The sequence below is a fragment of the Parasedimentitalea huanghaiensis genome, from assembly GCF_009753675.1.
GTDB classification, from domain to species: Bacteria; Pseudomonadota; Alphaproteobacteria; order Rhodobacterales; family Rhodobacteraceae; genus Parasedimentitalea; species Parasedimentitalea huanghaiensis.
This window is the reverse complement of the sequence record NZ_WQLV01000012.1, coordinates 54953-111877: the sequence shown is the minus strand read 5'-3', so window position 1 is coordinate 111877 and position 56925 is coordinate 54953. Positions and strand designations below refer to the sequence as shown.

The following is a 56925-nucleotide window of genomic DNA, read 5'->3' as shown; positions in this document are numbered from 1 at the left end:
CGCCCAGGATCGGGCCGGTTACATAGCCATTGCGCATCACAGACCCTCCTCACGGCTGATGAAACGGAAGAAGACAAAGCTGAACAGAAGCAGGCACAGCAAGATTACCACTGCGACCGCAGCCCCGGCGCCGATGTTTGAAATGGCAAAGGCCTGTTCATAGACATTCACGGTCAGTGTGCGTGTTCCGGCATTGCCCCCTGTCAGTAGGAAAATGTCGTCGAATTTGTTGAAGGTCCAAATGAAGCGCAGCAAGAAGAGAACCGACAGGATGCCCAGCAACTGTGGGATGCTGAGTAGCCAGAATTTCTGAAACGGAGAGGCCCCGTCCATGTCAGCGGCTTCATACATGCTGGTATCAATGGATTGCATCCGAGCCAAAATGAATAGGAACGACAATGGAAAATAGCGCCAGATTTCAAACACCGTCACCATGATCAGGGCCAGTGGCCGTTCACCAAAGAAATTAATCGGCGATTGTGACAGGCCCATTTGAAGCAGCAATGCATTGGCCGATCCTGAGAACGGGTCAAATAAGGTGACCCATGTAAAGGCTACGGCAATGACCGGCGCAACATAGGGGAACAGATACAGCCCGCGAATAAACCCCTGACCGCGAAAGCTCTTGTTCAACAACAACGCAGCAAAAAGTCCCATGACCAATGCACCAAGTGTTCCAAAAATCGTGTAGAATAGGGTGATCCAAAGGACCGACCAAAATTCATTACTGTCAAACAGACGTGAGAAGTTTTCCGAGCTAAATTCGAAGCTTGTCAGCACACTTGGACCCGCCCCAGTCATGACCGGTTTGGAGCCTTCGGCCAACTCCTCCAACGCGGACTCATCGCTTGTTGCCAGGACCGGCAGCCGCAATTTTTCGCGATCGCCGCCGTTCATGTCGCCAAAATCACAAATCAGATTGCGATTAGTCAGGTAACAGTGGTCTGGCAGGTTTTCTTTCAGCGTCAGCCCCAAGGGCAGCGTATCGCTGAGGGTAACACCGGTGATAGCAAGCTCTTGGCTGGAATTTCGGACCCGATATTCAAGGCGTAAATTGTCGCCTTCGCCGCGTAGGCTTTCCCGCACGATTGGCGCAGGTGGCCGCAGATCGGTCAGTGTGAAGGGTTTGAAACTGATCCAGATGATCGCCAGCAATGGCAAGACAACAACCAGGGAAATACTGATCATTGTTGGTGCCAGCAGTGCCCAGGCCAGACGCGCTTCGCGTTTGGCTAAGGCTCCCGAGCCGGATGGTGGGTGTGCCGTAGACATAGAAAACCTCGGAAGGGGTATGACAGCGGCGGATTTGCCGCTGTCATGTCAGGTAGGGCTTAGTTGATTTTAGACAGTTCGTCGTTCATCGCTGCAACCGCCGCAGGGGCATCAATTTCGTCATCGATGTATTGGCGTACGACCCGGTTGATCGCTTGGCTGTTGATGATTTTCGACGCCAGTGACAACTGTCCCTCGGCAACGCCCCAACGTTTGGCCACGTCCAAGCCGCCGACGATTTCGTCGATCATGGATTGCTCATACAGCTCGCCCAGTGGAGCTTTACGGTCGACGCCAACGGGCAGTTTTGACCAGGCTTCGGTAAAGGCTGTTGGGTTGTCCGCAGTGCCGCGTCGAACCGGGAACTTGCCCTCGGGTGCAATCGACAATGTCTGGGTGTATCCGTCATCCATTGCAAATTTCACAAAGTCCATTGCGGCATCGGTGTCTGCATCAGATGTGATACCGAAATAACGAACATCTCCCCATGCTGCGCCATCCGGGTTTGACGGCCCCGAGAAGTTGGTCACGATACCCGTTTTCCCGGCGAGGGCTGCGGAAGTGGGATCATCGTTGATCGTTGGCGGAGCACTGTCACGAAGGCCAGCTAGTTCGTCTAGAATAAACGGAGACCAAATGATCATCGCGGCCTGACCCGAGAAATACAATTCGCGTGACTGCTTCCAGTAGAGTTCACCTGGAGGCGAGGCTTTGGCGATGGCCTTGTAAAAGTCGAGAACCTCGGTGGTGCTGGCTTCATCAAGTGCGTTCAAGCCGTTTTCATCAACCGGACTGACACCGTTGGCCAGGAACACATGTTCCAAAACCTGGCTCATGAAGTTTTCGTCCACCTTGGTTGCGGCAACAAAACCGTAGAGTTCTGGTGGGTTGTGCAACTTGGCCAGTGCGGCCTGCACATTGGCAAAGGAATCCGGAGCGGCCAGGCCGTGCTGTTCAAACAGATCTTTGCGGTAGACAACCATTTGGGTCCAGCCATCGACCGGAACAGACGCTGTTTCACCTTTGAACGCAGCCATGGCAATGGCCCCCGGTGCAAATGTGTCGGTGCCCAGATCAGCAATCACTTCGCTGGCGGCTTCGGTGTCCAGAATGCCAGCTTCGGCCCAGGGGAGAGCATACTGCAGAGTGTGGTAGATCACATCGGGCAGATCGCCAGCAGCGTAGGCGGCTGTGGCGCGGGTTCCCAGGTCGCTTTCGGTTACTGGGATGACTTCGACCGACGTGCCGGTTTCTGTTTTGAAGAGGTCAGCCATTTCTTGCTGTTTGGCCAGCCGCTCGGGCTGCTCTTCTGTTGTCCAGAACCGGATGCTATCCGCCTGTACTGACATGGCCGACAAGGCCAGTGCCAAGGATGTGCCAAGCATTAGCTTGGCTGTGTAGTGACGTATCATGTTTAGTCCTCCCCTAAAATGGATCACTGTTTTTGTATTTTCTCGGCTAGTTCGGTCGAGCTGAGCGCTGGCGGGCCATCGGAGTCCCGTTCGACCAGCTGAGCCTCTTGCAATTCGCGCAACTGGTCAGCCGGTTCCCCTCGGATCTGACGGACCAGCAAACTTGCCAGACGTTCCCCGGCCATTCGGGTGTCAACGTCATATGTCGTCAACGCTGGACGCACATACTGGCTTTCAGGCACCCCGTCGTAACCGATCACGGAAACGTCTTTGCCGACGGTCAGGCCCAATTCAGTTATGGCCTTGTAAGCACCCAATGCTGCCATATCGGTTGCATAGACAATTGCGGTTGGCGGTTGGTCCAATTGCAACAACACACGGGTTTCGGTAGTCCCTTCGTCGCGCGTTCTGGCGCCCTCTCTTAACAGATCTGGATCTGGTTGAAGTTTGGTGGCGTGCAAACCTTGGGTAAAACCTTCGCGGCGCAAGTGGCTGTAGTTGAATTCAGGATCGCTGCCGACGTAGCCGATGCGTTGATGCCCTAAGCTAACCAGTCGTACAACGGCGTTCTGCATAGCTGTTTCGCCGGAGATATCGAACCAAGAGGCGTCTTTTTCGATCTTTTTCTGTCCATGATCCGTGCGCCCAAACATGATGTAGGGCACACCAAGCCGGCGCAGTAACCGGACACGGGGATCCGTGACCTTGGTCCGTGGCAGAATGAAACCATCGGCTTTGCGTTCTTCGATAAGCCGGGTCAGCACAGTGTCCATATCTTGATCAGATTTGGTTGTTGAAATGGTCACCGTCCAGCCAAAGTCACTGGCCGCTTCGCAGGCTCCGGCAAGGAACTCTTGCAGGAAGGGATTGTGCTTGTCCGGTTCGTCATTTTGAAGAACCAGCGCTATGGCCCGAACCCGACCTGTACGAATGGCTTGGGCGTGACTGAGTGGCCGATACCCCAATTTCTGCGCAGTTCGCTCAACACGCTTGCGGGTTGATTCAGAAATATCTGAATAGCCGTTCAGGGCACGCGACACTGTGCTTTTCGACATACACAGGTGGCTTGCCAGGTCATTGATTGTGACCCTCCCCCCAATCTTTGGAGAAGAAGAAACCTGGCCTTTGACCAAAGTGATGCGATTCGTGTTCATGAGGTGATGATTTGTTCCGAAACCGGTTTCGGCAACGGCTAATTATCTTTTTTCAGGGCATCAGTTCGCACACTACCTGCGCGCTGTGCTTGAACCACGGTGGCGTGGTTCTTCTGACCCACTGGATTTCCTGATCAACAGACAATGGTCTGTCACGATCGTTAGGCGTTAAATGGAGCTGGCACCCTCGGGAGGAGGAGAAGGTGCCAGCCCCAAGCGATGACGGCTTCTGGGAGGAAGAGCCGTCAAGGTAGATGTCAGGTAAACTCTGGGAGGAGAGAGGCCTGGCACCTCTCGATCCCGCTCTTATAGACGGGCGTCGATTTCGGAGAGAATCAGCTCCGTATTGTGTCTGATCCTGGTTTCATAGTCCGTCGTACTCATACGTAATCAGGTATGCTGCACGTTGCCCGATGTCACTTCTCTTTAGGTCTATTTGTTTTAGTTGTTCATCTGTGAGGCGGCTCAACGCGGCCTGCATTCTAGCAATTTTTAGCCTGAGCATGCACTGCGCCACAGTTTTACGCACATTGGATGCCCCCTTTCCGAGAGATGTCCATAGTTCGGAAAATACATCCTGTATTAACAGATAGGGTGCCGAACTAACGTAGCTGCTTTCTCTATACTTCATTTGCCCGACCTTTTTGTGATGCCTCAAGCGCAAGTCGGCGAATGTGCGATCGGGAAATCCCAAGGTCGGCCAAGTCTCGGTTGGTGAGGTTGTTGAGTTCCCAAACGGTAGCTCGGTAAATGCGTCGTCGTTCGTTTGCCTGCTGAGCTACAAGCAGAAAGCGCTTAAAGCCTGAGCGGAGATCATCCAGAACGGCTTGCAAACGTGCATTGTTACTAGAAATTGCCATTGGCATCATGCGTTTTCCTTTTTGCTGCATTGCAGTATTTATGCTGCAGTGCAGAGGTAGCGCAAACATACCCCGTCTCCAATCCAGTGAATTTGCATAGGGGGGGTGCCAAGCAGGAAAGGGTACGACGCATGATGGATGCATCCGCACAGATGCTGGTTTTTGTGAAAGTCGTTGAAATGGGAAGCATTTCGGCGGCGTCCAGAGCGAGCGGACAAACGCCATCTGCTGTGAGCAAACAGATCGGACATTTAGAGGACCGTGTCGGACGTCGGCTTTTACATCGCACAAAAGCTGGTGTGTCCGTGACAGAGGATGGCCGAGAGTATTATGAAAAGTGCCGAGCAATGGCCGATAGGTTTCTGGAGGCTGAGGATCATTTCTCCGCGTTCAATAGTCGGCCAATGGGTACGATCCGTGTTGCTTCAAGCGTGGTTTTTGGCAAGTCCCAACTAATCAGTGTTTTGCCGGATTTTCTGGATCTTTACCGCGAAATAACGGTGTCGTTGGAGCTGACCGACCGGCAGGTTGACCTTGAAGAAGAGGGCTTTGATGTTGCTATAAACTTTGCGGAGCAACTGACCAACCCAAATGTCATTGCGAAGAAAATCATGAAGAACGAACGTATTCTATGTGCATCACCGGGTTTCATCGAACGTCATGGCAGCCCAAAATCCTTTAGCGACTTGTCGAAATTCAATTGTCTACGCATGTCTAATGTTATTGGCAGGAATGCTTGGCATGCCAAGTTGGGCGGTGTCAGCCATACGGTTGATGCGACTGGTAACTTTGTGGGTAACAGCGCCGACGCTGTATACAAAGCTGCGCTGGCTGGCTTGGGAATCGCGCGATTGTCCAACTATTTGGTGGCTGAAAGAATTGCCGCAGGTGATCTCGTCAGGCTCATACCTGAATACACCCAAACAAACGCGGATATTGCTGTAATTTTCGCCAACAAACGCAACCTTGCCCCTAAAATACGGGTGTTCGTGGATTTTTTGGCAGATCGGTTTCATAGTCATTAATGCCCTCAACAAAGCTACTCCTTATCCCTGGATCGCCGGAATTTGGAATTTTTCGCGCCTGCATGATGAATGGCTGGTCGCGCCATTTGAGCAATGCATGCAGGTCGAGGCTGTGGAATCGATAATATCGTAGTGCCTGCATCAATCCTTCTGCTTTTGCCTCGGCAATCAATATCGCCAGCAACAAGTGATGTCGTTGAGTTTTCTATATAATTTTTGACACATGAACTGTATCCAAGCAGTTTTCCTGCGCCTACCTGCAATTTTGAAGATGAGAGGAACGAACGTCCATAATGTAGGCAAGGCCTGTAGAAAGAGAGGTGAGAATCCAGTGTTGCGAGAAATGTGTTTTTCGGAAAAATCTGTAAGTGATTGAATTGGTGTTGGTAATTGACGAATTTTGGATTTTGTGCTCAACTGAATATGCGCGCTTACATAACTTTCCCGTCTGGTCGTAAGACTGGAGTGTTGCAGAGATGCAGGCCAGAAAAGATGATTTTCCGCCTATTCGGCAGCCCGGCATATTCCGCGGAAAATCCCGCCTTACCTAACGCTGGTATTGAGGGTTTTGAGAGACATCGATCGCAACGAGAACCATGAGACCCTGACCCAAAGCGTGGTGAACCCCGCCGTATATCCACCGCGCTGATCTGTTGACGCGTACCTAGTCTGGTTGTTTCAATCAGGAGCCGACAAGGGCGTCCCCTGCATGGTCGGCGGTTGGTGTTTAGCGACTAACCGACCCAGCTCCGCTGATCGACCGCCAAAGCCGCTCCTATGAGCACCATCCATTATCCCGCGTCATCATTCGATGGCCGCGAACGAGAAAGTACTGTCATGATCAAAGTCCGTAACGGAACCGAAGATGCCCTCGCCATCTCCAATCCTACGTCCCACTTGCCTCATCAGTCCGAGGTGTTGCAGGTTAGCTCCGAGGCGCTAGTCGACTTCAATGAAATGAACTCGTTGGCGGCGCGCCTTGTCCGCCTTGAGGACTATTTCGAGCGGACAGAAACCTATCATCGCTTCCGGACGCGGGTGTTCAGTGTTCTGGCGCAGCGAGAAGCACGCCGTCGGGAAGGGCGGAGCGAGTTGAAGGGGGCGGTGCTCATTGGCCCCGCAGGAGCCGGTAAGTCGCGTATCGCTGCTGAGATCATCAAAGAGCACAACGCCCTAACGGCACAAGCGGGAGATTGGGAGTTCGGCACGCGGATCTTGAGTGTCGTTGTTCCTGGACGGTCGACGGTCAAGGAGGCCCTGAAAGCGATCCTTCAAGCGCTCGGGTACCCAGCGAAGAGTCGGCGTGACGAGGATTATCTCGGGAAACTGGTGATAGAATACCTGAAGGAGTGCCGCATTGCCGCCATTCACCTAGACGAAGTGCAGGACAGTGGGCGCTACAAGACCAAGGACAGTGTTGAAGTCTTCCTCAAAGTCTTTCGTAACATGATGCAGCACAAGGAATGGCCGGTCTGTCTCATCATGACTGCGACGCCGGAAGCCAGACATCTGGTCAATTTGGATGAACCATTGCGGCGTAGGTTACGGCCGATGGAAATGCGGCCTCTGACATTCGAGGACGATGGGCAAACGCTTCGTGAAACTTTGATGCGGTTGTTTGATGATGCGGGCATCACAGATCCCGGCATCCTAGCCCTTGGTGAGTTCATTCGGATCTTGATCCACGCTTCGGTAGGGCGTTTCGGTATTGCGGTAGAAATGGCTATTGAGGCGATCGGAGAATGCTTGGGGCAGGGGGATAGCGCGGTCGATATGGGACATTTCGCAGATGCCTACGAAATGAGAATGGATTGCGATGAGGAGCTAAACCCCTTCGTAGCCGAGCACTGGTCGAGCATCGACACGCTGAAAGCAATGCAGCGATATGAAGAAGAGCGGCAGGTGGAGCGCCGTCGGCCGAAGTAAACCGGAGGACTCGAGATTCCTTCGTCTTGTAAGCCGCCCCCAGGGGCGGTTTTTGCCGTTCAGGGCACCTTGTAAGGGGCATAATCCTCTGAAATTGCGCGGATTCTCTGTGTCGCAGGTCGGTTTTTAGACGTCGGAAGTCGGAGCGGGTAATGCCGCCACTCTATCTAAGTCATTGAATTATATGTAATAAAATTTGGACCAATACGTAATCCCCATGTCGGACGATACTGGCCCCTAAAAATTCTGGCGGCGGACACAAACCAACAAACCGTAGAAAACTTCGCTATTGAATAGTTCGTCGCAGTACCGCGCATTATGACTTTCTCCGATCCATCCTCTTCTGATCGGAGAAAGCGGCTTTCGCAGCAGCAGTTACAACCCATCTTATGACAGTTTCGGCCGCAACATCTGAGCCGTTGTTGGCCCTATTCGGGCAAAGTCAAGGAGCCCTGTCAACTCTCTGATATCGGCGCGTCACTTGGTTTCATTTTTGTGGACGAATGTGTTTTCATCCGGTTGGCTTGGGTGGTCATCTCACTTTCAGTTATTTCACCGTCTCCGTCAGCATCCAGGTGCTGAAAGCGATCCACCATCTGGTTACGCATCACCATGTTATGAAGCGTCTCGAATTCTTCGAGCGACACAGTGCCGTTACCGTCCTTATCTGCAATGGTTCGCATTGATTGCATGTGGTTTTGTGACTCTTCAGAAGAAATTTCTCCGTCACCGTTGGCGTCCGGCTTGATGTTTTTGCCCATAGGAGTGTGCATGAAGCCTAACATTTCTCGATCCATTATGCCCATCCCGCCCACGGAACCTTTCATAGCCATGCCGGCATGCATCTGTAGCATCATGTTTTGCATCATTTCATGATGTTTGCCGCCCATTTCCGAGCTACCCGGCATCATCATCTGTTTAGAAGTGTTTCCAGCACTTTGCTCCTCTGTTGTATGGTGTTCTGGTATCGCGTTTTCGTGATGATTTTCATCAGCATAAACGAAGTTGGCGCCACCCAACGCGAAAATGAGGGCAAGTGCAGCTTTAGTTTTTTCCGACATGTTTCTCTCCATTTCATGCAGTTTTAAGTGGGGATAAAAAACCAAATGAAAGCAGATGCATCTGCCGAATTGTAACGGGATGTCGCAATGAAGCCTTCGTGATACAAACGGCGACAAAAATGCAGCTGGCTGTGCTGCGAGAGTCTACTATTAAGGTTTCATGATAAACACGCCACATATCCTTGTTGTTGATGACCACCAGCAGATCCGGGACAGCGTAACCCGTTTTCTTGAGAAGAATGGGGTGAGGGCAACGGCGGCAAAAGATGCCGTGGAAATGGATGCCAAATTGTCAAAAGGGCATTTCGACCTGATGGTTCTGGATGTGATGATGCCCGGAGAGAGCGGTCTGTCGGTCTGCCAGCGCATCTCGGCAAGCAAAAATTTACCCATTATCATGCTGACTGCTTTGGCTGAAGAAACAGACAGAATTGTGGGGCTTGAGATCGGTGCAGACGATTATCTAGTAAAGCCGTTTAACCCGCGCGAATTGCTTGCTCGTATCAAGGCTGTCCTTAGACGCGTGTCGCAAATCGAGACCGTAGCAGGGGATTTTTCGGGAAAAAAACTATCATTTGCGCATTTGGTTTTGGATGTAGATCGGCAAGTCTTAGTGACGGAAACTGGTTCCGAGATATCCCTAACTTATGCCGATTTCAAATTGCTGTTGGTGCTGTTGGAGCGCCCGCGTGTGGTGCTAAGCCGAGACGAGCTTTTGGATCTCACGCAGGGTCGTTCAGCTGGACCGCTGGATCGCACTATTGATAACCAGATTAGTCGGTTACGACGCAAGGTGGAGGCAGACATCCTGCGCCCAAAAATTATCAAGACTATTCGTAATGGAGGTTATTGCCTGTCGGTGGAAGTGGAAGTGCAACGTTAATGCCTGGTTTTTTGCTTAGTTTGAGAGGGCAATTGGTTCTACTTGTTGTTGCCGCACTGGCGGCTGCACAATTGATCAGCCTCTGGCTTTTTGCTGACGAACGCAGTCTTGCTGTCAGGGCGGCCTTAGGCTTCGAAGCGGCGGGGAGAGCTGCCAATGTTGCCCGTCTCATTGAAGAAGCTCCACCAGATTTGCACCCTTCGATCCTGCGCGCGGCGAATTCTCCGCTTGTCCGGTTTGATTTATCTGATGAGCCGGGCGTTCAGCACAGTGACCATTCGGATGGTGGATTGGTCGAAGCCCGGATTCGTACTTTGCTTGACGACAATTTCAGTCGCGATATTCGAGTCGAGCTGCACCAGATTCAGGGTCAAATCCTACCGTTGCCACATCTGTCACCTGGGATGGCAGAAATGCACAAAGCTATGATGCGTGGTGAACTGTCTGCGATAGAAATGAACCTGACCATCGCTGTGGACGGAAGCCGTTGGCTGAATGTCGGAACACGATTTGAACGACCTCCGATTCAATGGCCGTTCTATTCAATGCTCACATTCACACTGTCCGCAGGTGCAATCCTGACCTCTGTTTTCTGGTTTGTCATGACGCGTCTGCTTGGGCCACTGCGGCGACTTGTGGGTGCCACTGATCGCCTGGGGCGCGGTGAAGATGTCACGGAATTGCCGGTGGTAGGGCCAACCGAAGTTCGCAACCTGACCAAGACGTTCAACCACATGCAGGGTCGTCTAACGCGTTTTGTTGCTGATCGGACCAGGCTTCTTGCGGCTCTTGGCCACGATTTGCGATCTCCTCTGACTGCAATGCGAGTACGGGCCGAAATGGTGGATGACGATGAAACTCGCGAAAGTCTTGTCGCATCGGTCGAGGAAATGCAGTCTATGGTTGAGGCAACGCTGACCTTTGCGCGTGGGTTAGCAGGATCCGAAGAACCCGAGGTCGTCAACGTCAGTGAATTCCTTGATGCTCTTCGGAGTGACATGGTTGCACCCTTCGGACTGGATGGAAGCCGTTCCTATGAAGCGCGGATACGCCCCAATGCGATGCGTCGAGCGCTTCGAAACATCATCGAGAATGCAGTGCGATATGGCGACAGTGCTCATGTTTGCCACGGTATCGAGGACGGTGAAGTTGTCATAACCATTGACGACGACGGGCCCGGTGTTCCTGCGGCCGATCTTGAGCGGGTATTTGATCCGTTTTTCCGGCTAGAACAATCGCGTTCTCTCGAAACCGGGGGACATGGCTTGGGTCTTTCAATCGCACGAACCATAGTCCGAGCGCACGGGGGAGAGATTTCGTTGAGTAACCGAGATGCCGGAGGGCTTCGTGCGACGATAGCAATCCCACTTGCAGAAACGAACTTTCCTAAGGGAGAATAATATCACGTTGCGAGGCGTCGGCCCATCGCAGTGAGTGAACAACAACACCTTTATGACCGCCCCCTATTTGGTTTGGCCGGGGCTTGCGTATCTGCCACCCTGTTCGCCGAGGATTCCTGTCGCCATCTCAGCAAACATTGCTTCGACATCGCAAACCGGTAGCCTCGCATCCCGGTCGAACCACCAAAGCGTCAACGATAGCAACAGGTCCGCAAGTAGTGTCGCTCTGAGCTCGCGGGGAACGCCCGTGCCGCTTTCGGCGGTAATCAGGTTGGAAGCTTTTTCAACTAGAATGCGCCGGATCGCAGCGGAAACAATTGGGGCCGCTTGGCTGCGCATGAGTGCGCGATAAAGCACCCGGTGCTGGATCGCATGTTCCAGAAAGGCATTGCTGAAACTGGCATCTTGTCCGGCCTCGCCCCTGCCAAGGTCGTCTTCGAGTTTTGCAAATCCGGCGCGCAGCAGGTCGTCCTTACCTTTGAAATGCTGATAAAATGCCGAACGCCCAACATCAGCGGCGTCACAGATATCCGCCACGGTGATTGTTTCATAGGCCCGCTTTACCACCAATTCTAACAAGGCAGTCTGTAGCGCCGAACGGGTGCGGCGCACACGCCGGTCTTCACCTCTCGTCATGTCGCCAACCTTTCGTTTCCGGACATCAGCCCAGCATATGTCTGCAAACGCACATTTTGAAAAACGTTGTCGATTGTTTGCGTTCTCTTTTCCTGTAATTCGCGGACCATCATCCGAAAATGGACGAATGTCCATAATCAACTCTGAAGGGGGTCGTCATGACACAAGAACATCTGATCTTCATTCCCACGATTTTTTTCATGGGCGTGATTGCCGGGTTGCTTGTGACCTCACGCAAATCAGGCGGCCTGCCGGTGTTGTTGGCGCTTGGGTTGGTACTTGGCATGTTTGGCATCACTCATCTGACCAAGCTACCAATTGGGGCGGGAGCGGTTCAGGCCGCAATCGGAGGTGCGCCTTTGTTCGACCAAAGCCCCTCTTTCTCCACCGCTGAAGTTCTGGAGCGGATCGAAGGGTTTGGAGCTCAAGGTCGCGAAACCTACCGATTGATGACTTACACAGGCGATGTCCTTTTCCCGCTTTCATTGCTTGCCTTCTTCCTAGCATTTGCCAGATTCACAGGTGGGCGGATGCGTTCAGAAACGTGGCGACGGCTGGTGTATGCGCTGCCCATTGCTTGGTTTGTAACCGACATGCTCGAAAATGCGCTCATTCATACCCTCATTTCCAGCTACCCAACACCATCAATGATGTTCGCGACTATGCTTGGTCCCATAACGTTGACCAAATTTGTGCTGCTGGTGTCTTCTTTGCTGGGATTACTTCTGGCTCTGGGTTTGGGGCATTTGCGCGGTAGATCCACCGCTGTTTCGAAGACTTGCCCCTGATCTCGACTTCCACTGCCAGCTAAACAAGCGCAGACAGCGTTCGGACAGTAAGAAGTTTGTCGTCAAAAGGCATTTGGATCCTTGTGCGAGGCTCGGCAGAGTGTCGTGCCGGAGTCAGGCGGGCTAGGTTTATTTTTCAAGTGGTTATTCGGTGTCTTCTCACGAAGAACGCAAAAACAATCTCAGGTTCGCTTGATCAATGGAACGTCCGATGAGGTGACTTGGCTGCGAGGCATGTCTTGCTCCGCTACGTTATCCTTGTCTTTGCCGTGGCAGCTTTTGCCCATCATCTTGTGCATTATTAAATGGGCACCAACACAAAGTAGAAGTGGGGCGAGGGTGGTCAGATTAAGACCACTTCCATTTTGCCCATTACCAGCCATCACATGGCTGAAAACTGGTATCAGCATAAACATACAGCACATAATCATCGCAATGTGCATTCTCTTGATACCAGTGCGCGATTGCGTTGAAGGAGTTGGGTTCTCTTGTTTTGCCACAGGGTGCCTCGGTCAGATGACTTTGCTCTATATGCCTGCCTTTCAACGGCTAAGGTCAAGGATACATTTCGATACAAACTAAAAGGCCCGCAAGTGTTTGAAGCCTTTGTGGTGTTTGCTAGAGCGTAAGACATAGCGCCTATTGGTAGAAACAGCGGGAAAGGAAAGTCGAATGGATTTTTGCAGCAGCAAGAAGCCAAGTAGACGTGCGATGATTGCTGGTACAGTAGGGGCCATTGCGATGCCCGCCGTTCTGCAGGCTGAGGACCAGATTTCGGTGGAACGAAGTATTTCCGCCTTTGTGACGCATGATTGGCAGGACCACTTTGATCGTATAGGCCGGGGTATCATCATTTCCGACACAAATTCACGGGTTCTCCAACATTGGACCAAAGACGGAGAAATGCGGATTTACCCCACTTCGGTTCCACTTACTGATGATTTGACGAAACGGGGATACACCAGTGTCGTCGAGAAGCGGAAAAATCCTGGATGGGCACCAACCCCTTCGATGCGGGAGCGTAATCCGGAATGGCCGGCTTATGTACAGGGTGGTGATCCAAGCAATCCTCTGGGTACTCGGGCGCTCTACCTATCTTGGCAGTATTACCGAATTCACGGAACTCATGACACCCGCAAAATAGGTCGGCGTTCTTCGAATGGCTGTATTGGACTGTACAATGAACACATTGAGGAAGTTTTCGGACGAACCTTGGTGGGAACGCAAGTAAAACTGATCTGAAAGCAAGGCTTCGACAGAAGACAAGGAGTGTAGGTTTGAATATTTTGGGTGTAGCAATTGGGGGCGTGCTTATCGGAGGCCTAGTTGTAGTGGGTTGGCAAAGCTTTCAGGCAACGGGTACGCAGCAGGGTCATTCGATGACACCACCTGATACCAGTCAGTTGTCTGAAGGTGATCCCATCGCTCAGATCAAAGTACCATCAGAGTTTTCGACCCTGGCACAGGTTGGGAAACGGGCTTTTGATGTTAAATGCTCGGACTGTCACGGTGATAATGCGACGGGTAGGGAGGGATTTGCTCCGCCATTGGTACACAAGATTTATGAGCCTTCTCACCACGGCGATATGGCTTTTCAACTTGCTGTGCAGAACGGCGTACGCGCGCATCACTGGCGGTACGGAGACATGCCACCAGTAGAAGGTCTGACCAAAGGGGATGTGCGTGGGATCGTTGCCTATGTTCGCGAGCTGCAGCGCACGAACGGAATTAACTGAATTGATCGTAATAGATAGGTGACAACTTGATGGTACAGAACTGTGTAAAGGGCCAAGCCACAACAGGCCTGTTCCGAGTTGGGTTACGAATTGAACGCCCTTTTGTGGCCCAAGGATTGACTGACAAGGGGCTGCAAGGCAGTGTTTCTCTGGGAAAAATACTTTTGGCCGGATTTGGAGCTATCTAATCCATGACATGGAAGCGGCAATTATCTTGGACTTCAGTGTTTTACAGTGTGCTTTTTTTGATGATGCTAAGCTTTCTTCCTGGCGATGCTTCAGCCCATAGCGGTCATGAGCCTATAAATGTCGTTGCACAGAGTTTTGAGGACACTGTGCATGAGGAAGAAGGGCATCCTGGCCATTGTCATGGTGGAGCCTTTTGCGCTGGTGTTGCGGTGATCGTTGTGTCACCTTTGCCGCCCGAATTGACTGAATTTGCTTCTAAAGTCACGGTTCCTTCATATTCGACACTTGCCCTGTCGCCTTTCGGACTTGAGCCACCTCCACCCAGATTCGCGTCCTGAACGACAAAGCGAGGCGCCGGACTGGCGCGTGGACAAAAGTCATACAGGACAAGATTATGAAAGCTTCTAGGATTCTAGCCGGTGCCGCAGCGGCATCAATGATTGCGGCTGCTGCATTTGCACATGGTGGCGCAACTGGTGTCGTTAAACAGCGCATGGACGCAATGGCGGCAATTAAGGATGCCATGAAGGTGCTCACACCCATTATGCAGGGCAAGACGCCCTACGACGCAGCTGTGATCGGCCAACAAGCGAATGTAATCGGCAATCATGCAGGGGCAGCACTTACGGAACTTTTCCCAGAGGGTAGTCTGGATAAACCGTCTGAGGCTCGACCTGAGATCTGGGAGAACTGGTCTGACTTCCAAGATCTAGCAGAGCAGTTGAACAGCTATTCGGAAGGTTTAGCGCTGGCGTCAGAAAACGGACTAATGATGGCGGCAGACACACAAAGCGGCTCGATGATGCAGGGCGGTATGATGGGCACCCAAAGTGGCTCAATGATGCAAGGCGGTATGATGATGCAGGGCGGCATGTCCGGTATGCGCGACCTTGATAGCCTGTCCAAGATGCCCGCAGATAGTGTTTTTTTGATGCTGAGTCAGGCTTGCTCAACCTGTCATACCCGTTATCGGGTCGAGAATTGATAGGTGTGCCATGACAAGCTTTTTTCGTGTTGGCTTGGTTGCGGCGATTGCAGCCGCAACAGGCTTAGGCGCGGTCATCGCCTGGCCGATCGGGGTTTTGCCACCTCCCTTGATTGAGTTGGAGGGAGACGTAAACCGTGGTGCATACCTGGCACGGGCCAGCGGCTGTATCGCTTGCCACTCCGACTTCAGAAGTGGTGGAGCACCTCTTGCAGGGGGCGTTCAGCTGGAAACACCGTTTGGTGCGATCTATTCTCCCAACCTAACTACCGATTCCCAAGAGGGGATCGGAGACTGGGATGTGCAGAAGTTTGCCGTAGCGGTTCGGCAAGGGATTTCCCCTGATGGTTCACCCTATTATCCGGCTTTTCCCTATCCGTTTTATATGAACTTCACGGATCAGGAGATCGTGGACCTTTGGGCCGCATTTCAGACAGTTCCTGCCAGTGACACTCCCTCGCGTGAACCTGAATTGATGTTTCCCTTTAATCAGCGATGGGGGATGAAGCTCTGGCGGGCTGCTTTCCTGGAACCTCCGCATACCGATCCTGTCCCTGGCAACGATGGCATATGGAACCGAGGTAGGGAATTGGTAGAAGGCGCAGCGCATTGCGCGGCGTGCCATACAGGGCGCAATTTTGCCGGTGCCCGAATGTCCGATACAGAGCATTTTCAGGGCAACGCCGATCTGCCTGGCGGAGACAAGTCGCCAGCAATTGATGCCGAAACGTTGCGTGAACGCGGCTGGACGGTGGAGTCTCTAGCCTACGGATTGCGCTCGGGGATCATGCCGGATGGCGATGTTTTCGGAGGAGGAATGGGAGAGGTGGTGAACTATGGCACCAGCTTCCTGACCGATGCCGACCGTACTGCCATCGCGACTTATCTTATGGATGTCCATGAAGGCGGCTAAGACCAAAACTCGGAGGCAGGCGTGTTCGCCTGCCTCCGACTGAAAGGAATTGGAATGAACAAAACAAGACGGGATGTCCTGTGCTTGGGGGCTGCGTTAGGAGTTGGCGGCTTGAGCCCGACGCTTTTGACCGCCGCAGCAGAACCGACACATCTGACGGCGAAGCTCGCAAACGTTCAGCTCGCGCCTTCTAAATACCCTCAGACGAGTATCTGGGGGTATGACGGAAAAATTCCTGGTACACTAATTCGGGCGCAGCAAGGTGATCGGATTACCCGGCGTTTCGTTAATGAGTTGCCGCAACCCAGTTCGGTTCACTGGCACGGTCTGCGTATCGACAATGCAATGGATGGGGTTGCCGGTCTGACCCAGGACGCTGTGGAGCCAGGGGACACGTTTGATTATGATTTTGTTGCTCGTGACGCGGGAACCTACTGGTATCACGCCCACAACAAGTCGGTCGAACAGGTTGCGCGAGGTTTGTATGGTGCGCTGATTGTAGATGAAGCAGAACCGGTGGATGTTGATCGGGACGAAGTCCTGATCCTTGATGACTGGTTGCTTGATACAGAAACGGCTCAGTTGGACTCCGACTATGCATCCGGCCACGACAGGAGCCATGCGGGACGCCGAGGTAATTATATTGCAACCAACGGAGCCGCTTTCACCGAAATTCCGGTCGGACAAAACCAACGCTTGCGCTTGCGTCTGATTAACGCGGCTAACGCCCGTATCTTCCAGCTTAGCCTCGCTGGGTTCGATGGATGGGTCATGGCCTATGACGGTATGCCCTTAGAGGTTCCGGAAAAAGTTGATGGGCCTTTCTTGCTTGCTCCGGGACAAAGGGTGGACCTGTTTGTAGACGTCATCGCAGATGCTGGAGAAACAGCTCATCTGGTGCGCGTAGATGACGGAGAAGGGTACTCTCAGGTGACCTTTCCTGTTGGCTCTGACCCCACATCCCGTCTTCGGCGTGATGTTCCTAAAGCGCTTCCGCCGAACCCCGATATGGATGTCCCTGGTATAGAGACAGCACGCCGATTTGAATTGCACATGGAAGGCGGTGCCATGGGGGGACTGGAGAGAGCTAAGTTCAATGGCAAGGATATGGGTTTTCGGGCGCTGATAAACGCCAATCAGTTCTGGTCTTTCAATGGTGTGGTTGGCATGACGGAAACGCCTTTGGCGGATCTCTCCGTCGGAGAAACAGCTCGAATAAATATCCGCAACGACACCGCTTTTCCGCATGCGATGCACCTGCACGGGATGCATGTACGAGAGGTTTTGGACAATGGCGATATGGGACCGCTCAGGGATACGCTGCTGGTGTTCCCGGATGAAGCTCGTGAAATTGCCTTTGTCGCTGGTGGCTCGGGCAAGTGGATTTTTCACTGCCATATGTTGGGCCACTCGGCTTCGGGCATGGCGACTTGGGTCAACGTTGAATGAAACACATTAGGAATAGGGATATCATGAGGAACTAAAAGCAGAGATCGACGAACATTTCAGGACCTCCATGGAGCTTGCTTGGGTGATGGGCTTTAACGGCACCCCATTGTTTGTAATTGGTGACGAACTTGCGCACGGGTTCGCCCAGCCACCACAATTGATGGTGGAAAGTGGTGAATTTTCACTTCTAATCCTGATACCACATAATCAACGTTGCTAGCCCCGTTAGGATAAGTGCGAAGGTGCTGCATGCTATTAAGGCAAGGAGCCAACGCGCAAGGCTTATTGGAATGCGCCCAATGAAGGAACGTCTATGGAAAGTTTTTTCGAAAATCGCCGCATAGATGGGCAGGGACGCGAGTAACACCGCATAAAGGTAAACCCCTGAGATGTTTTCGAAGAGTGCCGAACGCGCCAACGTTGGGGCTACAACCCCTAAAGCTGTAGATTTGCTGCCGCCAAATGACCCGAACCAGTCAGCCGACAATACGTAGATTATGGCATGGATGAATACAAAAACTGTTATGCGCAGTGGCAGATCAATGGCGAACATAAGTTGACGTAGGTGTGGCCGGTTGGGTCTCTCGACAATGATCGCGAAAACGAAGAAACCGATATAGTTGACGGCAAACACCACCGGGAGCCCATTGGTAATAATTTGGCGCATGAAGCGGGATAAAGCAGGTCCGCCAGTTGCGAGATGTGCCGCAAAACCCGGTGTCAAAAATACATAAAGAACCAGCAGCGGAGCCATGCCCAGCAAACTAACAATCAGCGTGTTTCGGGCAAACTCAAATCCAGGCGAAGATGAAGAAAAGTAACGTTCCATGGTTTTGATGTTACCAGAATTCGAACGCTGTATCGTTAGGAACCGCGGCAGAGACCGCAGCTGTTGCAAACGGTCTTGCTGAGTTGACTAAATTGTGGAAATGCCTCGGTTCAATTTTGTCATCAAACTAGGCAGTCACGTTGTTCGGATAGCCTTCTTTTTCAATCAATGCGGACAGGTCTTAAACGGACAGCGCGCTGGAAACGTCTATTTTGCGTGCTTCCATGTCAAATACAATCGTTGCGGTTGCATCCGCAGAGGCAATTGCTTTTTGGATGGCAGATTTGCAGTGGCCGCAGCTACTGTCTGGGACGGCAAAGGTGGACATTGTAGTTCTCCTATCTCGTTTGATCCCGTCGCTACCCCCTTCCTATGCTGGAAGGTCAAGTTGAAAAACAGCTTATTGTGCGGTTTGACAGGACATAAATTTTTCCAGTCAAAAGATGCTCGACACACCTTGACCTTCCAGTTGCTGGAGGCCCTATGTAGTGATCATCTAAATTTTTGATGGTGTCGACATGACAGATTTACATACAACCCAGTTCCAGATCGAAGGGATGAGTTGCGCTTCGTGTGTGGGCCGCGTCCAGCGTGCTCTGAGTGTGGTTCCAGGTGTGACAGAAGCTACCGTAAACTTGGCGAATGAAAGTGCTCTGATCACTCATGATAGCAGAGTTTCCACGGTGGATCTGGTTGGAGTGCTGCAAGATGCGGGGTACCCAGCAGTCGTCGATGAGGTGACACTCGATGTGCAGGAAATGTCTTGCGCGTCCTGTGTGGGGCGTGTTGAGCGTGCCCTCGCGCAGGCCGAAGGAGTGATGACTGCATCGGTGAACTTAGCAGCGGAAACCGCGACCGTACGATTTGCGGACGGCGCAATATCACCAGCGGAAATAGCTGCCTTGGCCAGTGCGGCAGGATACCCGGCCCAGGTCAAAACGGCCGAGACGTCCGACAAGGCAGACCGCAAGGCAGATGAAATCAGGTCACTGGCGCGCCGGACTTTGTTTGCCGCAGTGCTGGCACTGCCGGTCTTCATCATTGAAATGGGCAGCCATGTACTTCCAGGGATGCATCATCTCATCGTCTCGACGATCGGGCTGCAAACCAGCTATTTCCTGCAGTTTCTGTTGACGACCATTGTGCTGTTTGGTCCAGGGCTGCAATTTTACACCAAGGGGTATCCGGCCCTTTTCAAAGGCGCGCCGGACATGAACTCCCTTGTGGCGCTTGGGACATCAGCTGCTTTCGGGTTTTCACTGGTGTCCACATTTGCGCCGACCATGCTCCCCGAAGGGACTGCCAATGTCTATTATGAGGCGGCAGCAGTAATTGTGGTCCTCATCCTGCTTGGGCGGTTGCTTGAGGCCAGGGCAAAGGGGCGCACTGGTGAAGCAATTCGCAAGCTTGTCGGGTTGCAGGCCAAGACCGCGCGGGTTGAGCGTGACGGCACTGTCGTGGAACGCCCGATCGAGGAAATCGTCGCGGGCGATGTCGTACATGTTAGACCAGGCGAAAAAATTTCTGTTGATGGTGTGGTCCTGACCGGCTCATCCTTTGTTGACGAAAGCATGATCACAGGGGAGCCGCTGCCAGTCGAAAAGTCCGAAGGTGCCAACGTGGTTGGGGCAACGGTTAATGGAACTGGTGCCTTGACCTTCCGGGCAGAGAAAGTTGGCAGTGACACGATGCTGTCGCAGATTATTCGGATGGTCGAGCAGGCCCAGGGTGCCAAACTGCCGATACAGGGAATGGTGGACAGGATCACGCAGTGGTTTGTTCCAGCGGTGATGGTGGTCGCTCTTCTGACCGTGGCGATCTGGTTCCTCTTTGGGCCGGATCCGGCGCTGAGCCTGGCCTTGGTCGCGGGTGTCGCGGTTCTGATTATTGCTTGCCCCTGTGCCATGGGCCTTGCGACGCCGACGTCGATCATGGTCGGCACTGGGCGGGCGGCTGAGATGGGCGTTCTATTTCGTAAGGGAGACGCGTTACAGATGCTTCAGGAAAGTGGCGTCGTTGCGCTTGACAAGACTGGTACGCTGACCGCCGGACGCCCAGCACTCACCGATCTGATCCTCGCGGAGGGAATGGACGAAACGGACGTGTTGCGAATGGTGGCGGCCGTGGAGCGAAATTCCGAGCACCCAATCGCCGAGGCTATTGTTGCTGCTGCAGAAGAACGCGGAGTTTCACTGCCAGAGGTCAACTCGTTCACGTCGATCACCGGGTTTGGTGTAAAAGCTCAGATCGAAGGGCGGGACGTGCTGATTGGCGCGGATCGGTTGATGACGAGGGAAGGGCTGGATCTCGGCGATTTGGCGGCGCACAGCTCTACTTTGGCCTCCAAGGGCAAAACTCCGCTATACGCCGCAATCGACGGTCAGGTTGCAGCGGTCATTGCGGTGGCGGATCCGATCAAACCGACCACACCGCAGGCTATCAAGGCGTTGCACAGCCTGGGTTTGAAAGTGGCGATGATTACTGGTGATAACCAGGTGACGGCTGAAGCCATCGCAGAAGAACTTGGTATCGATCACGTTGTCGCTGAAGTGCTGCCGCAGGGCAAGGTTGCTGCGCTGGAGAGCCTGAGTGCGGACGGAGGTAAGCTCGCCTTTGTTGGGGATGGCATCAACGATGCGCCTGCACTGGCGGCTGCTGATGTCGGGGTGGCAATTGGAACTGGAACAGACGTTGCCATCGAAGCGGCGGATGTCGTTCTTATGTCGGGCGACCTGTTAGGCGTGGTGAATGCTATTGATGTTTCCCAACAGACGATGCGCAATATCCGTCAAAACTTGTTCTGGGCCTTTGGCTACAACACTTTGCTGATCCCAGTTGCAGCTGGGGTTCTGTACCCGTTTGGTGGCCCACTTTTGTCACCTGTTCTGGCCGCTGCTGCGATGGCCTTGTCGAGCGTATTCGTCCTGACAAATGCCTTGCGTTTGAAGTGGATCCGCCCCGCAGTAGACCGGGCGGATGACACAGTGAAAAATTCCGATCTCAACCTGAAGTCCGCACCTGCAAGTTAAAGAGGAGATGGGCAATGAATATCAGTGACGTGGCCGACAAATCCGGCCTGCCAGCGAAGACCATCCGATATTATGAAGATATCGGCTTTATCAAACCCAAACGTCTGCCCAACGGCTATCGCGACTTCGAGAACGTGGAACTGCATAAGTTGGCATTCATCGGTCGTGCGCGTTCGCTAGGTTTTTCGATTGAAGACTGCCGGACCCTGCTAGAACTGTACAATGACACATCGCGAGCAAGTGCTGATGTTAAACAAGTCGCTCAGCACAATCTAAAAGAAATAGAAGACAAAATCGCAGATCTGAAAGCCATGCATGCAACTCTTTCCCATTTGATTGACGAGTGTGCGGGGGATCACCGACCCGATTGTCCGATCCTGGATAGCCTGGGCAATACGGTCCTTACGAAATCTCTGTCGTAGAACATCGTGGGTTGCAGATACCGCAAGACAATTGCCTAAGCGCAATTTGCGCTGTGTCAACGCCTGTGTCGTGCAAACCACTTAGGAACCCCTCATACATTAGGGCGATTGAACGAGATATTCGTCGAGGACGCCATTAGGAGCGAACAATGAACACGAGCGCGTTCACCAGAAGAAACCTGTTACAGGGAATGCTAGCTGTCGCAGCCGTTTCCGCAGCCCCCGCAATTGCACAAGGCACTCCTAAGATGCAGGTGCTAAAAGACCCAAGCTGTGGTTGTTGCGGATCTTGGGTCAAGATTATGAAGCGATCCGGGTTCGACGTTTCAGTTCAGGAGACAACGAACGAAAAACTGTTCCGGCACAAGCTCAAGTCTGGGATCACCGAAGAGCTAGCTTCCTGCCACACTGCGTCTATCGAAGGGTATTTGATTGAGGGGCATGTGCCCCCGTCCGATGTAAAGCGGCTTTTGGCGGAACGTCCGGATGCTCTTGGCCTCTCGGTCCCGGGAATGCCATGGGGTTCTCCCGGCATGGGGCCGGAAAGCGAGCGGGACGCTTATGATGTCATCCTATTCTACAAGGATGGAACTACTGAGGTATTTGCCCGTTACGAAGCCGCCTGATTTTTTTGTCCTTCAGGGTCTTACGTCACCAATTATCCGAGTATGCCGGGCCAGTTCTTGAGCCCGGCAGCAATGTTACCGGGAATTTCTTTGCGCCAAAGTTTTTGGGCTCGCAGACTTGCGTTGAGATAGAGCTTTTCGTCGAAAATCGTCCAGGCTTCGGGGATTGTTGGTGCAAGATAACCGCGTGACGCCGCGTAGGCGCAGTAACCTCCGAAAACCGGTACATAAGAATCTGGGGCAGACGCGAACTTGGAAGCGTTGCGCTTGCTCGAAAAACGCCATTCAGCACCGCCCCAATTCACTTTGTGATCCGCAGAACCAACAACAGGTTTTCCCTGTTCGAAATACCCAACAGGGTCGATGGAATTGATAGCGACGGGATTTTGAAAAACCTCGGGCTCACGGGCCAACGCCATTCTCGGAAACAGGGCGAGTGCAGTTGGCGTGGTGGCAAATAGTCCAAGTACAGTGCGTCTTGTAATCATCGTGGTCCTCCATCTTTATGATAATAGACATACCTAAGTAGGAGGGAATGCCGACTAACTTGACTGTGATACGGACGTGAAGAGCCCGACTTTGACGAAGAGGAGCATCCTTTTGCGCGCGCAGTCCTTGGTCACTGGTTTCTGGGCTACATCCATCAGCACCCGGACGGGAATGGGAGACTCGCTCGCCTTGCTATGAACGCTGATTTCGCAAGCTCAGGCTGTCGTTGAGCTGTGATCAGGCTTGATCAGCGGAAGCGCTATATGAAGGCCCTCGATACCGCGAGTTTTGAAAGAGACGTAGCTCCCTTCGCGAAGCTGATTGTCGAGCACTTGGATTGTAACTAAATCGAGATATGTCCACTTGCAAACTGGGGCTAGGGCAAGAGCCGGTTCGCGCCTGTTTTTCCAATAGCCCCTGATTGCCCCGCTATACACCCACATCCAATTCCAAGGCGAACTGTATGGCAATTACCCTGTTGAACCAGCGTTCCTGCAGCGGCGAACTTTATGTGGGAGAATGAGACCGTACTTGAGCCTCACAATTGGGCCTTTTCCCTAACAATAGTGAGGGTATGGCGAGCGATAACCAGCTCCTCGTCCGTTGGAATAACGTACAAAGCAATGCGGCTTGCATGGGTCGAAATGCAGGTTGCCCCAGCCTCGTTTGCCACATGGTCGATTTCAACCCCAAGCCAGCCCAGCTTATCAGCAATCCGCGCCCGGATCTCGGGTGAATTCTCACCGACCCCTGCGGTGAAGACAAAAGCGTCCAGACCGCCAAGAGCCGCAGCGAGCATTCCCGCCATCATCCCGGACCGGTAGACGAAATGATCGACAGCAAGCGCTGCGCGCGGGTTTTTGCTGGCTAGCAGGTCGCGCATGTCGCTTGACTGGCCTGATAGTCCCTTGAGGCCGGACTCATGATACAGCAAGTCCGACACAGCGTCCGCACTCATGCCTTTTGCGGTTATCAAGTGTAGCACGACGCCCGGATCAAGCTGCCCTGGCCGGGTGCCCATTGGCAGCCCGTCGAGCGCCGTGAACCCCATGGTGCTTTCAATACTGCGCCCGTCGGACACTGCGCACATTGATGCACCGCTACCTAGATGAGCGATAATCACCTTGCCCTTAACCGCGTCGGGCATAATCTCGCTGAGGCGCCCGGTAATGTACTCATAGGACAGTCCGTGAAACCCATAGCGCCGTACACCTTCTTCATAGAACGCGCTTGGCAAGGCATAGCTGCTGGCAATCTCGTCGTGACCACGATGAAATGCGGTGTCAAAGCATGCGACCTGCGGCACCTCAGGGGCAATCTCCATTGCTAGCTGGATCGGCGCGAGGTTATTGGGCTGATGCAACGGGGCAAGATCTTGGTAAGAAGCAAGCTGCTTCAGGACATTGGCGTCAATCAGCACAGGTCCATCATAACGCGGTCCGCCATGCACGACACGATGGCCGATAGCGCGGAACCGAAATCTCTCCAGCCCATTTAGCCATGTACGTGTCTCGGTGATTGCGGCGGGAAGGTCCGGCACATCCTTGGGAGTGAAGGCTTGGTCGATCAGTACCTCACCATCCGCTCCGGTGGCGCGCAGCCTAGGGCGCACGCCAATACCATCGATCTGGCCGCGAACATGATGCGACAGGTCGTCGCCCGCGACCGCGAAAATCTGGAACTTCAGACTGGAAGAGCCGGCATTGATAACAAGAATTGCATCCATCATAGGGTTACAGCCTTGGTCCAAAACTTCTGACGCCGGACTACAGCATCAAGGCCGGTGACCGAACTTGAAGCAACGTGTTCCGCAGTGAAATTACACGCGACGCCAGTACAAGTTGAACCTCGCCTGCTCATGTCCGGTTTCATGGATATGTCCTAGTCAATAGATTTGCCTGCCATAGGCGTACAGGTTTCGCGCGCCGTCGACACGATCTTAGCAGAACTTCCCCAAGAGGAATGCCGATTAATGCATGTTGTTGCTCGAGCTCCTCATCAAACAATATAAGCAAATATCACCGTGATAGAACATCTGTCGCTAGAATGGAGAACAGATAGTGATTTCTGGGTTGGGATTGATTTTAGTTAGCTAAGTTCAACACGACTTGCAGCGGTGCAGGATACCATCGGAATTCCCTGAGCGGACCCTAAAACGAGCCTAGGTGTCTTATGAGGCAAATGGCAGCATCAAGCCCAAATTTCTTGATGCGACACAGTGTTCCAAAATTCCCTTGTCAGTTATCTCCACATCCGTTGTGCTTGCGCCACATGTCAACATCATGACCATAGGGAACGGGCTGGCACGGATCAGATATGTACCCACGCAATTCAGAGTACTTCGAACTTTGCTCCGCTGAGAGCACGTCAACACTCATCAAGTGCCGCGACAAATGAATGTAGCGTAAGTTGGCACGCGCAGCCTCGGCGGCGGCAATCAATGTACGTAATTTTGCTGGTGAAAGATCACCAGATTTGAAACCTTGATCAAGATCGTGTTCGGCTTGGATCAGTGCGTTTCCTTGGGTTACTGCCTCTATTTGCATGGCATCAAAAATCGCTTGCATTTGGCTGGCTTGCGAAGGCGTCAGATCAAGGTCGGTTTGCAACTCCAGCACATGTGCTGGGCCTGGATAACCGTTCAACTCGGCTGGCAAGGCCAAACCCCAGCCTGCGCCGCTTTGCAATTCTTCGATATCTTTGACGGAAAGACTGGCAATGCTTCTAATCTCAAAACCTTTGTAGGGTTGATGGATGGTTTCAGCCAGCGCAGGCGCTCCGACGGCGATCATCAAGAGGGCAATCAAAAGTGGCGATTTCATATTTTGGCTCCTTTTCGCCAGTATTTCTGTCAAATTTGCGCTGCATCAGATATGATAATGATCATGTCCCTTGGATTTTCTTCACTGTTTAATGGCGCGCAAGAACGTCGCTTTGACGCGGGTGCGACCGTGTTCCTTTCTGGTGCGTGCGTTACCCATGTTTATTTCGTGCGCGATGGCTGTGCCGTTTTGCTAAGACATCTTGCCAACGGTGACGCGGTCTACCTTCAAAGGGCCAAAGCAGGAGATGTGGTTGCCGAGGCTTCAGTCTATGCGGACTGCTACCATTGCGACTGCACCGTTGTGGAGCCTACACTTCTGCTCGCCTTGCCACGACAGGAGTTCCGGCGCGCCTTGCGGGCAGATGCGGAAGTGTCCGAAACTTGGGCTGCGCATTTGGCAAGGACGGTACAAAGTACGCGCATGCGTGCTGAAATTCGCAGCCTCAAAACCGTTTCTGATAGACTAAATGCCTGGCTGGCAGAATATGGCCCCCTGCCAGAGAAAGGGCAGTGGCAGGGAATTGCAAACGAGCTTTCGGTGAGCCGAGAGGCCCTTTATCGCGAGCTCGCAATTCGTCGATCAGGCTAGCACTTAGTGGGGGAATGGCCATTTGAGCATTCGCTGCGAATTCACGCTTCGCCCCGCGCAGTTGACCTTGATGCAAAGCTCAGCGAATGGCCGCTGTGCGCCTTTTGCGCCGGATGGTGATGTCTGTTTTGACGACCGCAAGGTTGGGAGGCACACATGCCAATGTGGACAGGAGCGGCCAGTAGAAACATGGCTCGAGTACCAACCGAGAAGCGAAATTCCGAGGATGGCAAAAGTTATCGTTCCATCGAACAGGGAAGCCGCCTTTGGCAGTTTGCAGAAGCCATATCTCGAGCGACTGTGGTCTTTGGTGATCAAGAGGCGGCAGAAAAATGTATGATTGTCTGTGCGCTTGGCTTACGCAATTACCGACCGATAGATCTGTTTGCAACTTCGCCATGAGTGAAGGCTCTCTAACGTCATCCGATACAATTCGACTATGGAGTTTATGGTTGGGGTCACGCGTTGAGACTGAGGTTCATCGGCCTAGAAGCCGTGGTTATCTGATCGGTTAATTCAGTAGCGGTGGGACGGACCTGCAAGCTGATACGATGTTGGACTTGGGGGGTGATTCCCTTCTTGACCTTGGGTTGTTTCATCGCATCTAGGAACAAACGGTCCTTGCCAGCAAGATTGGTCAGGCTATTGATGGTCGCGGCGTTTCCAAATTGAAGCAGAGAATTGAGAGAGTTTTTCTCCAGTGGGCGAAGTACCACCGGGATTTGAGCACCAAACCGGAGCAGCAGAACGATCGCGAACGGAGCTCGAGATTATCCTTGATCTGCTGTTCAGCTGTTACTTGAAAGAGAGGCTTCGGCTGCAAACGGGCTTCAGGCTCAATGCAAGGCTGATCGGACCGGAAGAGGTGATCAGTTTGGTGGAATCGCCGCGTCTAGATCTTTCAGATGAGGTGTGTTTTTCGATCCCGGAAGCTTAGCGCCACCAATAATTCCATCAAAATTGAGACCATGCCGCCTTCGGGCGGCATTTTGTTCGAATTCTAAGAAATTATTCGATGAAATCAATGGGTTTGTGTTCATCAATGGCTATGCAATTGTGGGCCCTATGAAATGTTAAACTAAGCCTAAGTTGCCCAAATGGGAGAGTTAGGCCGGTTTCGCAGGTATAACACACCCAAAAATTGGCGATCCCTTATCTTGCTGGGGTTCGCGAACATCGTCAAACAGTGGTTTGTGAACGTGGATAACCCTTAGCTTAGTTCTGCTGCAGGTGACTGAATTTTGGTTCCGACCAATCTTTCTGCATGAAATTGTATAAGCTCATATCAATTATAAACTCCGCTTCTAATCGCTGGAATATGCAATGAAACGGTACCAACCATAATGGCTCTTTGCTTCATTTAAGTAGTCACCGCTTCAATGTTAATCCCTGGTCAAAAGTGAACAGATCATTGGGGTTGCCATCTTGAAGGGACTACAAAGCCTCCCTGCATTGAAGGACACGCGGGGCTGTGACCCACGAGACGTGTCGCTTTGTTTGTCAGAACACAATCCGCGCCCGAACTCCGGCAATGGTTATACTGCTTTGGCCCGGGTTGTTCAGCGGGTTATGGATGTACTGTAACGAAGGAGTGATCTGCAGGCCTGGGGAAATCGAAAAACGATAGAATAGCTCAGCGGTTGTTTGACTGCCCGGTATGCCTTTTGCCTCGGCCCAGTTCAGGCCTAACCCGCCCAGATCGGTATTTCGTCCGTAGTACCCAACGCCAGCGGACACAGACCGCTCGTAAAGCGCTTCCGTGCCCTTAGAGGCCCCAGCGCGCAGGAAGGGCATCCACTTGTTGTCAATGAACCAGGCTGCTGAAAAGGATGCGCCGTAGTCCTCGGCTCGACTACCATCGGTTGCGGCATCTCCGTGCCACAGTGTCAGGTGGATATTGTCGAAATAGATCCGGTCAAAGCCGCTTGTGTAACCAATCTCGATACTCTTGTAGAGGTCGCCGTCTGAAAAGACGTCTAAGTCAGGGTCTGTCGGATCGGCGTTGGCGTCCGCCACCGCGCCGATGACATAAAAATTGCTACCCAGTTTGGCGCCACCTGCAATCCCTAACCCCTGATTGGGGGCATTGATGGTCGGGTTGGTGTTGAAGGACAGGTTCTGAAATGACGTGTAGGGGCTGACCAGCCCGTAGATATCGGTGAAGTCTGTCACGTCGATTTGACCAACTTGCAGGGTCCACGACCCATCTGCAGCGCGCTGGGTCCAGAACAGGTTGGTCAACATTGTGCCATTGCCGTTAAAAGCTGTTCCGGTGATCGACAGCGCCCCGCCGTTCAGGCCCAAAAACTGCGGAGCGACGACCCCATAGGTGTGGCGGTCTTCGATTTTGAAGGTCAGCGATCCCAGTTCGGTTGCTTGCCAGCTACCATAGAGCCGGGCAATGCCGCCGCTGGCATGACCCTCGCCCATGTTTGAGGTAGAGGACTGGCCAATTGACAGGTAATCGATGTTGAACTTGAACCGCTGTTCGCCCAGTTGATCTTTCCACGCAAACCAACTGGGCGCGATGTTCTTGGGGAAATCCGAACGGTATTGCGGATCAGTCAGCCCGTCGCCGGGGGTCAGGTCGGCCTGGACGGATGACGGGCCACCAAGACCCTGAGCGAAGGTCGATGTGCCAAATGAAAGCGCAGCCAGAAAGAATAGGGCGAGAAAGCTGAAACGCATGAGGGCAAATCCTATCGGAGTTACAGAAAGTTGGCGGCCCCGATCATTAGGCCGCCAACACAGCATCAGTTCAACGTGTTCTTGTAGATGACACCGTCTTTCATGATGAGGGGCATTGTCTCAACGCTGTATGGGCGTATCGGTCCATCGAACCACTTGTCAGATGTTCCCATGACCGAAAAATCCTCCAGTGGGTTACCATCCACCAACAAGATATCCGCATAGGCACCTTCTTTGATCACACCCAACTTGCCGTCAGGGTAGGGGTTCATGAAATCACCAGACAAGGCCACCAACTCGCCACCGGTTGATGTCATCGTCACAAGCGCCGTGTGCGGATCAAAGAAATCAGCATTGAGGAATTTTTCATAAGCGATCTGCTTACTGCAGTCCCCGACGCCGCCGACGCAATCAGTTTGAAAGGCCCGTTTTGCAGGGCATTGCTTCATATTCGGAATGTAATCAACAAAGGCAGCCGACGCGGACTTTGCCTTGCGCAGACTGGCAGGCACAGAATTTACTGCGGGTATATCCAGCAAACCGGGATCGAACGCGGTTAGGTTCGTAGTAATATAGGCACCTTTCTCCTCCATGAGTGCTGAAATTTCGCAGTCAAACATGAAACCATGTTCAATCGACCGCACCCCAGCGTTCAGCGCCGTCATGATGGCTTCTTTTCGATAAGAATGGGCCATCACATAGCTGCCGTATTCATTTGCAACCTGAACAGCAGCTTCGATTTCTTCTTGAGAACCGGCAAGCAATTGCCAGGGGTCAAAGGCCGATACAACACCGCCCGACTGCATAAACTTCAATTGGCTGGCGCCCATGCGAAAGTTGTTTCGTCCGAATTTTTGAACTTCGGCAACGCTGTCAACTTCTTGAGCCATATTTAAACGTCCCATATTGGTCGACTCGCCAACAGGGGAGGTGAAATTTGCGAAATCCGCATGACCGCCGCGGGTACCGATGAAAGCAGCAGACGGATAAATGCGTGGCCCGACGATCGTTCCCGCGTTGACTGCGCGCTGTAATCCGGCGTTCGCACCGCCAGCATCACGCACTGTCGTGAAACCCTGCATCAGGTACATTTCAGACATTTTGACGCCATGGATCGCAAAGTCTTCCCATGTTGTGTTCGCTTCCATGACCGGAAGAGATGGCCCCATCAGCATTAAATGCGCGTGGGCTTCGACCAGCCCCGGCATCAGTGTGCGGCCACCACCGTCAATGATCGTGGCATCCGCCGCACTAATTTCACTGGTTGAGATTGTTTTGATCAAGTTGCCCTCGATCAGAACACTGGCGTTTTTCATCAAGGTTTTACTAGTGCCGTCAAATATGTTGACGTTGGTGAACAGCGTTTGTGCTGGCTCTTCCTGAGCCAGTGTGGCTGTGGCGATCCCCGCAGAGGTGAGAACTGCACCAATAAGCTGTAGGTATTTCATTTTGCTCTCCTGATTGCTGAGCCTTGGAACTCAACTTACGGCAAAGCTGACGGTCGCGTGTTTTTACATGATGTTGCCAGCTTTGCCTTGACCGCGAGTTTTAGTTGTTGCTGGGATAGGCGTTGCGATTAGTTTGCGCTGGCTTGAAAACTGGCGCATTCTCTTCAGGCAACCAGTTCTTGTGGACGATACCATCCTTCATGACAAAGTCGACATTGTCGCGCAGAACGGCGTCGAGGCTCTCTAACGGATTGCCATCGACGAGAATGATGTCCGCGTAGGCTCCTTCTGCGATCACGCCGAGAGAACCATCCTTGTATTTGCTCATCTCGCCGCTCCAACCAAGGACTTCGGCTGCGTTGGAAGTGGCTGTCTGCAGTGTAAACAGGTTGTTGTTCGCGATCTTGTTGAACCAGATCAGGTTTTCGGCCTGACGTCCCACATCAGGGCCAAACATGTCGCCACCGGTTACGATCAACACGTTGTGCTTTATTGCCCACTCAAACATCTGGGTGGCTCCGGCGTTCACCGACACGGCCTTGGCCTTTTGATCGGCCGAGAAGAACGTGATCTGTTCGACCATCTTTGGATCGAAAACCTCTAGCGACATGGTTGCCTGCGCCGAAAGCGCAACACCCTCTTCCGCCATCCGGATGATCGTGTCCTCGGAGACGAGGAAGTTGTGCTCGATAACCCGGACACCTGCGTCGATTGCGCGGTTGACCGAGCGGTCGTGATAGGCATGCACCGTGACATAGGTGCCGTAGTCGCGCGCCACCTCAACGATGGCTTCCATTTCTTCAACGGACATTTGTGTCATATGGATCGGGTCGAATTCGCTGGCGACGCCACCACCGGCCATCACCTTGATTTGCGTTGCACCGCCACGGAGGTTGTGCCGCGCTGCGCGCCGTGCCTCGGTCACACCATCAGTGATGTAGGACCATCCATGCTTCTCCAGATCATCAACGGTTCCTGGCATGTCATTGAAGTTACCGATGTCGCCATGGCCGCCAGTCTGGCTGATGACGCCGCCGCTAGGGAAAATGCGGGGGCCGGGAATGATGCCGTTGTTTACACCCTTGGCGATGCCCAAGACGTTACATCCCGTGTCCCGTGTCGTGGTGAAGCCCTGGTCAAGATAATCAATCAAGACCTGAGAAGTGTATGCGCCTGCCAGCATCTGATCGTAGGCGTCGCGAGCCCACGGAATGCCGTCGCGTAGACATAGGTGCGAGTGCATGTCGATCAGTCCAGGCATCAGTGTGCGGCCTTCGCCATCAACAACAAATGCGCCTTCGGCACTGATTGCGTCACTTGAGACGGTTTTGATCAGATTGCCTTCGACCAGAACCGAAGCGTTTTCAATCAGCCCATCATCGACACCGTTGAAGACATTTACGTTGGTGAACAGAACTTGACGTGGTTCTTCTTGTGCTTGGGCAGACATGGCTAGTAGTGCTGTTGCTGCCGCCAATAGCGTTGTTTTGATTGGTTTAGAACTGACAAAATTCATAACAGTTTCCTCAACTTAAAAACCTACTGTAGCAGCCGTGGATTACATGTCTTGACCATGAATCAACATAATTAGAAAACGTTCTGTGTAAAACTGGACAACATTCAACAACCATCCATGGTATCAGTATGGGACACACAACTTGGAATCCTATCCATGCCCACGTCGCAAGAAGGCTTTATTCGCCTGATCCTCGTAAAGCCTTTTCTCGACTACCTCGAAGAAAAGCGTGTCAATCCGCTCCCTGCAATTCAGGCATTGGGGATCAATCCTGCCCATATCGACGGTCCTCAAATGTCAGTGCACGGCGAGATTATCTATGGCTTGCTCAACACAATGGCCGAACTTTCAAAGGATCCTTATCTGGGCTGTCACGCTGGCGAGCGTATGCAATTCGCGGACTGGCCACCCTATCGCACGGCCGCGCAGAAATCTGGAACCTTGGGCGAATTCTTGACGCGGTTCATTCTGGAAGTTCCACAGCAGTCGAGCTCAGTTAGCCATACCCTGCAGGTCACCAACTCTGAGGCCAGCTATAAGATAAAGCGATTTTTCGAGCCCAATAATTCCCCAGGTCAGGCTGAGGGTTTTGCCGCCAGTCATTACATACGCTTGTTTCAATTGGTGACCGGAGATTTGTGGGTCTCGGAACAGGTGCGTATTGAGACGAGGTTCCCTGAATGCTTGCCTCCTGCCTACTCCGGTGTGCGTGTTGTTCCGCAATCCAACGATGGATTAGTCGTGCGCTTCCCGGCTGAATGGCTTGTCTCAAAATTGAATCTGCGAAGCTTTGAAAACTCTTCCCCAACTGCTCAGCCAGAAGCGTCTACCATTTCTGTTATTGCAGCCTTGCGAAGTGTCGCGCGCTCTTTGATGGCAAGCAGCGATCTGGATACAGACACATTGGCCCAAGCATTGGGGCTGGATTCAGGCAGGTTAACGAATGTCCTGCGCACGCGGAAAACAACTGTAGCCAGCGAGATCCGTAAGCTGCGCGTGGATATGGCAATTGAGGCGTTGGAGGATAGTACTCAGACAATTGGAGATATAGGGGTTTCGTTGGGCTATCCAAACCAGTCGCACTTTACGCGGTTTTTCCGATCTCAGACGGGACAGACACCATCAGAATATCGAAATGCCTATCGGAAATCAGGATCGCAAACTGCGCCAGAAACGTAGAGAAATGTTACACAAGTTTTCGCATCCGGTAAGTCCAATCCGAAGCGATTTCTTTCGCGATGCTGTTGTCAGTTGTTACCAGTGATTATCGCCGTAGAATGGGTGTCTTGCTCTCGTTCAGGCTCGGTAAGCGTGCTTTCTGCCTTTGTGGTTCGACGGCAGCAGGCCATCAACCTTACGGAATTCCCTGTGCAGTTTGCCGGTGTAAATAAGGGTATAGATGATGGCTACAGGTTCTCCGCAACATAGCTCCTGATCCAATTGTCGACGGGGACAGGTTTGGGACCTAAGACTGTGCGATGTTGACAAGCCGAATGCCCCGTAGATAACTGCTTTCAAGCCGTTTTTAGGATCATGTACGGACTGTTTTTTATGACAACCATTGCTCTGAAGTCTCTTCATTATTGCTGGCCTGGTGCATCCACGCCGATACTTGATATCGCCAGTTTCGACCTGCAAAGCCGAGAAAAAGTGATGCTGCGCGGGCCAAGTGGCAGCGGCAAGTCTACGCTACTTTCGGCAATTGCTGGGGTCATTGAGGTCCCTCAATCTTCGGTTCATGTGGCTGGCACCGATATCGGCGGATTGTCAGGCCGCGACAGGGATAGGTTTCGTGTCGATCACTTGGGGCTGATCTTTCAGGTGTTCAATCTGCTGCCCTGGCTGAGCGCAGTGGAAAACGTCACTTTGCCCTGCCGTTTTTCTGCCCGGCGCCGTGACAAAGTGGGGGGTGATCCGACCAAAGCTGCAGAACGATTGTTGGGTGAGCTGGGCTTGACAGACGTCAATCTGCTCAATGGCCCAGCCAGTGCGCTGAGCATTGGCCAGCAGCAAAGGGTTGCCGCCGCGCGAGCCCTGATCGGGTCGCCAGAGGTTGTTTTGGCGGACGAGCCCACATCGGCGCTTGATGAAGAGGCCAAGGGGGCATTTGTTGAGCTATTGCTAAAGGAATGCAACGCGGCGAGTTCGAGTCTGCTATTCGTCAGCCATGATCGAACTCTAGAAAAGCATTTCGACCGGACGGTGGAACTGAACATGCTTAACGGGGGGACGATCTGATGTTGAACCTCTGCCTGAAAAGTTTGCTCAATCGCCGTTTTGTTGCCGGACTGACGGTTCTCAGTATCGCGCTGAGTGTCGCGTTGATCTTGGGTGTGGAACGCCTGCGAACCGAAGCGCGCGCTGGATTTGCCAATTCAGCCTCAGGTGTCGATCTCATCGTCGCGGCGCGCGGCAATGATGTGCAGATCCTGATGGCCACCGTTTTTGGTGTCGGCTCCACTGGTGCAGGCATCAGTTGGGACAGCTATGAGATGGTTGAGGATATGCCCGGTGTTGACTGGACTGTTCCCGTTATGATGGGGGACAGCCATCGTGGATATCCAGTCATGGGCACTACCAAGACGTATTTCGAACGGTTTCGCCATAGCGGCGGCAAACCTCTGACCTTTGCGGCTGGGGCCGCCTTCGATGATCCGATGGGCGCAGTGATTGGCGCGGATGTTGCGCAGGCCTATGATTACGCATTAGGCATGGAGATCGTTAATGCCCATGGGGCCGGTGCGGTTTCATTTGATGTGCATGATGACGATCCGTTTACGATTGACGGTGTCCTGGCGCCAACAGGAACGGCAGTTGACCGTATGGTGTTTGTGTCAATGGAGGGCTTTGACACTATGCACGAAGACGCCATCCCCCAAAATGCGGATCCTTTTGCGAAAGCCTCGAGTTCTGCCGACGACATCGAGCATGAGCCCCATGATGCGCACAGTTCACACGACGCGCACGAAGGACATTCATCTCATGATGGACATGAAGAGCATACCGATGAAGGCGGGCACGAAGAAGGCGGGCACGATGAAGACGGGCACGAGGAGCATCACGCGGAGGAAGAAGGCCACGAAGAGCATGGTGACCACACAGAGGAGAACAGTCACGAAGGGCACACCTCTGAAAGTCACGACGATCATGGCCATGACAGCCACGGCCATGAACCGGGAACAATCAACGCTATTTTTGTCGGGCTAAAAGACAAGTCAGCCGTGCTCTCGGTTCAACGTCACCTGGCAGAATACCGCGGCGATGCACTGACGGCGGTCTTACCAAATGTTGCGTTGCTTCAACTCTGGTCGATAACAGGGACGGCAGAAACTGCTCTGCGACTGATGGCAGGTGCGGTGGCGCTGGCGGGCGTCATAGGCATGGTCGTGATGCTGTCGGCTGCACTGGATGCTCGTCGGCGCGAATTCGCCATTCTTCGGTCCGTGGGCGCAACCCCCGGCAACATTTTTTCATTGATCCTATTCGAGGCCGCACTGGTGCTGCTGGCAGGGATTTTTCTTGGCTATCTTGTGCTGAGCGCGGTCACCTTTGTGGCAAATCCTGTTTTGGCCGCAAATTTTGGCCTTCGTATTAGCTTGGGCCTACCAACTTTTCGTGAGGCCCTTCTCTTAGCGGTCATTTTCTGTTCAGGTCTGATAGCAGGCGCCGTGCCTGCACTTCGGGTGTACCGGATGACGTTGGCCGACGGGCTTTCAATGCGTTTGTAAGCAAGGGATCTAGATCATGAACACCATCAGGATGGCTCTTGCCGCTGCGTTTACAGTTGCCTTTGTTGTTCCAGCTACGGCTCGTGATCTACAAGATATCACCTGGGTGGATCTTCTTCCTGAAGAGCGCCCTTATCACGATCCATTTGCCAAGATGGACTATGATCAGATTAGCGACCTGTCCGAGTTGTATCACTTTGAAGTCATGAGCCAAGGGGACTTGGACGATGCCGCTCGCGCCGAAGTCAAAGCCCTGCGAGCGAGTCTCGAAGAACAAGGGCTGGACCCCGACCAGTTGTTCAAGCAGCGTGAAATTGTCATGAACCAACGCAGGTTGGCCGCGATCGAACCTAACCCTGATGTTGTTGGGAAAAATGTGCGATTGCCAGGGTATCTGCTGCCTTTGGAAATGGTGGATCAAAAAGCGGTCGAATTCCTGCTAGTCCCAACCGTCGGTGCCTGTATTCACACGCCGCCACCTCCGGCTAACCAGATGGTTTTTGTTCGATATGAAGAGGGCTTTGAAGTAGATGGGCTTTATAATCCAGTTTGGATTAGCGGCGAAATGCGCGCCCAAAGCCACTCAAGTGCGCTCTACCTTGTGGACGGCCAAACAGATATTGAAACAACCTATGTTGTAGATGCCGTTTCGGTAGATGCCTATCAATAAGAAAAGGCCGTTGCCCCAGTTGTCTCGATCAAAGGTGGATCTCCAGTGCCAGGCAACGAAAATTTATGACATCCTGTGAAATTTTGATTTCAAAGAGTGCGCGGTTTCGAGCATTGTTGACTTATGCGCAGAACAGTTCTTGTACCTTTTCTTGTTGGTGGTCTGCTGGTGCCTTCGTTAGGCAGCCCATGTGGATTTCACAACTACACCCCGCAACCAACGTTGGTTGACAGGCTTCTTGGCAGTGACGAAATCGTTCTTGCCCGTTCTTCACCGAACAATCCATTTCAGTTCAAAGCATACCAAGCCTTGGCAGGTGATCTTGGATCTTCAGAGATCCCATTTCTTGTCGACAGCAATACCCGCCGACGATTTGCCTTGGACGCCAATACGGCAGTTCTTTTTGCACGGGACGGAGCTTATGGTCCCTGGCAACGTCTTGCCTTTGTCGACGCGGAACTGGCTCCAGTCCTAAGCTCTGTCATGGAGAAGTTGCCTGCGTGGGAGCTTGGAAATGACAACGACCGGTTCAGGTATTTCGCATCCCTTATTGGCCACCCTGATGATCGTATCCACAAATTAGCGCTCCGTGAGCTGGATCAGGCCGATTATAGTGTTTTACAAGGCCTCAACCTTACCATTGAACCACAGCGCTTACTGGTAAGGTTCAACGCGCCGATCGAAACTGAATACAAGGCGATTAGGGTACTGCTTCTTGGCCTTAGTGGCGATGCTCAACTACTTGAATTGCTGGAAAGGGGGGTCGAAAACAGCACCCGGTCCGAAGGGCGCTATCTAGGAGCCTATGCCACTGCCTTGATCGAACTTGCCGGTCCGGATACCGTTACAGATCTTGCCAAGAGCTATCTGACCAACCCTGAAATCTCGTTACTGTCAAAAGAACTGCTGTTTGAAGCAATCGCATTGCATGGCGGATCTGACGATTTAGCCATGGAGACATCGATTTCGAAGGCGGTTAACAGCGTGCTTTGGTTGGACTCAAGGTTGGCAGGCGCCGTCGCACGCCAGTTTGGCTCTAGAAGCAATTGGTCACATCAATCCGTGTTGCAGTTATTGCTCAACGAAGAGACCATACTTGATATGAGAGACAGACAGGAAGTTGCTCAATACCTGGTATTCGCCCAAGAAGCGACAACACGGCCGTAGCAGAATTCCCAACTCTTTCCCCTTCTGGTAGATGTAGCGATGGTTCTCGGCGCCAAAATTTAGGAAATTGACGCAGCCGGGCGTTCACAAATCAGTTTGAACTTTGCAACAGACTTAGCTGGAAGACAACAATCCGTGTAGACCTGACACTACCCAAAATCAGCCCCTGGGTGACGATTAGTCAGCTAGAGTGAGCCCCTATGATTGGGCAGAGTGTGACAACAACGCGAGTCCAACACCACATGACACAGAGCTTCTCAATCACCATCTTTGGTCCACTGAAAGGCTAGTCATGAGGGCAGTTTTTAGGGAGAAGCACAGACCTACACTGGTTCCTCTCCCTTTGATGGCGATGATCGTCCGCCTATAGCTGTTTTGCACAGCGAAGCTTCCTCCGGTGTGAAAGGGCTGCGAGAGTTCGCGGGTTTCCGGAAATGTCAGGTCCGTGATTTCTCAAATTCTGACCAAGCGGTTTCAAAGGACTGGAAATCAAAGCCGTCTTTCACGGCAGCATCTAGTACGATGCGCTCGGTCTGAAGGAGTTTGCGTATAGCGGCCTCGAGTTCGTCGACCACTTCAATGGGAATGACCAGGGCGCCGTGACGGTCGGCGTGAACCAGATCACCCGGGTCTACGGTCAGATGGAACACGGTCACGGGTGTATTGATCTCTTTGACGTGGACAAATCCGTGGCTGGGGCCAATGGATCCGGCAACAACCGGGAACCCGTCGGGCAGATCGCCCAGGTCACGCATGACACCGTTTGTCAGTGCACCAGACATGCCAAAACCTTTGTGCACCGTGGTGTTGATTTCCCCCCAATATGCGCCAATGCAATTGGGGTCGTCGGTGTCCTCAATCACAGCGACCGAAGGGGTAGGGCCTTGCGCCATGTACTTGTAGTAGGACATCCTTCGTTCACGGATCACATCGGGTGCTTCGGTTGGCGGCGACACCGCCGCGATTTTGGCCGTGCGTGCATAGCCGACAATGGCGGGTTCATCCGGGGCGGAGCAGAGCATGGAGCCGCGGGTAAAGGCATTAAATCCTCGTTTGCCTTGGGCGACTTCGATGGCGTTGCAGACAGTCGGCGTGTCGACGCTGCGCAAGAGTTCTAGCAGAGAAGGTGTCATGTGTCCTCGAGCCAGCGGATCAGGGCCGCCGTTGTGATTTCGGGTTGTTCCAGAGTGGGCAGGTGCCCTGCGCCGTCAATGATCTGCAAGCGGCTGTTGGGTAACAGCTTATGCATCATCTCGTGGCGCTCAACTGGACAGAGCTTGTCTTCACGTCCGCAAAGCACCAATGCGGGTCTTTCAAATTGGCGCAGGGTGTCGCACTGGTCGGGGCGGTCGCGTAAGGCGCAGGATTGATTGATAAAAACGTCGGGCCCCAGATCCGTGGCCATTGCCATGCAAAGGTCCAGGATCGCGCCCATGTTGGGGCCATCGGCCAGATAGTTTGGCTTCATCTCGTCACGCATGATCCGGCGCAATTCACCATTTTTGGCAGCTTTGATTTGGGGCGCGCGTCGTGCCTGAACTTCAGGGATTTCGGCCAGCGGGTTGGTGTCCAGCAGGCCAATCCGGTCAACCCGGTCGGGGGCTTGGCGGAGCACCTCCATAGCGAGGATACCGCCCATTGACAGACCTGCCATGGCAAAGTGGGGCGGGGCATAGTTTAGAATTTCTTCCGCCAACGCCTGCATCGTGTCGTGATTGCCGATTGGGGCTGTGATTAGGGGGATGCGCCCCGACAAGGCATCGATTTGCGGCTGAAACAACCGTGCGTCGCACATCATTCCGGGGAGCAGAAGCAAGGGTGTCATTTGGCCAACGCTGCTCCCTCAGAGAGGGCGGAAAGCTTGGCAAAGGCGATGGCGGGATCAATAGCGCCAAACCCGGCAAAGGTGCCAAAGCCACAGTCGCTGCCAGCGATCACGCGGTCGGAACTGACGATTTGTGTAAATTTTTCAATGCGTTGTGCGACCAGCTCGGGGTGTTCAACAAAGTTGGTAGTGGTGTCGACTACGCCGGGGACCAGAATCTTGTCGTCGGGGATTTCAGTTTTGCGATCTCGGAAGACCGTCCATTCGTGGGCGTGGCGCGGGTTTGAGGTTTCAAACAGTACATAGCGGGATTTGGTGGACATCAGGGTTGTGAAAACCTTGTCCATCGGAATATCGCAGCAGTGCGGGCCTTCGTAGTTACCCCAGCAGATGTGAACACGCACGCGGTCTTGGGGAACGTTCTGCAAGGCGTGGTTCAGGGCTTCGACATGCATGTTGGCGACGTTCAGGAATTCGTCGTCGGACAGGTCGTTAAACAACATGTGACGCGACAAGGCCAGGTCGGGGCAGTCCAGTTGCAGATCCAAACCGGCACCGACGATGGTTTCATATTCTTCCTTCATCGCGTCGGCCAAAGCCGCCAGATAGGCCTCGCGGTTGGGGTAGAAATCGTTTTGCAAAAACAGCGAGATAACACCGGGTGAGGCGGCATTCATGAAGCCATGCTCGGCCTCATGTTCGGCCATTGCAGATTTCAGGTTAGTGATGTCTTTTTGCAGCTCGTCCTGTCCCTTGGATCGCACCTCGCCGGTGCACATGGGGCGGGCATACTGGGGCGTGCCGCCGTCGTCGGCTAGGCGTTTCAGAAAGCTGGGAAACATTTTCAGATCGGCAGGCGCGTTGCGGGGGCTGTCGCCGGAAAACCCAGTGTAGCGATCCTTGACGTATGTCGCATAAGAGATCTTGGAAGTTTCGCCATCGCTGACAATTTCAATGCCCGCCGCGACCTGTTTGCGTACGGTTTCGGATACGGCCGAAGTCATGCAGGCATCAAACTCGGCTTGGTCAAATGGCGTTTCATTTTCGCGGGCAAAAATGAAGTCGACGACGTCTTGCGTGCGGGGAAGTGAGCCGACGTGAGTTGTTTTAACCAATTTTGATCTCCTCGTAATCAGGGGGTGATATGCGTGCACAATGTGTACACTCCCCGTGCACCGCCGCAGCGCAGCACGGGGAATAGTTGGTTCGTTAACCCAGCCAGGTTGCGCCAGCAGGATCATCCGTCGCGGTGATCCGGTACAGGCTGGATTCACCTGTCATCGACGGCGTTAGAGCGTAGGATTCACCGGGATTTATCAGGCTGGTGTCGCCGGGATTAATGACGCTTTCACCACCGTCCCAACGCAGTTTCCAATGGCCACGCATCGGCATCAGCACAGTGTGTTGATCCGCGGTGATCATCTCATCCGCGATGGAACCACGGGTCAGGAAATCGATCTCGAAACCGGGGCGGTCTTTGAGCAGGGCGTCGGGGCCGATTACCTTGGCGGGTTTCTTGCCCGCCAGCGCCATCAGATCCCAATAGCGGGCAACATAGCCCGGAATGACATCTTCAGCAGGGACCTCGGGGATGTCTTTCAGTTGCTCTTTGGTCAACAGGGGCATCGGGTTGACGTTGTGGGGCAGGGCGTCGCCCTTTTTGCTGTCATAGAGCACGCCGTTTTCGCCGAGGATCAGCCCATGGGCCTGCGCGTCTTCGATGACCTGAGGCGCCCAAGTCACGCCGCCGCCAGCATCATCGCCGCCCAGAACGGCCATGATCATACCGTAGTCGGTGCCGATGTTTTCAAACCCGCGGAAGATGCCGGTTGGGATGTTGAAGATATCACCTTCTTCGGCAACGAACTCACCCGCGGTGCCATAACGGCCCCAGAAAAACCGCCAACGGCCCTTGAGCACAAAGAACACTTCGGCGGTGGTGTGCGTGTGCAGGCTGTTGCGACATTTAGGGGGCTGGCCAGCAGCGCCGATGTTGAACCCGATCTTGTCGGACAGGTGAACATGCTGGTCTGGGCTCTCAGAAACGCCGCCGCCAATAATGGTGAAGTTTTCTTTTTGGTCGCTGCCCGGAGTATGGGCGTCGATAAAGGCGGTTTTGCAGGGCTGAAGGTCGCCGTAACGAACGATGCGGTCGGTGATGGGTGAAGTGGTCATTTTGAATTCCCTTGGAAAGTAATCTGAACGGGCACAGGTGCCCACGGGCGTTCAGACGGCCCTTCCAGGCGGTCGCAGGTTCAGCCGCTGCGCGCGCAGACTTTGACGGTGCAGGTGATACCGCCGCAAAGCAGTGCTTTGGTGCAGACCAGTGGCCAAAACCTGATATGACCGGGCAGGGTTCACTTATAGATTTCCAGATTGCAGCAGCAGTTGCTTCCAGACCGAGGTTTCATCGAAGATGGTGAATTCACGGCGCAGACCCCATGGGCCGAACTCGGCGTGGGAGATGCCCAACACATAGACGTCGGCTCCGGTTGGTGTGCCAAAGACGCCCCAGCCATCGTGTTTGCCATGCAGCGACCAACGGATCGCAGCGCGTGGTGGCATCATCGGATCGTCACGGCCGATCTGGTGCTCGATCTTGAACTTGGCATTTGGGAAAGAGGCGCGCAGGCCCATCCAAAAGCCATCAACCGAGGCAAAGGAATGACCAGTGACACCGCCGGGGTATTCGGTTTGAACGGCGCGGTCGTATTCCTGCTCAATAATGCCAAAATCGGCGTTCATGATGCGGGTTAGAATATCGGCGTATTTCTGGCCCCATTCATTATTGTTGCCGTTGCCCTTGTAGGGACCTTCAATGTCATTGGCAGGGGTCAGGGGCTGCACGCAGTTTTCCGGACCACCTTCGCTGGTTATCAGGTTGGCGGCGTATTCCTGTGGATCCCAGCCCATCTGTCGAACAATAGCCCCTTGATCGCGGATCAGCCATTCGTCATCAATCGCATTGTTCTTCGCATGGCAGTCGGCCATGATCCGGTAGACCAGCTTTTTGCCAGTGGCCTCGCCATAGACTCCATCGCCGAGGTGCGTTGCTGTGGACAGCAGACGGTGCGAGCTGAGCATGCCGTCTTCGGGGGTGCCCGACCAAATCACGTCCTCACCCAGCAGGGTGCGGTCGGGGAATTCGGCCAGGGTGGCCATGGTGGCGCCGATCACATTCTGGTTGCCGGTGACAACCGACGCAGGCGAACGCACAACGATGTCTTCGCCATAGTAGTGATGTAGCGTGGCGATGCCGCGGTCTTCCCAGATTTCCTTGGTGATGCCGATGATGTAATCGGGGAAATCCTTGAATTTGGGATCGAAGCCTTGCATGGGTCTTATCCTTTAGGTGTCCAGCCTTCGGGCAGCCGTGCCGAACCGCGTACGATGAACGGTCCGTCGATGGCCACGCGTTTAGGGCTGGCGGTCTTGGGGTTATTGATGTGCTCCATCAGAGCAGAGACGGTTTCGGCAACCATCAGATTGGCGCGTTGGCGCATGGTGGTTAGGTTGTAAGCGGGCCAGTCGGCGGGGGGCACGTCGTCATAGCCCACAACCGAGACATCCTCGGGGATACGCAGGCCAAGTTCGAAGCGAATGACATCCATAACGGTTAGCGCCATGTGGTCATTGGCGACAAAGACCGCATCGGGTCGCTGGTCGGCGGGCACATCAAACATTCTACGCCCGGCATCACGGGCGCGTTCGGTGTGGAAGTCACCAACTTCGCGGGCAAAGAGTTCAACACCGGCCTCTTGCAGGTATTCTCGAAATCCAGCCTCGCGGTCACGCTGGGTCGAGGCACCTTCCCAGCCAGCGATGTAGCCGATGCGTTGGTGGTCTCCGGCAATCAGGAACTCGGCCACCTGACGCCCGCCGGCGTGGTTGTCGGATGTGACCGACGAGATGCCTTCTATATCCTGTGAGCGGTTGAACAGAACAATCGGAACCCCGGCCTGCTGGCATCGGGTTGCGATATCTGACGACATCGCAACCGAGGCCATGACGATGCCATCGACCTGATAATCCAGGATTTCATCCATCACGTTGTCGATATTGCCAGCGGTCTGCGAGGCCATGAAAACCAGGACGTGATAGCCTTGTTCTTGCAGGGTGTTGGACAGGATTTCCAAGGCCTCGGGGTAGAAGTGGTTTTCCAGATAGGCAACCACCAGCCCGATGATGCGGCTTTTGCCGGATACCATGGCACGGGCCAGAACATTGGGGCGATAGCCGAGCTCTTCGGCTGCTTTGCGCACCTTGTCGGCGGTTTTTTTCGACACCGATGCACCAGGGGTAAAGACGCGGCTGACGGCGGACTGGCTGACGCCGGCCTTTTCGGCAACCTGGAGGGAGGTGATTTTTTCAGCCATCAGTCTGCTGTCCAACCTCCGTCAATCATCAGGGCGGTGCCGGTCACCATGGCCGAGGCGTCGGAGGCGAGGTATTGCACCGCGCCCATGATGTCTTCGACCTCGCCCACGCGATCCAGTTTGATCTTATCCATGATCCAAGCGGCGCGTTCGGGGTTGTCGAACGTGGATTGGGTCAGTGGTGTGCGGATGAAGGTGGGGCAGATTGTGTTGATGCGGATGCTCTGCTTGCCCCACTCAACAGCCATGGATTTCACCATGCCCTCTAACCCGTGTTTGGTGGCGCAATAAACCGCACGATCAACACCGCCGACATGACCCATCTGGCTGGAGATGTGGATGATAGAACCCGGCTTTCCTGCCTTGACCATGGCCTTGGCCGCGTAGGCCGACAGGAAGTAGGCCGAGCGTAAGTTGACGCTGACGACGGCGTCAAAATCCTCGGGTGTTGTTTCGGTTGCGGGACCGTGGCGGGCTAAACCTGCTGAATTGACGATGATGTCATAATTCCCGGTTTCGATGGTGGCCTGCAGGGCTTGCAGATCATTTTGATCCAACTGCAGGGCCTCGGCGCTCCAGCCTTTGGCCTGCATTGCTGCAACCGTATCAGCCAGGCGATCTGCCCCGCGTGCTGCACAGACCACATGGGCACCGGCATCAGCCAGCGCTACGGCACAGCCCTGACCGATGCCAGATGAGGCTCCGGTTACAAGGGCTGTCTTGCCACTAAGGGTCAGTGAAGGGGGGCGGGGCAGGTCAGTCATCAGCTCATTCCATCAGGGATATCAATGCGCCCTATGTTGCGGGCTTTGTTGAACTCCCGCAAGCGGGCAAAGACATCAACACCCAGTTGGCGATAGGCATCCAAAATATCGACAAGTACCCAGTTTTCCCGGATTTTTCCATTTTCCAATCGCCAGAAATCAAGCGAGCGCATAGTGATCTTCTTGCCCGCAGGCGCGATCCCCAGCCAGCCGTTATGGGTGACGGTCTGAACCATGTTTGGCCAACCGGTGACGGCGGCATATTCACCGTCGCCAAAGAAGTGATAGGTGATCTCGTCCAGATACTGACCACGGTCCGGCATGCCGCCCAGAAACGGGATCTGGTGCCAATTGCGGAACCCTGCATGGCCACGACCAGTACCGATGCCGGATGGGCCATACCAGTTCATGCGCTGGTGCCAGAACCGATCCATCTCCATCACTTCGGGGCCACCCTGCGACGGGTGTTTCTTCAAATGTTCCAGCATGTCGATGATGTGCTGGCAGGTGGCCGCGCCTTTTCCGGCATCATATGGACCCGGTACAAACCCGTCCTGTGTTGCCGGTCCGGGCACATGCCATTCGTGCCCCAAGCTAGGCGACATCGGCCAGGCATTGGCCTGCATCATCACCTCGGGGATGTCCCACAGGGCTTGGAACTCTACGACCTGACCATCGACAACGCGAAAGAACTCGTGAAAGCGCATGACAACCTGATGGCCGGTTGGTGGGATATCCAACCATGGGCCGGTAAAGACACCGGTATAGTAACCTCCGCATCCAACCCAATCGTTGCCGTGCTCGTCTGGTCCTGCCATGACGATGTAATCACGGCGTTCCAGATCGGGCCAGGCTGTTTTCAGATCTGCGTATGCTGTGTTGTAGAAGGCATCCGTTCCAATGCTGTCACCCAGCGGGTGACAGTGGTGGAAGAGTGCATCCGGGGCGCTGATTTCGTTTAGAGCAGCGCGCACGGCTGCTTCGTCAAAGTCATACATCGCCGCACGAAGGGGTGCGATCAGGGCCTTGTTTTCTGTGTGGACGTCGCTCATTCGGCAGCCTCTCGATAAGCGGCGGCTTCGCCATACGGCACATTGATGCCACCATAGCGGCGAACCCGGACGTTACACTGCTCGGCGTGACCCACAAACCCTTCGAGCATACACAGGCGCGAGCCATATTCACCGATCAGCGTTGCGGCCTCATCCGTGGTGACTTTCTGATAGCTGTGGGTCTTCAGGTATTTGCCAACCCAGAGGCCGCCGGTGTACCGGCCAGCTTTCTTGGTGGGCAGGGTGTGGTTGGTGCCAATCACCTTGTCCCCGTTGGAAACATTGGTGCGCGGGCCAAGGAACAATGCGCCATAGCAGGTCATATTTTCCAAGAACCAGTCATCGCGGTCGGTCATGACCTGAACATGTTCGGACGCGATGTCATCAGCGACCTGCAGCATTTCATCATAGCTGTCGCAGACAATGACCTCGCCATAGTCTTCCCAGCTTACCTTGGCTGTTCCGGCTGTTGGCAGAATACCCAGAAGGCGGTCCACCTCGGCCAGCGTGTCATCGGCCAGCTTACGGCTGTTGGTGAGCAGAACACAGGGGCTGTTATAGCCATGTTCGGCCTGACCCAGCAGGTCAGTAGCGCAGAGCTCAGCATCAGCAGCGGTTTCGTCAGCGATCACCATGGTTTCGGTTGGCCCGGCAAATAGGTCGATGCCGACGCGGCCAAACAGCTGGCGCTTGGCTTCGGCAACAAAGGCGTTACCGGGACCAACCAGCATGTGAACCGGATCGATGGTTTCAGTGCCAATTGCCATGGCACCGATGGCCTGAATGCCACCCATGACATAAATCTCATGCGCGCCGCCCAGATGCATGGCGGCGATCACCGCAGCATTGGGTTTGCCGTTGAACGGTGGGGTGCAAGCGATGATGCGGGGCACACCCGCGACTGAGGCGGTGGCAACGGACATATGCGCCGAGGCGACCATCGGGAATTTACCGCCGGGAATGTAGCAACCCACGGATTGCACCGGGATATTCTTATGTCCCAGGATCACGCCGGGCATGGTTTCGACCTCGATATCCAGCATCGAATCCCGCTGCGCCTGTGCAAAATTACGCACCTGTTCCTGGGCAAACTTGATGTCCGCCAGTTCGCGATCTGTGAGCGAGGCGATCAGTTCGTCAATCTCGTCTTGGTTTAGACGAAACGAAGCTGGCGAATAGGTGTCAAACTTCTCGGACAGGTCGCGCACTGCCGCATCGCCACGGGTCTTGATGTCCTTTAGCGTTGCTTCGACCACCGCGCGGGTTTTGGCGTCATCTTCGGCCCGGTCTGCTTCGGGTTTGCCGCGTTTTAGATATTCGATGGTCATGTGACTTGTCCTTGGTTGGTCGGACGCGGAGCTGTTTTCTCTCCGCGATCAAATGCTTCCCAGCCTTCGCCGTTGAACAGATCAACGCCGAGCTGGGCGGCGACATGGGCAAAGTCCACGTTCACCCAGTTGTCGACGATCTTGCCGTCAACGACTTTCCAGAAATCCATGTAGCGGATCTCGATCCGCTTGCCGGTGGGGGCGATGCCTAGGAATTCACCTGAATGGGTGGCCTCCTGACGGCCAAAGGCTGCAGCCCATTCCCCCATGTATAGGCGGGCCTCATCAATGCAGGTCTTGTCGGAAAACGCTGCCTGAAATGGGCGCTGCCAGTTGTCCTGGAACTCTTGCAGGCCCGTTTTGGTGCCGCAGCCCTGGTTTCCCATCCAGCGAAATCCGTCTGAGAAGAACTCGCCGATGTCACTGATGCGGTGGTCGTTCAATCCGTCCACCATGTCTTCGATAACCGCGCGGGTGGCGTCGGTTTTGCTAAGGTCTGTGTCGCGGGTCAGGACCGCTTGTTCGGGGCGAGAACCTTTCATGAGGTTTTCCTTTTTCAAGATACCAAGGGGATTTCTGGGCAAACGGGGAGAATTAGTCGGCGGTCAGAAAGTCCCTTGGCATCCTGTTCAGCGCCGGGTGGCGCCCAACAGCGTTATGGCGTGCAGATTTGCTCATCAGCCCTTCACCGCGCCGGCGGTCAGGCCGCTGACGATCTGGCGTTGGAAGAACAGGATCAGTATGAAGAGGGGTGCGGTTGCTGAAACCACTGCGGCAACAGCAAACATCACATTGCCTTGGACCTGAGTGGTGCCAAGGAAGCTGGCGATGGCCGGAACCATCGTCTCGTTCTCGGCGCTGAGCAGCATCGAAGTGACGGCAAAGTCGTTATAGGCCAGCAGAAAGGAAAACAGTCCCGTGGTGACAACGCCGGGCCACATCACTGGAATGATAACATGGCGGAAGGCTTGGAAACGGGTGCAGCCGTCGACCATGGCGCTTTCATCCATGTCCTTGGGAATGTTGAGGAAGAACGAGTGCAGCATCCACAGGGTGAACGGCTGATTGATCGCTACCAGAACAATAATTGTGGTGGGCAAAAGCCCCCAGATGTTCCATTCGAAAAAGGGCAGCATGTAGCCTGAAACCAGGGTGATATGCGGCATGGCACGAAACACTAGTGCAGCCATCAGGATCCAGAAGGCATAGCGGAAACCCGAGCGGGCCAATGCGTAGCCGCCGAGGGTGCCGAAGGTGAGCGAGATCACCACGGTGAAGAAGACCACGATGCCGGTATTCATCACGTTTTTCCAAAACTCTTCTTGGATCCAAGCACCGTGGTACCCTGCGCCTGTAAAGGCGCTGCCGGTTTCTTTGATTGTATTGATGCCATAAAAGGCATTGCGCCAGTCCGCCTTGGAGAAGAAGTCGGATTGGACCTTGAACGATCCCCAGAGCGTCCAGAGGAATGGGAAGGCTGCAATGATCAGCCAGATCGCCACCAGTGCGAAGGAGATTATGGTGAGCGGTGTAATGCGGTTTTGTGCTTTGGTCGCCATGATCGCCTCCTCAGTGAGATTTACGGTTGAAGTCGCGCCAGGTGCGGATCAGCACAGGGGTCAGCAGTATGACAACACCGATAACAGTCAGTATCGAGGTCGCACCGGCGGATCCGTAGAGCGGATTACCACTTTCGCGCAGGTCGTTAAAAATGATCCAGCTGAGCGACGTCGCATGGGCCTCGGCCGAAAAACTTACGATCGGTTCGAAGACGCGGAAATTGTCCATCAGCATCATCAGCGTCACAAAGGACATGAGCGGCGCCAGATGCGGCACGATCACATGGATCAAGCTCTGCCACTTGCTTGCACCATCTATCTGGGCAGCTTCCATTGTATCTTCGGGAACGGTCTGAAGCCCGGCGTAAAAGGTGATGAAGCTGAAGGGCAGCATGTGCCAGACGCCATAAACAATCAGCATGACCCAGGTGAGTGCAGTTGATGCCTTTAGGCTGAGTGAGGGATCGTCAAAGATACGCTGCAATGTTGCACCGATGACGCCATCTGCATCGACCATCCAGTATAGGATTAGTGAACCAACCAAAGGCGTCACCAGGAACGGCAAGAGTGATATGAAGATTGACGGTCCCTTGAGGAATTTTGGCAGGTTATTGACGCCGACCGCAATCGCTAGGCCGAGCACAATAACCATGGGCGTAACCACAGCCGTATAGGTCAATGTAAAGATCAGGGCGCGGTAGAAGGGCAGGTTAAAAACCTGGTCCCAGAACTCACCAAAAGTCTGTGTTGTCCGCCAGGCCTCAGCCAGTTCCTGAAAGGCAAGGTGTGAGCGGTTTGTATATGTCGCCAGCCCATTGAACTTGCCGAGTGGCTGCTCTTCCTGAAGCTTGGCCGTGGCTTCGAGATCAATCGATGTTGTGGGTGTGCATCCAAATGGTCCGCAGCTTTCCGAGACAACAATAACTTGTTCATGCCCAACATGGAGCGACTGGATAAAGACCGAAACAATGGGCAACGCAATGAACAAGATCATCGCGGAGAGCGTCGGCAGGATGAACCAGAGAAATGTGCGATGCTTCATTGCAGTCGTCCCGGTCAGAAATCGAAAGGAGAGGAAGGGAGAGGGCTTTGAGGAGCCCTCTCTTTTCTTGATGGATTATTTGAGGAAGCCAGCTTCCTTGGCAGCTGTGACATAAGCCGCTTCGACATCTGCCAAGGCCTGTTCCGCGCTTTCGGATCCTTTTAGGAAATCGGACAGCTCAGCGCCCAGTGCGCCATGCATGATGCCGATGTAAGGGATCATTGGATAAGGCTTGGCACCGCCCTGAGCTGTTGCGGCAACACCGGCTGCAGCAGGTCCGGGCTTGAAGCCGTCAAGCAGCCAAACTGCGTCGTCATTGTGTGCGGCGACCATTTCCGGGTTCAGAGCACTGACAAGGGCTGCAAAGGTCGCTTCGGCTTCTTCATCCGAGACATTTGCTGCGATGGTGATGCCATCCCACCAGAGGGTTGCGGATGGGATCGAGCCACCTGCAACGGTTGGCGCAGCAGCCAACACGGTGTTGGAGGTGATCTCTTTGGTTGAACCTTCATCGTCAAGGATTGGGTTGCCGCGTGATCCCCACATGATCCCCAGCGAGGCCTCACCCGCTTCCCAAGCGCCTTGTGTCTCGTTCGAGGCATAGGTCAGAATATCAGGGTTGGCATATTCCATCAGCGACTTCAGCATGTTCAGTGTTGCGATGCCTTGTTCGTTGTTCACGTTGGGCTCGGCTGAGCCTGGCTTGAACAGATCACCACCGTGTCCGAGATAGACCATGTTGAACATCTCTCCGATGTTCCAACCCATCTTCATGTTCATAGTGACTGGGTAATCCATGATTCCGGCAGCGCGGATTTTTTCTGCTGCTGTCAGGACTTCTTCGTAAGTGGCAGGAACGGCGCTGACGCCCACCTTTTCAAGCACGTCCTTGCGGGCAAAGAGGTGCTGTGAATTTGCCATGAAGGCAATGGCCATCACCTGACCATCAATGGTGATCAACTGGCTGGGTTTGATGTGTTCACCGTATTTTTCAACCAAATCGTTCAGCGGACGGACAAGGCCATCGTTCATCAGCTGGGTCAGTGTCGAGTTGGCGACAATAACAGAAGTATATTCCGCCGGGTTCGGTGTGAGCGCCGCGTTCATGATCTGACGCGCTTCGGTGGTGTGATTGGGCTTGAATTCGGCCGCAGCTGTGCCGCAGTTGGCCTGAGCTGTGCCAACAACGGCATGGATTGCCGGAAAATCACTGGCGAGAATTCGGATGGATTGGCCTTCGGGACCACAGCCAGCAGCAAATGCTGCCGAGCCCATCAATCCCATAAAGGCTGTTGTAGCGGCGATTTTTCTAAGAAACATGTTGTTCTCCCTGTTTTCGCGAGTTTGGATGCACACTCCCCATGTGCACCTTGAATGCCCCAAGGGTTTCGCTTGAGGACTTGATGTGTTCAGGTCTTAATCCGCTCACCCGTTTGACCGTCGAACAGGTGGCAGATTTCAGGCGGCACAGTGATGGACACCATGTCACCAATCTCGGCGCGGAAATTTTTGTCGGCTTTAACTGAGACAAGTGCCCCACCAACACGGACCGATATCATTGTGGCGTCGCCTAACAGCTCCATTGTGTAGATTGGCGCGTTGATCTGTCCGCTGCCGTCTGCCGCAAGGGACGCATCTTCGGCGCGAAAGCCAAGTGTTAGAGGACCATCAGGGGCCGCCAGACCGGTGATCTCGACAAGGTTGGTACGGAAGGTGCCATTTGCGATTTCACCTTCCATAAGGTTCATCGCGGGGTTGCCAATAAAGCTGGCAACAAAGGTATTTGCTGGCGTGTCGTAGATGTCTGTTGGACTGCCAACCTGCTGCACCACGCCCTTTTTCATCACTACAACACGGTCGGCCAAGGTCATGGCTTCGATTTGGTCGTGGGTCACATAGATCGTCGTAACAGCCAGTTCATGGGATAGGTTTTTGATCTGCGCACGGGTTGAGACACGCAGTTTGGCGTCGAGGTTCGACAGTGGTTCGTCCATTAGGAAAACATTTGGTTCCCGCACAATGGCGCGCGCCAATGCCACACGCTGGCGCTGACCGCCGGACAGTTCTGCAGGTTTGCGATGCAGAAAGTCATCCAGTTCCACCATGGCGCTGGCACGACGTACTTTTTGATCGTGGGTAGAGCTGTCTACGCCACGAACCTTGAGCGGGAAACGGATGTTCTCATAGACGTTCATGTTTGGGTAAAGCGCGTAGCTCTGGAATACCATTGCGACATCCCGGTCTTTGGGTTCTAGATCGTTGACGGTTTTCCCGTCGATCAGGATTTCCCCTTCCGAAGCGTCTTCCAGCCCGGCGATCATACGCATTGTCGTCGTCTTGCCGCATCCTGATGGGCCAAGAAGAACAAGGAACTCTTTGTCGGCGATGGTCAGGTCAAAGTTTTCGACCCCGACAAAGGATCCCCAGCGCTTACCTACATTTCGCAGTTGAATTTCAGCCATTTGTCCCCCGGTGGAATCAATTTGCATACGCTTGCAAAAACGTTAGCCGACAAAAGATACATCAGGCAAGACTTTTTTGCATACGTATGCAAAGATGCCGGAGCAGGTGATTCATTTTGCTGCAAAAATCGCGAATATTGGGAACATCGGAAAACTTATGATCAGCTTTCAGGCCGAGAAACAGGTGGTACGCGACTTCTACGCATCGCTAAATAGCGCCAACGACGACGCACTTTCGGGTGTTATGAGCAAATATTGCGCGCCAGACTTATTATGGCGAGGGTTCCATCCCTTTGATCAAATTCGAGGCCCCGAGGCAGTGGCAGAGCAATTCTGGGTCCCGCTTCACCAAAGTCTGACACGGCTGCAGCGGCGGATGGATGTTTTCATGGCCGGCGCCAACATGTTTGATGCTGATGACGGCGTCTGGGTAAGTTCGATGGGGCATTTGATGGGGCTGTTTGATCAGCCCTGGCTTGGCATTCAGCCCACCGGAAAAATGGCGTTTCTGCGTTACTGCGCCTTTCACAAGGTTGTGGAGGGTAAAATTGCAGAAACGGCCATGTATTTTGATATCCCGCATCTGATGATGCAGGCAGGGTTACAACCATTCCCGCCGCAGACCGCAGCGCATCTGGTGCAGCCGGGGCCCGCGACGCACGATGGGCTGTTGTTTGATGCGCAGCCGGTCGAGGAGGGGGAGAAAACCCTGGTGGCGATTAATGCGATGATATCGGATTTGGGCCAATGGGACAGTGAATTGACGCTGGAGCAGGAGCTGGCGCAAACTTGGTGTGACGATATGATCTGGTGGGGCCCAGCAGGGATCGGAGCCACCTACACAATCGAGCGTTATGCCAAGCAACATTCAGGCCCGTTTCGCGCTTCGTTTACCGAGCGATCCAAGACCAATCATATCTGCCGAATGGCTGAGGGTCACTATGGCGGGTTCTTTGGTTGGCCAAATTTCACAGCTGTGCCGTCAGGCGGGTTTATGGGAATGCCTGCAACGCAAAAGGCCGGAGAGTTTCGTGTGATTGATATCTATCGCCGCGCAGGGGGTAAGCTCGCTGAGAACTGGATTTTTATCGACCTGCTGCATTTCTGGAAGCAGCAGGGCGTTGATGTTCTGGCCCGGATGGCTGGCATTTCCAAAACCTGAGACCAATGAAGCCCGGTCAGTTTAACCTTACCGGGCCTTCGGCGTGTGACTCAGCCGCCGAGCTGGGAAATCACAACTTTGCTTAGCGCGCGCCGCAGTTCGCCATGGTCATGACCATCGTCAGGGCACTGGCCGTCAGCGATACAGCGCATCTGGTTCAGGTCCGGGTTGTCTGTCGCAGGCGTGATATCTTTCTCAGCATAGTCGATCGCAGTTGGTAGCGTCAGGAATGCTTCTTGGTCAGGGGCGTTAGGCGCCTGCTGCACGCGGCCCTCAAAAATGGTGCCCCAGACCGGAATGTCCTTCAGCGCCATGAGGTCTACTTCGTAGGGGTTTTGTTCCAGGACTGTCAGGTTGGCCAGCTTGCCGACCTCAATAGATCCGATCTCATCTTCCATTTGCAAAGTATAGGCCGCGTCGAGGGTGACAGCTTTCAATGCGGTTTCAAGGTCAACGCGCAGTTCGGGCCCGGCGACGGTGCCCTCGGCGGTGATGCGATTGACGGCCGACCACATCAGCAGCAGCGGAGAGGCTGCGGCCATTGGCATGTCTGAGTGAAACGAAATCGGCATCCCGGCGTCAGCGGCTTCTTTTAGGGGAACCATACGATTGGCGCGTTCTGGTCCAAGCCCGAATTCAGCGTATCGTCCGGCAAGCGCGGTGACATAATAGGGATTGGCACTGACAATAGCGCCCAGGTCGGCGGCACGTTGTACCTGTTCCGGTGTTGCGACACCAAAATGTACGATGACGGTTCGGTGGCCAAAGCGAGGGTTGCGGGCTTGGGCAGTCTCTAGATTGTCGAGCAGTACATCCATGCCTCCGTCACCGTTGACGTGGATCGAGATCTGATAACCAGAGTCCCAATAGGCTTGGAAGGCTTTGCTATACAGTTCAGGTGGCATGATCCACTCGCCGTGGTGACCATCTGTGTAACCGTCTTTCATTTGCATCAATTGGCTGTAGATGGCGCCATCGATAAACAGTTTGACCTGCTGGGGTAGAAACCGCGAGCGCCCTTCACCCCAGTCCAGCACTGCACGGGTTTCTTCGACCATCCGGGCCGCACCGTTTTGTTCCAAAAAATTGACAGCAAAGGTTTTGCCATCCGGAATGAAGTAGTGATTGAAAGGGGTGAGATCGTCACCATAAACACTATTGACGACCTGCTGTAGCGGTTGTGAGACGACACCGCCGGGTTCAGCAGCCAAGGTGATCCCATTACGCAAATAATAGTCTTCGCTGAATTCCAATCCCTCGATCAACAGCTCTGTCGATGCCATTGCCGGGGCCAGTGAACCGAGCAGCAAAAAGAACCCGGATTCATAAAGGTGGCCGTTTTCTAAATCCGTTTGTGCTTGAGCGGATTCGGGCAGGGTCTCGACCAGGCCGGTATTGATGCCAAATTTTTCCATTGCCACCGAATTGAGAAATACCTCATGGGCAGACCGGTGCCAGATAATCACCGGAAAATCGGGGGCCAGTTCATCCAGCATCGCGCGCGACATCGGGCCATGAAAATAGTGATGGTATCCCCAGGAAACAAAATTCTCATTGGGGTCATGGGCTGTCAGCGCTTGTTGCAGCCGTGCCTGATAGGTCTCGGGGTCGCGCACAGCGGGGGAGGTGCCACGGGTGGTCTCCCAATCCTCGATGGCGATCACAGTCTGGGTCATCGTGAGTGCGGTCAAGATTGGATGCACATGCGGTTCAATCAGCCCGGCGATCAAAACATCGTCGCCAAAGCGGGTGTCGATGGTATAGCCGCGTTGTTTGGCCAATGTGGACATTTCAGCCAAACTGCCAACGGCGGCGATTTTGTCGCCAAGCACCGCAACGGCCTGTGCGCGTGGCTGGTTAGGATTCATCGTGATAATGTCGCGCGCAGTATAAACTACGCCAGATTTTTCCGCCCCAAAGGAAGACGCAATGTCTTGCAGGCTTTCGGCGTTGGCAGAACCAGCTGCTGACAATAATGAACAGGCAAGGGCGGTGTTTCGGAAAAATTGGGTCATATTAAGCTCCTCAATGAATACCCTGAGGCTAGTCTTGGTGATGGTCAAAATAAACAGTGGCTGCTCGAAATTTGTGCAAAAAGTGTGGGGTTATCGGTTGGTTGGACACGGGCCAAAAGCGAGTGCACAGCATTCAGGGGAAACTCATTATGGCCGGGAGTTTTGAAGCCAAGGAGATGGCTCGCTGTTGGGGTCGGTTCAGTTGGAACTGATGTTTTAAGAAGACACTGCAATTGGTTGTTAAACTTTGATCTTTGTAGACGCGTCAAGCTGTGTTAACGAATCGCTAATAAAAAATAAAAGAGCAGGCATACAGGTAAATGAAAACGGGCTTTAAAGGCACGTTTGTCATCTCCTGGTCACAAACAGAAATTGACGGCCTTTCGGCCGCACCGATGGATGCACTGGATGTTGGGGCCGCATGGTCTTGGCATGGGGATGCTGTGCGGGTCGATGGGCCAACGGAACTGTTGCGGCTGGATATGGCGAATGGTGAGGCGGATCTTCGTCGTCGCGCGGCACGATCCGTGCGACGCTTGGTTGGGGCGGCGGTGCAGCACCGTACGGATGTGGCGGCCGTCGAGGTTGATGAACCTCTACTGGACAGCAGCTTTGTCGTCACAAACGGTGTGCAAAGCTATACTGTCACACTGATCGAAGTGGGGCCCGATCAACGGCCGTTACTGATGTTTGTTGACGAACTGCCTCCACGCGACACTGATCTCTGGGTGGTGCATCATTCGATGGGCTGTATTGCTGCGCCAGATCAGCCAGCTGAGGGAGGGGTCATTTGCTTCACCCCTGGCACCCGTATTGCAACGCCTGAAGGTCCACGCTTGGTAGAAAATCTGCGCGAAGGCGAGTGGGTTCAAACCCGAGACAATGGTGCCCAGCAAGTGCTGTGGATCGGGTCTCGTAGAATGTCTGGCGCGCGATTGTTTGTGATGCCCAAGCTGCGGCCGGTGCGAATCAAGGCCGGAGCCCTGGGCATTGATCGCCCCGAAGAAGAGCTTTTGGTTTCGCCCGAGCATCGGATGCTGGTGCGTGGTTCAACTGTGCAGTCCCTGTTTAATACGTCCGAAGTTCTGGTGGCTGCGCGGGACCTGATTAATGGGTCGACCATCATCAGGGATCTGGCGGTGCGTGAGGTCACCTATGTGCATCTCTTGCTCAGTGATCATCAGGTGATTTGGGCAAATGGCGTCGAAACCGAGAGTTTCCATCCTGCCAATGCCGCATTGTCGGCGCTGGATGACAGTGATCGGTTGCGGCTGATACAGCTATTGCCGGGGCTTGACTGTGATCCGCTGTCCTACGGCGGCTTTGCCCGCCGCAATCTAAGTGCGCCAGAGGCGGCCATTCTAGCGCATGAAGCTGCATAACTTCTCCAATTACCTCCTACCTCGTAAATAGGAGGGGGCGCAGTGTCGACTCAGTGTTGACACTGCGCCCCAACCCAATATAAGCGCCGCTCTATTGGTGTTGGTGGGCCCCGCAAGGGGATCCCTGTCATGTTCGGGACCTTCGGATTTCGGGCAAGAGGACAACGCCCTTCATAGTGGTCCATTCCGGGCCACGATTTATACGAAGGATATCAGCCGTGACTAAACGTACAGCTGCCAAATA

General features: G+C 53.8%; 53 protein-coding genes and 1 pseudogene (2 of these 54 only partly in view). 24 read left to right on the top strand and 30 right to left on the bottom strand.

Going from position 1 to position 56925, the window contains the following annotated elements:
• From GO984_RS17575 to GO984_RS17555, 5 genes are all read right to left on the bottom strand, one after another.
• Nucleotides 1-37 carry the start of a carbohydrate ABC transporter permease gene (locus tag GO984_RS17575; protein ID WP_157023909.1) on the bottom strand. Its footprint begins 1172 nt before the window's first position, so only the first 37 of its 1209 coding nucleotides appear in the window; its start codon is at nt 35-37; the stop codon falls past the left edge of the window.
• Nucleotides 37-1272, bottom strand: a complete 1236-nt coding sequence (locus GO984_RS17570) for a carbohydrate ABC transporter permease (protein ID WP_157023908.1) — start codon at nt 1270-1272, stop codon at nt 37-39. Before GO984_RS17570 ends, GO984_RS17575 begins: the two co-directional genes overlap by 1 nt.
• Before the next feature lie 59 nt (nt 1273-1331).
• Nucleotides 1332-2684 (bottom strand): ABC transporter substrate-binding protein, encoded by a 1353-nt coding sequence (locus GO984_RS17565; RefSeq protein WP_206188403.1) that lies wholly within the window; start codon nt 2682-2684, stop codon nt 1332-1334.
• A gap of 23 nt (nt 2685-2707) precedes the next feature.
• Complete coding sequence (locus tag GO984_RS17560) at nt 2708-3838, bottom strand: LacI family DNA-binding transcriptional regulator (RefSeq protein ID WP_157023907.1); 1131 nt, start codon at nt 3836-3838, stop codon at nt 2708-2710.
• A gap of 620 nt (nt 3839-4458) precedes the next feature.
• On the bottom strand, nt 4459-4698 hold the full coding sequence (locus tag GO984_RS17555) for a DUF1127 domain-containing protein (RefSeq protein WP_157023906.1): 240 nt from the start codon (nt 4696-4698) through the stop codon (nt 4459-4461).
• Between GO984_RS17555 and GO984_RS17550 the strand changes: the two genes are divergently transcribed.
• Together GO984_RS17550 and GO984_RS17545 are read left to right on the top strand one after the other, a co-directional pair.
• Entirely contained in the window at nt 4692-5723 is a 1032-nt protein-coding gene (locus tag GO984_RS17550; RefSeq protein WP_245231161.1) for a LysR family transcriptional regulator, read from the top strand. The genes GO984_RS17555 and GO984_RS17550 overlap by 7 nt on opposite strands.
• A 777-nt stretch (nt 5724-6500) precedes the next feature.
• Nucleotides 6501-7649 carry an ATP-binding protein gene (locus GO984_RS17545; protein WP_157023905.1) on the top strand — a complete coding sequence of 383 codons (1149 nt, stop codon included), beginning with the start codon at nt 6501-6503 and terminating at the stop codon, nt 7647-7649.
• Between the two features lie 455 nt (nt 7650-8104).
• Here the strand turns inward: GO984_RS17545 and GO984_RS23690 are convergent, their stop codons facing one another.
• Nucleotides 8105-8710 carry an EF-hand domain-containing protein gene (locus tag GO984_RS23690; protein WP_245231159.1) on the bottom strand — a complete coding sequence of 202 codons (606 nt, stop codon included), beginning with the start codon at nt 8708-8710 and terminating at the stop codon, nt 8105-8107.
• A 160-nt stretch (nt 8711-8870) separates the two neighbouring features.
• Here GO984_RS23690 and GO984_RS17535 point away from each other — a divergent pair, with 160 nt between their 5' ends.
• Both GO984_RS17535 and GO984_RS17530 read left to right on the top strand, forming a co-directional pair.
• Nucleotides 8871-9593, top strand: coding sequence for a response regulator (locus tag GO984_RS17535; RefSeq protein WP_157023903.1), 723 nt, complete (start codon nt 8871-8873; stop codon nt 9591-9593).
• Complete coding sequence (locus GO984_RS17530; RefSeq protein ID WP_157023902.1) at nt 9593-10993, top strand: ATP-binding protein; 1401 nt, start codon at nt 9593-9595, stop codon at nt 10991-10993. Before GO984_RS17535 ends, GO984_RS17530 begins: the two co-directional genes overlap by 1 nt.
• Before the next feature lie 63 nt (nt 10994-11056).
• On the opposite strand, the gene GO984_RS17525 is transcribed toward GO984_RS17530, so the two are convergent.
• Nucleotides 11057-11629 (bottom strand): TetR/AcrR family transcriptional regulator, encoded by a 573-nt coding sequence (locus GO984_RS17525; protein WP_157023901.1) that lies wholly within the window; start codon nt 11627-11629, stop codon nt 11057-11059.
• 158 nt (nt 11630-11787) lie between these two features.
• Here GO984_RS17525 and GO984_RS17520 point away from each other — a divergent pair, with 158 nt between their 5' ends.
• From GO984_RS17520 to GO984_RS17495, 6 genes are all read left to right on the top strand, one after another.
• Nucleotides 11788-12417 (top strand): hypothetical protein, encoded by a 630-nt coding sequence (locus tag GO984_RS17520; protein WP_157023900.1) that lies wholly within the window; start codon nt 11788-11790, stop codon nt 12415-12417.
• Between the two features lie 741 nt (nt 12418-13158).
• Nucleotides 13159-13659, top strand: a complete 501-nt coding sequence (locus tag GO984_RS17515) for a L,D-transpeptidase (RefSeq protein WP_425339660.1) — start codon at nt 13159-13161, stop codon at nt 13657-13659.
• A gap of 35 nt (nt 13660-13694) precedes the next feature.
• Complete coding sequence (locus GO984_RS17510; protein ID WP_245231158.1) at nt 13695-14153, top strand: c-type cytochrome; 459 nt, start codon at nt 13695-13697, stop codon at nt 14151-14153.
• A 583-nt stretch (nt 14154-14736) separates the two neighbouring features.
• Entirely contained in the window at nt 14737-15327 is a 591-nt protein-coding gene (locus GO984_RS17505; protein ID WP_157023897.1) for a c-type cytochrome, read from the top strand.
• 10 nt (nt 15328-15337) lie between these two features.
• Nucleotides 15338-16240 carry a c-type cytochrome gene (locus GO984_RS17500; protein WP_157023896.1) on the top strand — a complete coding sequence of 301 codons (903 nt, stop codon included), beginning with the start codon at nt 15338-15340 and terminating at the stop codon, nt 16238-16240.
• 54 nt (nt 16241-16294) lie between these two features.
• A complete protein-coding gene (locus GO984_RS17495) occupies nt 16295-17689 on the top strand; it encodes a multicopper oxidase family protein (RefSeq protein ID WP_157023895.1) in 1395 nt (464 codons plus the stop codon).
• A gap of 187 nt (nt 17690-17876) precedes the next feature.
• On the opposite strand, the gene GO984_RS17490 is transcribed toward GO984_RS17495, so the two are convergent.
• Nucleotides 17877-18518 (bottom strand): hypothetical protein, encoded by a 642-nt coding sequence (locus GO984_RS17490; protein WP_157023894.1) that lies wholly within the window; start codon nt 18516-18518, stop codon nt 17877-17879.
• Between the two features lie 181 nt (nt 18519-18699).
• Complete coding sequence (locus tag GO984_RS17485) at nt 18700-18846, bottom strand: cation transporter (RefSeq protein ID WP_157023893.1); 147 nt, start codon at nt 18844-18846, stop codon at nt 18700-18702.
• A gap of 190 nt (nt 18847-19036) precedes the next feature.
• On the opposite strand from GO984_RS17485, the gene GO984_RS17480 reads away from it, so the two are divergent.
• From GO984_RS17480 to GO984_RS17470, 3 genes are all read left to right on the top strand, one after another.
• Entirely contained in the window at nt 19037-21547 is a 2511-nt protein-coding gene (locus GO984_RS17480) for a heavy metal translocating P-type ATPase (RefSeq protein WP_157023892.1), read from the top strand.
• A gap of 14 nt (nt 21548-21561) precedes the next feature.
• Nucleotides 21562-21969, top strand: a complete 408-nt coding sequence (gene cueR, locus GO984_RS17475; RefSeq protein WP_157023891.1) for a Cu(I)-responsive transcriptional regulator — start codon at nt 21562-21564, stop codon at nt 21967-21969.
• Between the two features lie 149 nt (nt 21970-22118).
• Nucleotides 22119-22595: a DUF411 domain-containing protein gene (locus GO984_RS17470; RefSeq protein ID WP_157023890.1), complete on the top strand. Its 477-nt coding sequence runs from the start codon at nt 22119-22121 to the stop codon at nt 22593-22595.
• A 32-nt stretch (nt 22596-22627) separates the two neighbouring features.
• Here the strand turns inward: GO984_RS17470 and GO984_RS17465 are convergent, their stop codons facing one another.
• Nucleotides 22628-23083 carry a YHS domain-containing (seleno)protein gene (locus tag GO984_RS17465; protein ID WP_157023889.1) on the bottom strand — a complete coding sequence of 152 codons (456 nt, stop codon included), beginning with the start codon at nt 23081-23083 and terminating at the stop codon, nt 22628-22630.
• Between the two features lie 96 nt (nt 23084-23179).
• On the opposite strand from GO984_RS17465, the pseudogene GO984_RS24010 reads away from it, so the two are divergent.
• Nucleotides 23180-23314, top strand: a pseudogene (locus GO984_RS24010) (Fic family protein); the annotation flags it as partial.
• A gap of 308 nt (nt 23315-23622) precedes the next feature.
• Here GO984_RS24010 and GO984_RS17455 read toward each other — a convergent pair.
• Nucleotides 23623-24813 (bottom strand): acetate/propionate family kinase, encoded by a 1191-nt coding sequence (locus GO984_RS17455; RefSeq protein ID WP_209279436.1) that lies wholly within the window; start codon nt 24811-24813, stop codon nt 23623-23625.
• A gap of 508 nt (nt 24814-25321) precedes the next feature.
• Nucleotides 25322-25906, bottom strand: coding sequence for a Spy/CpxP family protein refolding chaperone (locus GO984_RS23400; RefSeq protein ID WP_167740399.1), 585 nt, complete (start codon nt 25904-25906; stop codon nt 25322-25324).
• Between the two features lie 63 nt (nt 25907-25969).
• On the opposite strand from GO984_RS23400, the gene GO984_RS23395 reads away from it, so the two are divergent.
• Nucleotides 25970-26497 carry a Crp/Fnr family transcriptional regulator gene (locus GO984_RS23395; RefSeq protein ID WP_167740398.1) on the top strand — a complete coding sequence of 176 codons (528 nt, stop codon included), beginning with the start codon at nt 25970-25972 and terminating at the stop codon, nt 26495-26497.
• A gap of 156 nt (nt 26498-26653) precedes the next feature.
• Nucleotides 26654-26899, top strand: coding sequence for a hypothetical protein (locus GO984_RS17445; RefSeq protein WP_157023887.1), 246 nt, complete (start codon nt 26654-26656; stop codon nt 26897-26899).
• Nucleotides 26900-27997: 1098 nt separating this feature from the next.
• Here the strand turns inward: GO984_RS17445 and GO984_RS17440 are convergent.
• The 3 genes from GO984_RS17440 to GO984_RS17430 all read right to left on the bottom strand — a co-directional run bounded on the left by GO984_RS17440 (nt 27998) and on the right by GO984_RS17430 (nt 32149).
• Nucleotides 27998-29185, bottom strand: a complete 1188-nt coding sequence (locus GO984_RS17440; protein WP_157023886.1) for a carbohydrate porin — start codon at nt 29183-29185, stop codon at nt 27998-28000.
• A gap of 65 nt (nt 29186-29250) precedes the next feature.
• Nucleotides 29251-30633 (bottom strand): metal-dependent hydrolase family protein, encoded by a 1383-nt coding sequence (locus GO984_RS17435; RefSeq protein ID WP_157023885.1) that lies wholly within the window; start codon nt 30631-30633, stop codon nt 29251-29253.
• A gap of 100 nt (nt 30634-30733) precedes the next feature.
• Entirely contained in the window at nt 30734-32149 is a 1416-nt protein-coding gene (locus GO984_RS17430; RefSeq protein ID WP_209279435.1) for a metal-dependent hydrolase family protein, read from the bottom strand.
• 156 nt (nt 32150-32305) lie between these two features.
• On the opposite strand from GO984_RS17430, the gene GO984_RS17425 reads away from it, so the two are divergent.
• The 5 genes from GO984_RS17425 (at nt 32306) to GO984_RS17405 (ending at nt 37714) form a co-directional block, all read left to right on the top strand.
• Complete coding sequence (locus GO984_RS17425; RefSeq protein WP_167740397.1) at nt 32306-33328, top strand: helix-turn-helix domain-containing protein; 1023 nt, start codon at nt 32306-32308, stop codon at nt 33326-33328.
• 372 nt (nt 33329-33700) lie between these two features.
• Nucleotides 33701-34387: an ABC transporter ATP-binding protein gene (locus GO984_RS17420; protein ID WP_157023883.1), complete on the top strand. Its 687-nt coding sequence runs from the start codon at nt 33701-33703 to the stop codon at nt 34385-34387.
• Nucleotides 34387-35877, top strand: a complete 1491-nt coding sequence (locus tag GO984_RS17415) for an ABC transporter permease (RefSeq protein WP_157023882.1) — start codon at nt 34387-34389, stop codon at nt 35875-35877. Before GO984_RS17420 ends, GO984_RS17415 begins: the two co-directional genes overlap by 1 nt.
• Before the next feature lie 16 nt (nt 35878-35893).
• Complete coding sequence (locus GO984_RS17410) at nt 35894-36547, top strand: DUF3299 domain-containing protein (protein ID WP_157023881.1); 654 nt, start codon at nt 35894-35896, stop codon at nt 36545-36547.
• Between the two features lie 123 nt (nt 36548-36670).
• On the top strand, nt 36671-37714 hold the full coding sequence (locus GO984_RS17405) for a hypothetical protein (protein WP_157023880.1): 1044 nt from the start codon (nt 36671-36673) through the stop codon (nt 37712-37714).
• A gap of 437 nt (nt 37715-38151) precedes the next feature.
• On the opposite strand, the gene GO984_RS17400 is transcribed toward GO984_RS17405, so the two are convergent.
• The 14 genes from GO984_RS17400 to GO984_RS17335 form a co-directional block, all read right to left on the bottom strand.
• Nucleotides 38152-38847 (bottom strand): RraA family protein, encoded by a 696-nt coding sequence (locus GO984_RS17400; protein WP_157023879.1) that lies wholly within the window; start codon nt 38845-38847, stop codon nt 38152-38154.
• Entirely contained in the window at nt 38844-39539 is a 696-nt protein-coding gene (locus GO984_RS17395) for an alpha/beta fold hydrolase (protein ID WP_157023878.1), read from the bottom strand. Before GO984_RS17395 ends, GO984_RS17400 begins: the two co-directional genes overlap by 4 nt.
• Nucleotides 39536-40654 carry a cobalamin-independent methionine synthase II family protein gene (locus GO984_RS17390; protein WP_167740396.1) on the bottom strand — a complete coding sequence of 373 codons (1119 nt, stop codon included), beginning with the start codon at nt 40652-40654 and terminating at the stop codon, nt 39536-39538. Before GO984_RS17390 ends, GO984_RS17395 begins: the two co-directional genes overlap by 4 nt.
• 94 nt (nt 40655-40748) lie before the next feature.
• Complete coding sequence (locus GO984_RS17385; RefSeq protein ID WP_157023876.1) at nt 40749-41714, bottom strand: cupin domain-containing protein; 966 nt, start codon at nt 41712-41714, stop codon at nt 40749-40751.
• Nucleotides 41715-41900: 186 nt separating this feature from the next.
• A complete protein-coding gene (locus tag GO984_RS17380) occupies nt 41901-42875 on the bottom strand; it encodes a nuclear transport factor 2 family protein (protein WP_157023875.1) in 975 nt (324 codons plus the stop codon).
• Between the two features lie 5 nt (nt 42876-42880).
• Nucleotides 42881-43915, bottom strand: a complete 1035-nt coding sequence (locus GO984_RS17375) for a LacI family DNA-binding transcriptional regulator (protein WP_209279434.1) — start codon at nt 43913-43915, stop codon at nt 42881-42883.
• On the bottom strand, nt 43915-44679 hold the full coding sequence (locus GO984_RS17370) for an SDR family NAD(P)-dependent oxidoreductase (protein WP_157023874.1): 765 nt from the start codon (nt 44677-44679) through the stop codon (nt 43915-43917). Before GO984_RS17370 ends, GO984_RS17375 begins: the two co-directional genes overlap by 1 nt.
• Nucleotides 44679-45731: an ester cyclase gene (locus GO984_RS17365; RefSeq protein WP_157023873.1), complete on the bottom strand. Its 1053-nt coding sequence runs from the start codon at nt 45729-45731 to the stop codon at nt 44679-44681. Before GO984_RS17365 ends, GO984_RS17370 begins: the two co-directional genes overlap by 1 nt.
• Nucleotides 45728-47059, bottom strand: a complete 1332-nt coding sequence (gene hisD / locus GO984_RS17360) for a histidinol dehydrogenase (protein WP_157023872.1) — start codon at nt 47057-47059, stop codon at nt 45728-45730. Before hisD ends, GO984_RS17365 begins: the two co-directional genes overlap by 4 nt.
• Nucleotides 47056-47601 carry an ester cyclase gene (locus GO984_RS17355; protein ID WP_157023871.1) on the bottom strand — a complete coding sequence of 182 codons (546 nt, stop codon included), beginning with the start codon at nt 47599-47601 and terminating at the stop codon, nt 47056-47058. Before GO984_RS17355 ends, hisD begins: the two co-directional genes overlap by 4 nt.
• A gap of 135 nt (nt 47602-47736) precedes the next feature.
• Nucleotides 47737-48618 (bottom strand): carbohydrate ABC transporter permease, encoded by an 882-nt coding sequence (locus GO984_RS17350; RefSeq protein WP_157023870.1) that lies wholly within the window; start codon nt 48616-48618, stop codon nt 47737-47739.
• A 10-nt stretch (nt 48619-48628) separates the two neighbouring features.
• Nucleotides 48629-49660, bottom strand: coding sequence for a carbohydrate ABC transporter permease (locus GO984_RS17345; RefSeq protein ID WP_157023869.1), 1032 nt, complete (start codon nt 49658-49660; stop codon nt 48629-48631).
• A gap of 75 nt (nt 49661-49735) precedes the next feature.
• Entirely contained in the window at nt 49736-50980 is a 1245-nt protein-coding gene (locus GO984_RS17340; protein WP_157023868.1) for an ABC transporter substrate-binding protein, read from the bottom strand.
• A gap of 89 nt (nt 50981-51069) precedes the next feature.
• On the bottom strand, nt 51070-52122 hold the full coding sequence (locus GO984_RS17335; RefSeq protein WP_157023867.1) for an ABC transporter ATP-binding protein: 1053 nt from the start codon (nt 52120-52122) through the stop codon (nt 51070-51072).
• A 157-nt stretch (nt 52123-52279) separates the two neighbouring features.
• On the opposite strand from GO984_RS17335, the gene GO984_RS17330 reads away from it, so the two are divergent.
• Nucleotides 52280-53284, top strand: a complete 1005-nt coding sequence (locus GO984_RS17330; RefSeq protein WP_157023866.1) for a nuclear transport factor 2 family protein — start codon at nt 52280-52282, stop codon at nt 53282-53284.
• A gap of 50 nt (nt 53285-53334) precedes the next feature.
• On the opposite strand, the gene GO984_RS17325 is transcribed toward GO984_RS17330, so the two are convergent.
• Nucleotides 53335-55299, bottom strand: a complete 1965-nt coding sequence (locus tag GO984_RS17325) for an amidohydrolase (protein WP_157023865.1) — start codon at nt 55297-55299, stop codon at nt 53335-53337.
• 320 nt (nt 55300-55619) lie between these two features.
• Between GO984_RS17325 and GO984_RS17320 the strand changes: the two genes are divergently transcribed.
• Complete coding sequence (locus tag GO984_RS17320) at nt 55620-56681, top strand: Hint domain-containing protein (RefSeq protein ID WP_157023864.1); 1062 nt, start codon at nt 55620-55622, stop codon at nt 56679-56681.
• Nucleotides 56682-56899: 218 nt separating this feature from the next.
• Nucleotides 56900-56925, top strand: partial view of a 30S ribosomal protein S4 gene (rpsD, locus tag GO984_RS17315; protein WP_138164673.1) — the 5' portion only. It continues 595 nt past the right edge of the window; the window shows 26 of its 621 coding nt (coding positions 1-26); the start codon lies at nt 56900-56902; its stop codon lies beyond the right edge, outside the window.

What these genes read in the sequence shown, in the direction of transcription:
- GO984_RS17570 (WP_157023908.1), bottom strand. Translation starts at nt 1,272, where the DNA reads ATGTCTACGGCACACCCACCATCCGGCTCGGGAGCCTTAGCCAAACGC.
- GO984_RS17565 (WP_206188403.1), bottom strand. Translation starts at nt 2,684, where the DNA reads ATGATACGTCACTACACAGCCAAGCTAATGCTTGGCACATCCTTGGCA.
- GO984_RS17560 (WP_157023907.1), bottom strand. Translation starts at nt 3,838, where the DNA reads ATGAACACGAATCGCATCACTTTGGTCAAAGGCCAGGTTTCTTCTTCT.
- GO984_RS17555 (WP_157023906.1), bottom strand. Translation starts at nt 4,698, where the DNA reads ATGGCAATTTCTAGTAACAATGCACGTTTGCAAGCCGTTCTGGATGAT.
- GO984_RS17545 (WP_157023905.1), top strand. Translation starts at nt 6,501, where the DNA reads ATGAGCACCATCCATTATCCCGCGTCATCATTCGATGGCCGCGAACGA.
- GO984_RS23690 (WP_245231159.1), bottom strand. Translation starts at nt 8,710, where the DNA reads ATGTCGGAAAAAACTAAAGCTGCACTTGCCCTCATTTTCGCGTTGGGT.
- GO984_RS17535 (WP_157023903.1), top strand. Translation starts at nt 8,871, where the DNA reads ATGATAAACACGCCACATATCCTTGTTGTTGATGACCACCAGCAGATC.
- GO984_RS17530 (WP_157023902.1), top strand. Translation starts at nt 9,593, where the DNA reads ATGCCTGGTTTTTTGCTTAGTTTGAGAGGGCAATTGGTTCTACTTGTT.
- GO984_RS17525 (WP_157023901.1), bottom strand. Translation starts at nt 11,629, where the DNA reads ATGACGAGAGGTGAAGACCGGCGTGTGCGCCGCACCCGTTCGGCGCTA.
- GO984_RS17520 (WP_157023900.1), top strand. Translation starts at nt 11,788, where the DNA reads ATGACACAAGAACATCTGATCTTCATTCCCACGATTTTTTTCATGGGC.
- GO984_RS17515 (WP_425339660.1), top strand. Translation starts at nt 13,159, where the DNA reads ATGCCCGCCGTTCTGCAGGCTGAGGACCAGATTTCGGTGGAACGAAGT.
- GO984_RS17505 (WP_157023897.1), top strand. Translation starts at nt 14,737, where the DNA reads ATGAAAGCTTCTAGGATTCTAGCCGGTGCCGCAGCGGCATCAATGATT.
- GO984_RS17500 (WP_157023896.1), top strand. Translation starts at nt 15,338, where the DNA reads ATGACAAGCTTTTTTCGTGTTGGCTTGGTTGCGGCGATTGCAGCCGCA.
- GO984_RS17495 (WP_157023895.1), top strand. Translation starts at nt 16,295, where the DNA reads ATGAACAAAACAAGACGGGATGTCCTGTGCTTGGGGGCTGCGTTAGGA.
- GO984_RS17490 (WP_157023894.1), bottom strand. Translation starts at nt 18,518, where the DNA reads ATGGAACGTTACTTTTCTTCATCTTCGCCTGGATTTGAGTTTGCCCGA.
- GO984_RS17485 (WP_157023893.1), bottom strand. Translation starts at nt 18,846, where the DNA reads ATGTCCACCTTTGCCGTCCCAGACAGTAGCTGCGGCCACTGCAAATCT.
- GO984_RS17480 (WP_157023892.1), top strand. Translation starts at nt 19,037, where the DNA reads ATGACAGATTTACATACAACCCAGTTCCAGATCGAAGGGATGAGTTGC.
- cueR (WP_157023891.1), top strand. Translation starts at nt 21,562, where the DNA reads ATGAATATCAGTGACGTGGCCGACAAATCCGGCCTGCCAGCGAAGACC.
- GO984_RS17470 (WP_157023890.1), top strand. Translation starts at nt 22,119, where the DNA reads ATGAACACGAGCGCGTTCACCAGAAGAAACCTGTTACAGGGAATGCTA.
- GO984_RS17465 (WP_157023889.1), bottom strand. Translation starts at nt 23,083, where the DNA reads ATGATTACAAGACGCACTGTACTTGGACTATTTGCCACCACGCCAACT.
- GO984_RS17455 (WP_209279436.1), bottom strand. Translation starts at nt 24,813, where the DNA reads ATGATGGATGCAATTCTTGTTATCAATGCCGGCTCTTCCAGTCTGAAG.
- GO984_RS23400 (WP_167740399.1), bottom strand. Translation starts at nt 25,906, where the DNA reads ATGAAATCGCCACTTTTGATTGCCCTCTTGATGATCGCCGTCGGAGCG.
- GO984_RS23395 (WP_167740398.1), top strand. Translation starts at nt 25,970, where the DNA reads ATGTCCCTTGGATTTTCTTCACTGTTTAATGGCGCGCAAGAACGTCGC.
- GO984_RS17445 (WP_157023887.1), top strand. Translation starts at nt 26,654, where the DNA reads ATGCCAATGTGGACAGGAGCGGCCAGTAGAAACATGGCTCGAGTACCA.
- GO984_RS17440 (WP_157023886.1), bottom strand. Translation starts at nt 29,185, where the DNA reads ATGCGTTTCAGCTTTCTCGCCCTATTCTTTCTGGCTGCGCTTTCATTT.
- GO984_RS17435 (WP_157023885.1), bottom strand. Translation starts at nt 30,633, where the DNA reads ATGAAATACCTACAGCTTATTGGTGCAGTTCTCACCTCTGCGGGGATC.
- GO984_RS17430 (WP_209279435.1), bottom strand. Translation starts at nt 32,149, where the DNA reads ATGAATTTTGTCAGTTCTAAACCAATCAAAACAACGCTATTGGCGGCA.
- GO984_RS17425 (WP_167740397.1), top strand. Translation starts at nt 32,306, where the DNA reads ATGCCCACGTCGCAAGAAGGCTTTATTCGCCTGATCCTCGTAAAGCCT.
- GO984_RS17420 (WP_157023883.1), top strand. Translation starts at nt 33,701, where the DNA reads ATGACAACCATTGCTCTGAAGTCTCTTCATTATTGCTGGCCTGGTGCA.
- GO984_RS17415 (WP_157023882.1), top strand. Translation starts at nt 34,387, where the DNA reads ATGTTGAACCTCTGCCTGAAAAGTTTGCTCAATCGCCGTTTTGTTGCC.
- GO984_RS17410 (WP_157023881.1), top strand. Translation starts at nt 35,894, where the DNA reads ATGAACACCATCAGGATGGCTCTTGCCGCTGCGTTTACAGTTGCCTTT.
- GO984_RS17405 (WP_157023880.1), top strand. Translation starts at nt 36,671, where the DNA reads ATGCGCAGAACAGTTCTTGTACCTTTTCTTGTTGGTGGTCTGCTGGTG.
- GO984_RS17400 (WP_157023879.1), bottom strand. Translation starts at nt 38,847, where the DNA reads ATGACACCTTCTCTGCTAGAACTCTTGCGCAGCGTCGACACGCCGACT.
- GO984_RS17395 (WP_157023878.1), bottom strand. Translation starts at nt 39,539, where the DNA reads ATGACACCCTTGCTTCTGCTCCCCGGAATGATGTGCGACGCACGGTTG.
- GO984_RS17385 (WP_157023876.1), bottom strand. Translation starts at nt 41,714, where the DNA reads ATGACCACTTCACCCATCACCGACCGCATCGTTCGTTACGGCGACCTT.
- GO984_RS17380 (WP_157023875.1), bottom strand. Translation starts at nt 42,875, where the DNA reads ATGCAAGGCTTCGATCCCAAATTCAAGGATTTCCCCGATTACATCATC.
- GO984_RS17375 (WP_209279434.1), bottom strand. Translation starts at nt 43,915, where the DNA reads ATGGCTGAAAAAATCACCTCCCTCCAGGTTGCCGAAAAGGCCGGCGTC.
- GO984_RS17370 (WP_157023874.1), bottom strand. Translation starts at nt 44,679, where the DNA reads ATGACTGACCTGCCCCGCCCCCCTTCACTGACCCTTAGTGGCAAGACA.
- GO984_RS17365 (WP_157023873.1), bottom strand. Translation starts at nt 45,731, where the DNA reads ATGAGCGACGTCCACACAGAAAACAAGGCCCTGATCGCACCCCTTCGT.
- hisD (WP_157023872.1), bottom strand. Translation starts at nt 47,059, where the DNA reads ATGACCATCGAATATCTAAAACGCGGCAAACCCGAAGCAGACCGGGCC.
- GO984_RS17355 (WP_157023871.1), bottom strand. Translation starts at nt 47,601, where the DNA reads ATGAAAGGTTCTCGCCCCGAACAAGCGGTCCTGACCCGCGACACAGAC.
- GO984_RS17350 (WP_157023870.1), bottom strand. Translation starts at nt 48,618, where the DNA reads ATGGCGACCAAAGCACAAAACCGCATTACACCGCTCACCATAATCTCC.
- GO984_RS17345 (WP_157023869.1), bottom strand. Translation starts at nt 49,660, where the DNA reads ATGAAGCATCGCACATTTCTCTGGTTCATCCTGCCGACGCTCTCCGCG.
- GO984_RS17340 (WP_157023868.1), bottom strand. Translation starts at nt 50,980, where the DNA reads ATGTTTCTTAGAAAAATCGCCGCTACAACAGCCTTTATGGGATTGATG.
- GO984_RS17335 (WP_157023867.1), bottom strand. Translation starts at nt 52,122, where the DNA reads ATGGCTGAAATTCAACTGCGAAATGTAGGTAAGCGCTGGGGATCCTTT.
- GO984_RS17330 (WP_157023866.1), top strand. Translation starts at nt 52,280, where the DNA reads ATGATCAGCTTTCAGGCCGAGAAACAGGTGGTACGCGACTTCTACGCA.
- GO984_RS17325 (WP_157023865.1), bottom strand. Translation starts at nt 55,299, where the DNA reads ATGACCCAATTTTTCCGAAACACCGCCCTTGCCTGTTCATTATTGTCA.
- GO984_RS17320 (WP_157023864.1), top strand. Translation starts at nt 55,620, where the DNA reads ATGAAAACGGGCTTTAAAGGCACGTTTGTCATCTCCTGGTCACAAACA.